Here is a 57671-nt window from a genome sequence, read left to right on the forward strand (position 1 = left end):
AAAACAGCCGAAAAATGCTCATTTAGAACACCTAGACTCCGCTTTTTCGGCTGTTTTTGCCTTGTCTTGCCGTCGCTCGCTACGTTTTCACACAGTCTGCACAAGTCCAATCTTTGCTGCGCGACAACGCTGTTTCAGGGACACAGGGGGGGCCTACAGGTTTTGTACATGTCAGCAGGTCAGAAAATACCTAAGACCCACTCTTGAGCAGTCCCATCTCACCCGCCATCATCACATCCGCGGCATGAATGCTCGCTTCGCGATGCTTGAGCATGCCGCCGCTACGCTGATTGAGCACCGCATTGATCTCCGCCAGGATAGACAGCGCAACGCTTGCAGGGGTATCGCCGCCCAGGTCCAGACCTACCGGGTAATGCAGCGCTGCAAAGGCTGGCAGTTGACGCATTTCGCTGCTCATTTCGTCCAGCAATCGCTCGGTCCTGCTGCGTGGGCCGAGCTGGCCGATGTAACGCGGATTCAGCGTCAGTACCTGACTGAGCCAGTGACGATCCTGAGTGTAGCTGTGGGTCATGACTACCACCGCAGCGTCATCAACCAGTGCCTGCATGCCTGTGAAAGGCTGCAAGGGCAGGGCGCTGACTTGATCGGCATCGGGGAAACGCTCGGGGCGGGCAAAGTGCGTACGGGCGTCGATCACCGTGGTGTGCCAGCCTTGCAGGTGCGCCATGTTCACCAGCGGTACGGCATCATGCCCAGCCCCAAAAATCACCAGCCGACGTGGTGCCGGAATGAACTCCAGCAGCACCTGAATCGATCCGGAGTGACCATCGTAGTTGCGAATGGCTGACTTCTCGGCGGTGAGTACGGTTTGCAGGTCGGCGGCGATGGTCTGGCTGAGCAGTCGGTCGTGCATTTCCTGCTCAAGCTTGCCGTCGGCCCACAGCGCAACCCGCTCACCCACTGCTGCATGGTGATCATTTTCGGAACTGATCACTGTCGCCAGCGCAGCGGGGCGCGAGGTGGCTTGCACCTGTTTCAACACATTGATTGCCAGTGATGGATTCTGCGCACTGACTCGCTCGAAGAGAATATGCACCGTACCGTTGCAGCCCAGCCCGAAGCTCAGTTCAGCGTCTTCCAGTTCATCGTCGTCCTCGCCGGTGCTGTAAGTGCGCAGCACCGGTTTACCTGCGGCGGTCAGCCACCAGGCTTTCTTGCTCACATCGCTTTCCAGGCACCCGCCGCTGACCGTACCAGTGGCGTTTCCAAGTTGTGGAATCACCATCCGCGCGCCGGGACGCCGATAGGCCGAACCCTCGACTTTGACCACCGTCGCCATGACCGCGTCCTGCCCGTCAGTGTGAGCAAGGGACAAAGCCTCGAGCAGGTGGGATAAATCATTCATTACAAAACCTCGGAAATCTGTGTGCACAGCATAGAGTGTTCGGATGCAGGGTTGCCGAAAACGTTCAGTTTGCGACGGTATAAGCGTGTTGTTTGAGGGTGGCTACACTGATCGCAACCGGGCTGATCAAAAAATCCAGGGTAGGAGCTGACGAAGGCTGCGAAGCATTTATCCTGACACTCCGCAATCGCAGCCTTCGGCAACTCCTACAGGTCACCTGTTTTCTGCATGACTGCCAAGAGAGCACTCGCCATGAAAACCCCCGACTACAACCACCCCATTACCATCACTTCCTGCAAAGGCTCGGTCAGCGTGATGTTCAAAGAAACGCTGCTCGCCCGCAGCGATCACGCGCTGTTGCTCGAAGAAGCCAAATACCCGCCGGTTATATACATACCCCGTTCGGATATACGGATTGAACATTACGTCAGGACCGAACATCAAACCCACTGCCCTTATAAAGGCGACGCTAATTATTTCAGCCTGGATATCCATGGGCTACGCATCCCGAACGCGGTCTGGACCTATGAACATCCGTACCGTGCCGTGGCGAAGCTCAGAGATCACGTAGCGTTTTACCCCGAACGGGTGACGTTCGTGACTCAGATACCACATGACTGAAGCGGTGTTTCTGCACCGGTTGGCTGATAAATGAAACGCTCGACGCCGCATTGCCTGAACAAACAGGTCGCGGCAACGCCGGAGATTCACACTGATGATCAGCCCCTCACGCGAGCCTCGCCAGACTGCTGCTGCCAACGAATTGCTCAAGCGCTACCAGAACGTGCGCAGTCGAACCCAAAGCCTGGCCGCACCGTTGAGCGCCGAAGACATGGTGGTCCAGTCCATGCCTGATGCCAGCCCGGCAAAATGGCATATCGCGCACACGACCTGGTTCTTCGAGACATTCCTGCTCAGCGAAAACGTGCCGGGCTACGAGCCTTTCGACCCGGCCTTCGGTTACCTCTTCAATTCCTATTACGAGGCCGTCGGCCCGCGCCATCCACGTCCACAGCGCGGCTTGATGACTCGTCCAGGAGTCGATCAGGTCATGGCCTATCGTGAACATGTCGACCAGCACATGGCACGTCTGCTGCAAAATACGCTACCCGACGACTTGAGCAGCCTGATCGAACTGGGCCTGGCCCATGAGGAGCAGCATCAGGAATTGCTGCTGATGGACATCCTCCATCTGTTCAGTACGTCGTCCCTCAAGCCGGCTTACGACCCAGCCTGGCCCAAGGATGTGGCTGGTCGGCGGGGCCGCTACAAACCGCTCAAGGGCGGACTGACCGAAATCGGCCATAAAGGCACCGACTTCGCATTCGATAACGAAGGTCCACGCCACACCACGTACTTACAGTCTTTCGAGATCAGTGATCGGCTGGTCACCAACGGCGAGTGGCTGAAGTTTATCGATGCGGGTGGCTACAGTCAGGCAGGGCTTTGGCTTTCCGAAGGCTGGAGCATCGTTCAGGAAAATGCCTGGCACGCGCCGATGTACTGGCAGCACGACGAAACCCACGGCTGGCGCTGCATGACCTTGCGCGGCCTTGAACCGATTGACCCGGACGCACCTGTCACTCACATCAGTTACTACGAAGCTGCAGCCTTCGCGCAGTGGGCCGATGCGCGATTGCCTACTGAAGCTGAATGGGAGGCGGCAGTGGTTGCCGGTCTGCTGGAGCAGGTGGATGACGTCGCCTGGCAGTGGACCCAAAGCTCTTACAGCGCGTATCCGGGATTTCGTCCGGCAGCCAGTGCGGTGGGCGAATACAACGGCAAGTTCATGATCAACCAGATGGTATTGCGCGGCGGGGCAAGCGTGACGTCGCCGAGCCATTCCCGAGCGACGTATCGAAACTTTTTCCATCCGGAGAAACGCTGGGTGGTTTCCGGTCTGCGTCTGGCCAGGGACAGCCGTCAGCCGGGAGTGGTTAACCCTCACGACAGTGAGTTCGCCCGTGATGTGATTGCTGGGTTGTCCTCGCCAGTGAAAAACCTTTCACCGAAGTACTTCTACGACGCAGCTGGCTCGCAACTGTTCGAAGCCATTTGCAAGACGCCGGAATACTATCCGACCCGCGCCGAAACCCGGCTGCTGACCGATGTTGCTGTACAAATGGCCGGGCTGATTCCGCACGGTGCTGCTCTGGTGGAATTTGGCAGTGGTGCCAGTGACAAAACCTGTTTGTTGCTGGACGCTGCGCCGCAGATCGCCGTGTACGTGCCCATTGATATCAGCGCCAATGCCTTGAATCGGGCCGCTCACCAGCTCAGCAATAAATACCCGCATTTGACGGTGGCGCCGCAGGTTGACGATTTCACCCGGGCTTTGAAGCTCCCAAGGGCGGCTGATGGTTTGCCTCGGGTCGGTTTTTTCCCCGGCTCTACCATTGGCAACTTTACTCCTGAGCAGGCGGTGAAGTTTCTGCGTTCCGCCCACAGTTTGTTGGGTGAAAACGCGCACTTCATCGTCGGCGTGGATCTGGTCAAAGATCCGGATACGCTGGTTGCGGCTTACGACGATGCCGAAGGGGTCACCGCACGCTTCAACAAGAATCTGCTGACCCGGATCAACCGTGAACTGGACGGCACGTTCAACGTCGACGAGTTTGAGCATCTCGCGCTGTGGAACGATGAGGACCAGCGCATGGAAATGCATCTGGTCAGCCGTGTGGAGCAAGTGGCTTCGGTGGCGGGGCATACTTTCCACTTCGGCGTGGGTGAGCGGCTGCACACGGAGAACTCCCACAAGTTCACCATTGAGTCGTTCACTGCACTGGCCACGGCTGCGGGTTGGTCGGTGAGTCAGCATTGGGTCAGCGCTGCTCCTGAAGTGGCGTTGTTCACGCTACACGCTTAAGTCTGTCTGGAGGATGGAAAGCCAGCGCGATTCGCGCTGGCGCTGACGATCAGTGCGCTGATCAGTAACAGGCAAACCAGCCAGTTGAAGGACTGCACACCGATGCTTTGCAGCAGCAAACCACCTGCCAGTCCGCCACCGGCAATCCCCAGATTCCACACAGTGACGATCATCGATTGGCTGACATCGGCGGCGGCACCGCCGGTTATTGCTGACGCGGTCTGGAACAGTGTCGCTGCGCCCCCGAACGCCAGTCCCCAGATGATCACATACAGATAAATCAGCTGACTGTTTTCACCATTAATCGCCCAGGCGAAGGCGGTGAGAAGGAACAGCGCGATGCTGATCAGCACCAGCTCACGCAGCCAGCGATCAATCAGAACGCCCACCAGCCAGATCCCTCCCAGCGCCGCGACGCCAAAAGCCAGCAATACCCGGTCGATCTGCTCGGACAGACCGGCAGGCTCCAGCAGCGGTGCGATGTAGGTATAAAGAACGTTATGGGCCAGTACGAACATCAGGGTGGTCAGCAGCACCGGGCGGATGCCTGGCAGCACGAACACCTGGCGGATCGACAGGCGCTGTTGTTGGGTCTGACCGGGGAAATCCGCCAGGCTCAGACGTGCCCAGATCACCAGGCCCAGACTCAACAGGCTCATGATCCCGAAAGCCCAGCGCCAGCCGATGACTGAACCCAGTAGCGTTCCGGCCGGAATGCCGATGGACAGCGCCAGCGGCGTTCCCACCATGGCAACCGCAATGGCGCGCCCACGTAAATGTTCAGGCACCAGACGGCTGGCGTAACCGGCCAGCAGGGACCAAAGCAAGCCAGCAAAAACTCCGGCAAAGAATCGCGAGACCAGCGTTACGCCATAGTCATCGGAGAGCGCGGTGATGCTGTTGACCACGGCAAAACCGCCGATGGCAATCAACAGCAATGGCCTGCGCCGCCAATTGCGGGTCAGGGCCGTCAGCGGAATGGCCGCCAGCAGCGAACCCACCGCATACACCGTTATCAGTTGCCCCACCAGGGTGGGTGACACCTTTAGGTCTGCGCTCATCAAGGGCAGCAATCCTGCGGGCAGCGCCTCGGTGAGAATGGTCAGAAATCCCGCCATGGCCAAGGCCAGCAACGCCGTCCACGGCAGCCGTTCTGCGTCTGATTTATCAATAAGGTTCAGCGTGTTGTCAGTCATAGCCATGAGCCCTGTTCAAAAGAGGGCCAGATTAAGGGGCTGTGGTTGGCGGAAAAACAGGCTAAGGTTCCGCTCATAGCGGACAAATTTGTCCTTAATTAACAGGCGAGGATTGGGGCGTTGAGGCGTATCTCCTGCGCAGGAGATCATCCCCAGTGTCCATGGCTCCGCGCTGTCTAGCGGCAATATGTTGATTCTGTTGTAGCGAGGCTTGCCCGCGAATCAGCCGACTCGGTGGATCAGACGCCACCGCGTTATCGTTCTTCGCGGGCAAGCCTCGCTCCAACAGATCCGGTCGCCTATGGAGACGTTAACGTGGACAGCCTCAGTGGCATCGGAATTTTCGTGCAGGTCGCACAAACGCGCAGCTTCACTGCGGCGGCGCGTACGCTGGAGGTTTCTTCCTCGGCGGTCGGCAAGAGCATTGCTCGGTTGGAGCAGCGCCTTGGGGTTCGCCTGTTTCATCGCAGCACGCGCAGCATCACCCTGACAGCCGAGGGCACACTGTTTCTTGAACGGTGTCGGCGAATACTGGGGGAGGTCGAAGCTGCGGAGCTTGAGCTGTCGCATTTCACTGCCGAGCCCAGAGGCAAACTGCATATCAGCGTGCCGTTGCAGGATGGTTTGATGATGCCGGTATTGACCGCTTTCATGCGCCGCTATCCGGACATCGAGCTGGACATCGACCTGTCGGATCGCATGGTGGACATCATCGAGGAGGGCTTCGATGCGGTGGTTCGCACCGGCACGCTACAGGACTCACGACTGGCGTCGCGGCATCTTGGTGACTTCCGTCTGATGCTGGTTGCGTCGCCGGATTACCTGCAACGCTATGGCGTGCCCTTGACGCCTGGCGATCTGGCCGGGCATGTCGGCCTGCTGCACAAGTTTCCCGCCACCGGCAAGATCGAGCCCTGGCCGTTGCGCAGCGTTGATGGTTTGCTTGTGCCGAATCCGAAAAAAGCCGCGACCTGCACCACCACCCATTCCCTGTATCACCTGTGCAAGCAGGGAATGGGCATCGCCTACCTGGCGGATTTCGTCGTCAATGAGGCGTTACAGCGCGGCGAGTTGCAGGTCGTGCTCGAAGATTTCACCCTCAGCCACGGCACGCTCTGGATGCTCTGGCCCGTGAGCCAGCATGCATCCCCGAAATTGCGTGCCTTGATCGACTTTCTCAAGGAGCACTTATTGCCAGCAGGCGGCTATCAGAAGATCTGAGTGAACACCCAGTACAACGATCCCGAGAGCAGGATCGCGGCAGGCAGGGTCAGCACCCAGGCAAGGGCCAGATTACGCAACGTTCGCAATTGCAGGCCGGAGCCGTTGGCGACCATGGAGCCGGCCACGCCTGATGACAACACATGGGTAGTCGACACCGGCAGGCCGTACATGTCGGCGGCACCGATGGTCAGCATAGCGACCACTTCCGCCGAAGCGCCCTGAGCGTACGTCATGTGGGTCTTGCCAATCTTCTCGCCGACGGTGATCACGATGCGCCGCCAACCCACCAGAGTGCCGAGACCCAAAGCGATGGCTACGGCGATCTTGACCCAGGTCGGAATAAAGCGCGTTGCGCTGTCGATCTGGTCCTTGAACAGCTTGAGCTTGTCCTGCGTATCCGCGTCGAAATTGCCGACTTTGTTTTTCTCCATCACACGGATGGTTTCCGACGTCAGGTACATGTCGTTACGCACGTTGGCCACCGCTTCGGCGGGGACCTTCGACAGTGAACCGTAGCCTTTGACCTGAATGCCGATCTTGCCCGCCATCACCGCCAGGGCCGGAATCAGCTCAGGGGTTTCCTGTTTACTGACCAGATACTGCGACAGCGTCTGCCGTGGATCAGCGGGAGCGGGCAGTGGGGCGGCGCGAGTGAGTGCCTGCTGGGTGACTTCGGCAACGGCAGCAAACTGGATGGACTGATCGGCGGGCATGGTGCGGTTCAGCGCGTAGGCCATTGGCAACGTGCCGACCAGAATCAGCATGATCAGGCCCATGCCTTTCTGTCCGTCATTGGAACCGTGGGCGAACGACACGCCAGTGCACGTCACGATCAGCATGCCGCGAATCCACCATGGCGGTGGAGTGTTGCCTTCAGGCGCTTTATAGAGCGCGCGGTTCTTGATGAACATGCGCATTGCCAGCAGTAACAGCGCGGCAAAAACGAACCCGACCAAGGGAGATAGCAGCAACGAGTAGCCGATTTTGGTCGCCTGAGACCAGTCGACGCCGCTGGTGCCATCGCGGCCATGCATCAAGGCATTGGCAACCCCCACACCGATGATCGAGCCGATCAGGGTGTGTGAAGAAGAGGCGGGCAGACCCAGCCACCACGTGCCCAGGTTCCAGATGATCGCGGCGATCAACAAGGCAAAGATCATCGCAAAACCAGCGCCGGAGCCCACCTGCAAAATCAGCTCGACTGGCAGCAAGGCAATGATGGCGAACGCCACTGCACCGCTGGAAAACAGCACGCCGAGAAAGTTGAACAACCCGGACCACGCCACTGCGAAGCCCGGCGGCAGCGAGTGGGTGTAGATCACAGTGGCAACCGCGTTGGCGGTGTCATGGAAGCCGTTGACGAACTCGAAACCCAGCGCAATCAGCAACGCCACGCCCAGCAACAGAAATGGCGTCCAGGTGGTGACTACGGTGCCCAGATCATCTACGTCTTGTTTCAAACTGTAGGCGGTGAACAATAAGCCGGTGGCAAGAATGGCGAAGAAAACCACCATCGTCAGCGTGCTGGGCTTGCGGTGCAGTTGAGGCTTTGAGTCTCGGGCCTGTTCAAAGGAATCCGGGGCTAACGTGCTGGTTGCCATGGTGCTTGATCCTGTTGAAGAATGGATCTGCCCATACTCATTACAAAATGTTACCGAGATGCTACACAGGTCAATGAACTTGGGCCTGGACAATGTTTTCGGATGATCGGCATGCACCAACAGCTGTCTTGATTTGGAATGCAGTCCCTGTGGGAGCCGGGCTTGCCCGCGATAAACGATAACGCGGAGTGTCTTCAAACCGCGTCTCATGTATCGCGGGCAAGCCCGGCTCCCACGGGAGATCGCGTTTCATTTAAAGAATGCATCGACCTGCCGAACCTCAGACCCGGTTTTTGCTCATCGCACTGAACCCTTTCCCGGTTCCACTGCCTCACTCCTCATCATTTAACTGACTTGCAGGCTTCCCTATGCGCACTCTTGAATTAGCGGGCAAACAGGTTCCGGTTATCGGCCAGGGCACCTGGCACATGGGCGAGCGTCAGGACATGCGCTCCGCCGAGATTCGCGCACTCTGTCAGGGCATCGAACTGGGCTTGAACCTGATCGACACCGCTGAAATGTATGCCGACGGCATCGCCGAACAAATCGTCGGTGAGGCCATCGCCGGGCAGCGCGACCGCGTGTTTGTGGTCAGCAAGGTTTACCCGCACAACGCCAGCCGCTCAGGCATCCCCGCCGCCTGCGAACGCAGCCTAAAGCGGATGAAAACCGATTACATCGATCTGTATCTGTTGCACTGGCCGGGTTCCTATCCGCTGGAAGAAACCGTTGAAGCCTTCGAGCGTTTGCGTGAAGAAGGCAAGATCGGCCGCTGGGGCGTGTCGAACTTCGACGTGCCAGACCTGCTGGAATTGAATAACCCGGCCTGCGCCACCAACCAGGTCCTGTACAACCCGGAAGACCGTGCCATCGAGTTCGATCTGTTGCCTTGGGCAGAAGCCAACAATTTGCCGACCATGGCGTATTGCCCGATTGGTCAGGGGCAGGCCGGTAACCTGCTGCATCACCCGGCACTGCACGAAATCGCTGCACGGCACAACGCGACTCCGGCGCAGATCAGCCTCGCGTGGGTATTGCGTCAGAGCAACATGATCGCCATTCCTAAAGCGGTCACACCGAAACACATCGAGCTCAACGCGGCAGCGGCCGAGCTGGTCCTCACTGCACAAGACCTCGCCGATATCGACAGAGCCTGGCCAGTGCCAAGCCGCAAAATGCCGTTGGCGATGGTTTGACGTTCGTGGGACCGGCTTCAGTCGGGAAGAGGTCATTACAGGCGATGCATTTGTATCTTCAGGAATATCGCCATCCCGAATAAATTCGGTCCTACCGGGCTCTACGTCTTGGCGAGATTACCGGTAGGAGCGAATTCATTCGCGAAGGGCCGGTACATCCACCGCTTCTTTATCGTCAGGAATGCCGACTTCCAGGATGAATCCGGTCCCACTGGAGGAATCGAGAGTGCAACAAAACTGCAATAACGGCTTGTCATGATGCGCACTTCGTCCTTTTGCCACGGACCCGGCGCATCACGGCCAGCGAGCATTCATGAACCAAAGCATCGTGCAGAACCACCAGGATTCAGATCTGTTCGGCCTGCTTTACGGTTTCAGTTTCAAACCCGGTGAAAGCGGCCGGGAAATTGGCTCCGCCGCTGCTTTGCAGTGCCTGCACTCCAGCGACAGCGGTGATGAATTTATCTGGTTGCACCTGAACCTGGCCCATGCGGCGTGTGAACGCTGGATGAAAACCAACCTGTGTCTGCCAGAGGAATTCTTCGAAGCGTTGCATGAAGGGTCGCGCTCGACTCGTATCGAGCATGTGGACTCTGCGCTGCTGGCGGTGGTCAACGACGTGGTCTTCGACTTCAACATGTTGTCGACTGACATTTCCACCTTGTGGGTCTGCACCCATCACAATCTCCTGATCACGGCCCGGCTGCATCCGTTGCGTTCGGTGGACAAGCTGCGTTCTTCGGTCAAACGCGGCGAGCGGTTTCGTTCGCCGCTGGAATTGTTGGTGCATCTGTTGCGCGATCAGGGCGAAGTACTGACGCAGTTTCTGCGCAAGACCAGCCTGAGCGTCGACAAGATCGAAGACCAATTGCTGTCGCAGCGCCTGAGCAATAACCGCTCGGAGTTGGGGGCGATGCGGCGGGTGTTGGTACGTCTGCAACGACTGTTGGCGCTGGAGCCGGGCTCGCTGATGCGTTTGCTGCATCGCCCGCCTGACTGGTTGCTGGAAGCGGATGTGAAGGAGTTGCGGCAGTCGACGGAGGAGTCGGCCCTGGTGATCAGCGATCTGGTGGCGTTGGGTGAGCGCATCAAGTTGCTGCAGGAGGAGATCGCCGCGAACCTCAACGAACAGAGCAGCCGCACGCTGTTTACGCTGACGGTGGTGACTGTGCTTGCGCTGCCTATCAACATCGTTGCGGGTTTCTTCGGAATGAACGTGGGCGGTATTCCGCTGGCGAGCGATCCGGAGGGCTTTTGGGTGTTGGTGGCGTTGGTGGCGACGTTTACGGTGATTGCGGGGCGGTGGGCGTTTCGCAAGAATCGGGATCAGGGGTAGTGTGGGGGCGCTTTCGCGCATGAGAGGCTTGAGTACATATCCGTTTTTGCGGTAAAGGCCTCAATTGGTTGCGCCCTTACGGCGCCTCACTTTTGAAAGCCCAAAAGTAAGCAAAAGGCTTTTGCCCCACCACTCGGTCCCTCGCCTAGGCTCGGGATGCCCGCTCGCAGATCCTGAACCGTGGGCCGCCGCAATGGGCCATCCATGGCCCGGTGCGGCTAAACCGGCATCCTTGCCGGTTTGCCCACGGTTCAGAATCTGCGTTCGGCCAGCGTGGTTTAACGGGGCGCCTCAGATCTACATCAAAAGCGCGGCGGCCTGACAGCCGACCTGATTTGTGAGTTTGCCGCTGTTTTGCAGGAGGTTGCACAGTGTCCCTGACATCGCGCTGTGGTGCAGCAAACTCGGTTCTATGTGGGAGCGGTGCTTGCCCGCGATAATGGCGACGCGGTCTGACGGATAAATCGCGGTGTTCCTATCGCGGGCAAGCACCGCTCCCACAAAGAATTGCGTTTATTCAGTGAGATACATCCTGTTTGATGAGAGCTGCCGAAGGCTGCGAAGCGGTGTGTCAGACGATGTATTCGTTGGCTGTGGTGACGTCTCGCGAACAAGTTCGCTCCTACCGGGCCGGGGCGATCCGGCTGTTTTCGCTATGCTTTTGATCTGCTCTGCTTTTGATTTTGATCTTAAGCGCCCCGTTAAACTACGCTGGCCGAACGCAGATTCTGAAGCGTGGGGCGCCCTTGAGTTGAAGAGGGGCAGGACGCCGGGTTAGCCGCATTGGGCCATGGATGGCCCGTTGCGGCGGCCCACGGTTCAGGATCTGCGGGCGGGTACACCGAGCGTCAGCGAGGTGCCGAGTGGTGGGGCAAGAGCGTTTTGGTTACTTTTGTCTGGGCCGGCTTCCGGATGTTCAAAAGTGAGGCGCTGTAAAAGCGCAACCAATATCCGCCATCACTGCGGTAACGGATATGTACACTAGCCGCAACACTCAGCGCTTAGGCGCCGAGCCGCTACTCTCCCAACCCCCACCCAACGCCAGAAACAGATCAATCTGCCCCATCGCCACTTGCGTATTGGCCGTCGCCAACTGCGCCCGCACATCCGTATAAGTCCGGGTTGCCTGCAAATCAGCCAGAAACGAAGCCCGTCCAGCCTGGAAGAAGCGATGCGTCTGATCCGCAGCCTGCTCCGCAGATTGCGCCGCATCGGTCAGCGCATCACGGCGTTGCAACAGCGCCGTATATTGCGCCAGACCGGTCTGGGTTTCCCGTATCGCATTCAGCACCACACCATCAAAGCGCGCCAATGCCGCCTGGCTCGACGCCTCGGCCTCGTGAATCCGGGCCCGAGCGCCGTTCGACGGTACAGTCCAGTTAATCAACGGGCCAAAGCCCCAACGGTTAGCGACCGGCTTGCCCAGGTTTTCCAACAGACCCACGGTGCCGACGGTCGCACCAATGCTGATGTCCGGGTACAACTCACCCGTCGCCACACCAATTTCAGCGGTCGATGCTGCCAGACGCCGTTCCGCCTGACGCACATCCGGGCGGCGCTTGAGCAGTGCTGCGCCATCACCCACCGGCATCACCTGCGCGATATGCGGCAACTCATTACAGGTGCTCACGCCCGCCGGTAATTGATCCAGCGGTTTGGCCAGCAGCATCGACAAACGATACAGGCCGGTCTGACGCAACGCCTCGTAACGCGGCAGTTCAGCGCTCAGGGATTTGAACTGGGTTTCCGAGCGCGTTACCTGAGTTTCATCACCACGCCCCGCGTCACGCAAACGCTGGGTCAGGCTGACGCTCTGCTTTTGCAGGCTCAGCGACTCCATGGCGATATCGTGTTCTTCGTTGGCGGCGCAGACCTGGGTATAAGCGCGAACCACGTCAGCCACCAAGGTGATGCGTGCGGTGTCGGCAGCCGCCTGAGCGGCATCAACGTTGGCGTTGGCCGCTTCGATGCCCCTTTGCAGCGTGCCGAACAAATCGAACTGGTACGACGTAGTAATACCCAGATCCCCGACGTTACCCACCGGGACTTTCTCGGACAGCAAAAACGCTTCGCCAGACTCTTGGAGGCGCTGGGCACCGGCTTTGGCGCTGGTGGTAAAACCGCCCGCAGCTTCAGCTTCAGAGGTCTGGTAGCGGGCGCGTTGCAGGTTGGCGGCGGCGATGCGCAGGTCGGTGTTGGAGGCCATGGCCTGCTGCACCAGTTGATCCAGATGTGGGTCCTGATAAAGGCGCCACCAGTCAGATGGCACGGGCGCAGAAATCGTGTTGACCGATTCCCCGGCCAACTCGCCCTGCAGGTCCGGGCGATTGATCGCGGCGTCCTTGGGCAGTTGGTAATCGGGGCCGACCATCTGACACGCCGACAGCAGCAAGCCAAGCCCGACTGTTGCCGTCAGGCGCGTAAGGTGTGTCATTTGCCGGGCTCCTTTGTGTGAATTGCCTGACTGTCTTCGATGATCGACACGGTGGCGGTACGCCCGGCGATCATGCGGAAGTTGTCCGGCACTTCGTCGAAGGCGATGCGCACCGGAATGCGCTGGGCCAGACGTACCCAACTGAACGCCGGATTGACGTTGGGCAGCAGGTTGGAGCCGCTGGTGCGGTCGCGGTCTTCGATACCGGCGACGATGCTCACGACGTGGCCCCGCAGACGGGCGTTGTCGCCGATCACCCGGATGTCCACGCCTTGCCCGATATGAATGCCGTCGAGCTTGGTTTCTTCGAAGTAGCCATCGATGTGAAATGAAGCGCCGTCGACAACCGACAACACAGGTCGACCCGCGGTGACGAACTCGTGGGTACGAGGTGCGCGGTCGTTGAGGTAGCCGTCTACCGGGCTGCGGATCACCGAGCGATCCAGGTTCAATTGAGCGGCATCCACCGCCACTTGGGATTCCTGCAAGGCGGAGAGGGCGCGGGCTTCCCGGGACTGGCTTTCTTCCAGTTGCTCGCGGGCCACCAGATTGCCGAGGCCACGGTTACGCTTGTTCTCGCGGCGGGCCTGTTCCCAGGTTTCCTGACGCTCGGCAACCGTCGCCTTCGCCTGGCGCAACGCGAGGCGGAAGCGGTCCTGATCGATGGTGAACAGCACCTGGCCTTTGCTGACCAACTGGTTGTCGCCGACGTCGACTTTTTCGATCAGCCCGGACACGTCCGGCGCGATCTGCACGATGTCGGCGCGGATGTGCCCGTCGCGGGTCCAGGGGGCGTACATGTAATACATGACCATGCGCCACACCACGATGGCGGCGAAGGTCACGACCAGCAGAGTCAGGACCACGCGGCCCAATGTAAGCAGAGGTTTTTTCATTTCATCAGGTATCGACTGAGAGTATCCACGGCGCCGAGCAACAAAGCGTATAGACCTACGTTGAACAATGCCCGGTGCCAGACCAGACGGTAGAAATGGGTACGCGATAACACCGCGTGGACCCCGAGAAACAGTATATAGGTGATGCCCATCAGCGCGAGAAACGTGGGTACGAAGACCCCGCTGATGTCCAGATCGCCAATCATAGGGACGCTCCGTCGAGGCCATGGGGCGGTAATTCTTCGGTTTCGGTCGCGGCATTGACGACTTCCACGCCTGGCAACAGGGCCAGGCGCAGGCCGCTCAAGGCATGCAGCAGATGCAGGCGGGCCGGTTCTTCGCCCAGCAGTTCAACGGTCAGGGCGCGGCGTGCGCGGTCCATGGTCATCAACATGCCTTTGGGCGCTGGCAGGCGCTCACCGGCTTTCAGGCAGGCCTGGAAGTGGCTGCCGACTTCTTCGACGACCTGGCGCAGCAACAGCTGTTGCCCCGCGTGCGCCCTTGGTAACCAGGCCAGCATGTCCAGTAGATTCAGCGCCACGCGCAGGTCGCGCAGCGCAATGCCGGTGTCTTGCGCGGTGATGGTCAGACGCGGCAGTTGTTGCATCAGACGGTCGAGCATTTGTGCGCCCATGGCCCGATGTTCAGCGAGTGTCGCGGGTTCGGTCAGGGCAACAATGTCGCGCCAGCTGAAGCGGGTCAGGCGCTTGGCCGCCAGTTCGACGCCAAACGGACGCATGATCAGGGTCCAGATGAATGCGAACAGCAGGCCCACCGGACCGGCCAGGTTGGAGTTGATGAAGTTCAGGAAATCCGCGTCGTAGGCGCTCTGAATGCTGACAAAGGACGAGGTGTTGACGATGGTCAGCAAGGTGCCCAGGTAGAAGCGCGGCTGCACGGTCAGGGTACCGACGCAGATGAACGGGACCGCGAAGGCCAGCACCAGCATCGGGAAGTCATGCAGGTTGGGCAGGACCACGAACAGGTACAGGCTGGCGAAGACGACTGACAGCATGGTCCAGAAAAAGAACCGGTAAATCTGCGGAGCCGGGTCGTCCATGGCGGCAAAGAAGCTGCACGACACTGCCGCCAGCGCCACGGCGGCAGCACCGTCGGTCCAGCCGAGCAGAATCCACAGCACCGAAGCGACGATGATCGCCAGCACTGAGGTCATCACCGAATAAAGCATCAGCCCGCGATCCAGAAACGGCGTGATGCTTGCCAGTCGCCAATGCCGGTAAACGGCGCGCCACGGTGTCTGGTCGTCAGTCTTGATCGCGTGCTGCAAGGTGCGGCAGTCCTGCCACAGATCAATGAATTCACCGAGGCGGTAAAGCGCGTTGGACAGCAGCAACTGACGGCGATCATCGAGCTGAGCGGCACTGGGTTGCAAGCGATCCAGTTCGCCATGCAGCGTTTCCCATTGTTTTGTCTGCAGGCCGCTGGCGGTGTTTTCCAGCCAGGCGCGCGTCTCGATCAACAGCGGCGCGAGATTGGCGACCAGTTCTGGCGTGCGCCGCTCCAATGCCCATAAAGCGTCATCCAGCGCGTCGATCACCGGCAGCAGATGGATCATGCGGCCGCGCAGCTCTTTTGCGTTGCGAACTGTTTGTTTGCGGGCGCCTTCATGAGGTAACTGGCCGATCATCAGTTCAAGGGTATTGAAGGTACCAACCATTGAACTGCGCAGGGTGCCGACTTCTTCAGCATTGGCGCTGCGTGACAGAAAGCGGTCGCAGTAGGCCGAGGCATCGCTGAACCACTTATCTGCCGAGCCCTGCATGACCGGCGCCAGGCGGCGCGGCCAGAAAATACTGCCGACCACGGCTGCGCAGACGATGCCGAGAAAGATCTCTTCGGTACGCGATACGGCGATTTCAAACACCGCCTGGGGGTTGTCCACCACCGGGAAGGAGATCAGCGGCATGGTGTAACCGGCCAGCATTAACGCGTAGCTGTTGGCGGTGCGCAGATGCAGCGACAGAAACAGCAGTGTGCCGGTCCAGAGGGCGATCACGATTGCGAGCAGAAACGGCGTCTGGACGAACATCGGCACGATGAACACTGACGCCGCTGCACCCGTGAGTGTGCCGATTGCACGATACAGCGCCTTGGAGCTGGTCGGACCCACGAACGGACTGGAGACGATATACACCGTCGCCATCGCCCAGTAGGGCCGGGGCATTTCCATGAGCAGCGCGATGTACAGCGCCAGCATGGACGCACCGAAGGTCCGGACGCCATAGAACCAGTCACGCGCCGGGGGCACGCCTGCGAAAAAGTCTTTCAAAGCGACCCCGTGCTGTCTTGATTGGCGGCATCGCTGAAGGCTTTAAACACGCGCAACGTTGCTTCGAGATCTTCCTTCGCCACCCCTTTGAGCACCTCGCGACGCAAGCGCAGCAGCTCATCTTCAATGGCCAGCGCAAGCACGCGGCCATTTTCGGTAAGGCTCAGGGATTTGGCCCGGCGATCCGACGGATCTTCGGTGCGGCAGACGATATCGGCATTGCACAGTTGGTCGAGCAGGCGGACCAGCGTCGGGCTTTCCATGCCCGCTGCGTGGGCCACCGTGACCTGATTCACCCCGTCGCCCAGCCGCAGAATCATCAGCAGCGGCGCAGCGCAAGCTTCGGAAACACCATAGCGCACCAGCGTGTTGTGGCAGATCCGCCGCCATTGTCGGGACGAAGCGACCATGCCGCTGCTGATGCTCATCTGCAGTGAATCGAGGGACATAACTGAAACCGGGAAATTAGTTAGCGAGGATATTGTTCGTGACAACATAATTAGCTTGCTAACTATAATCCTGTAACAAAGTCTTACAGTCAAGCCCGAAGTGCCCAGCGGTTCGAGGAGCGGATGCGCTAAAAATCATGGAAAAGTCAGGCGGACTGACAGGGATAAATCGGAAAAGTGCCATCCGTTTTGATTATTTTCATACCGTTGGTCGGCATTTATTTTTGTTTTTTCAACTGTAAATCAGCAGTTACGGGAGGCACGTCCAAAAAACTGACGTGGTTCTCATTTCGCAGTTTCCATATTTGATGATGCTTGCAGGGCAGGAGAGGTCATGGGTCCTGATTTTATGCGTGATATCGAAATAATGGCCTTTAATGCTGCATGATGTTTTATTGGCGCCAATTCAGTGTCGCGCCCTGTTCACAAAAAAATCGATTCAGCCGATACGCCAGACGAAGCCATCCGGGAGCTCAAGCGCCCGGTTTAGAGACCTTTGTCGGTGCGCTGGCCGCACCTTGTGAGCATGCGATGATCGACCTCGCCACCTGGAACCTTTCCATTCCTGTAGGCACTCCATCCGTGATTATTGATACCCCTAAACTGGTTCAGGGTTATCAGGATGGTTATTTTCGTTCTGGCAATACATTGTTCTTCTGGGCTCCGGTAACCGGGTCCAAAACGGAGAACGCTAAATTCCCGCGGACGGAACTGCGAGAGACGACGGCGGACGGCAAGGTCTACAACTGGACTTACTCCCAGGCAGACAATTTCCTGCGCGCTGCACTCACGGTCAATCAAGTGCCTTCAACCGGCAAAATTGTCATCGGTCAGATTCACGCTTTCCAAAGCACCGAGCCGCTGCTCAAGGTTGAGTACCAGTTCAAGGAAAAACTGCAGACGGGCAACATCGTCGCTAAATTCCGCCGTAGCCCGGACGCTGAAATCGAAGTCATCAACATTGCTTCAGGCGTGCCATTGAACGTGCGTTTCAGCTACAGCATTCACCTGACGCCTGCAGGCAATCTGACAGTGAATGCGGCTGACTTTGCATGGGGTGCCAAGCTGGATGCTACGTGGAAAGACAAGCTGCTGTATTTCAAGGCAGGTGTGTATACCCAGGACAACACTGGGTATGCCACCGAAGGCGGGGCTGCAACGTTTTACAAGCTGATCATCAATCACGACAAGAAGGCGTGAATAAGGCTTGGCAGATATCTCAGGGGAATGCAAAACCTCTGTGAGAGCTGGGCTTGCCCGCGATAAACGATAACGCGGTGTGTCTTCAAACCGCGTCTCATGTATCGCGGGCAAGCCCGGCTCCCACAGGATTGGGTTAGATCAAACCCCCCAATTCCACAGGATTGGGTTAGATCAATTCCACCCCAATTCCACGGGATCGGGTTAACTCAATTCAAGCCCAACTTGCCACGCAGGGTCGACAGGTCTTCAGCCAGGGTGTTAACCGGGCCCACTAGCGCTTTGCGGTCGTTCTCTTTCACTTTGTCGTACGTTTCGAAACCGCCATCCTTGGTCTTGTACTTGGCCAGGATCTTGTCCACGGTCGCGAAATTCTTGTCGACCTTCGCAGCGAACACTTTGTCGGACTTCTCGATTTGCGGACGGAACAGGTCGACGATTTTCTTCGCGCCGTCGATGTTGCCCTGGAAGTCATACAGGTCGGTGTGGCTGTAGCGGTCTTCTTCACCGGAGATCTTCGTTGCAGCCACTTCTTCCAGCAGTGCTGCTGCGCCACCTACAACCTTTTCAGGCGGGAAGGTCAAACCGGCGACGCGGGTTTCCAGGTCTTTCACGTCGGCCATCAACTTGTCTGCAATCGGGCCCTGATCCTTGGTGCTGTTTTGCGAGAACAGTGCGTATTCCAGACGGTGGAAGCCGGTGAAGTCTTCAGCATTCACGCCAGCTTCATGATCATCAACACGGGAGTCGATGGACGCGTCCAGATCGCTGAACAGCTCAGCCATTGGCTCGATTTCTTCATAGAACACGCGGGTCGGCGCGTACAGTTTCTTAGCGGTGGCCAGGTCACCTTTCTTCACCGCGTCGGTGAATTTCTGGGTGTGGCTGACCAGCTCGCCGATCTGTTCGGTGACGTAGATCTTGTAATCCGAAACCGGTCCTACCAGGTCCAGCGGCGCAGTGGCGGCGAAAACCGGGGTCTGCAGCAGACCGGCGGTGAGCAGCAAAGCAAAAGGCAACTTCTTCATGGGACTCTTCCTGTTGAGGTGGCTTTAAGGGTTGGCAATTACGCAGTTTTGGTATCGGAGCTGGCCGAAGCCTGAAGCAGTGAGCGACCGATGAAGTCCTGGTCGTTGATCACGCCGGGCAGGGTGAAGAAGTACCCGCCGCCCACCGGTTTGAGGTATTCCTCCAGTGGCTCGCCATTGAGGCGGGTCTGCACGGTTATGAAGCCTTTCTCGAGATCGGACTGGTAACAGATGAACAGCAGGCCCATGTCGAGTTGGCCGTTCTTGTTAACGCCGTTGGAATAGTTGAACGGCCGACGCAGGATCAGGTTGCGCTGGCTTTCAGCCGTGCGCGGGTTGGCCAGGCGGATATGGGAATCCAGTCTGGTTTTCTTGCCGTGAGGGTCGGCTGCATAGTTCGGCACATCGGTTTCAACCTTCCCGTCCATGGGCGCACCTGTGGTTTTGACCCGGCCGAAAATCGCTTCCTGTTCTTGCAGAGGCGTGCGGTCCCAGCGCTCGACGAAGTTGCGGATGATCCGCACCGCCTGATAGCTGCCATTCACGGCCCAGCCCGGTTCGTCGCTGCCCGGCTGCACCCAGACCAGTTCGTTCATGGTCTTCTGGTTGTTGGAATCAGGATTGGCCGAACCATCGCGGAAACCCAGGAAGTTGCGGGCGCTTTCCGGCGGCTGGCCGGGTTTCTTCGGCGCTTGCGGCGGCACACTGCCTTCCTGCTTCCAGCGCACCAGCAGCAGGTCCGGCAGGTTTTTCACGATGTCGCGCAGGGCGTGGATGTTGCTGTCGGCGCTGTTGGCGCAGAACTGAATGCTCAAGTCGCCATGGCAGCTGTCCGCTTCCAGCGCATCGTTGGGGAAGCCGACCATTCGGCTCAGACGCTTGGGCTTGACGCTTTCGAGGCCGAAGCGCTCGTCGAACAGCGAGTCACCCACCGACACCGTGATGGTCAGGTTGTCCGGCGTGACCACCGGGCCGAGGATGCCGGAGTCCACAGGTGGCAACTTCGGATCAATCTGGGGCACTGTTCCGCCGGTCATCAAGAACGTGATGCGCTCGTTCAGCGTGCGAAACAGACGCTCCAGATCTTCCCGGTCAGCGGCGAGCACATCAAAGGCCACCAGCATACCGGACGCCGGACGCGGGTTGACGATTCCGGTCTGGTGGGTGCCGTGGAATTCGTTATGGTCAGCGGTCTTTTCGCTGTTTGGCGCTTCGGTGACTTGTGCCGGAGCGGCGGCCAATACGATGCCGCTCAGGCTGCTACCCGCCAAAGCCGCACCCGCAGCACCGAGGCCTAGCAGCACTCGACGGCGTTGAGCGGATTGTGGGGCGTTGCTGTTGTCTGAGTCGTTCATGGCTGTTTACTTCGCTCAAAAATCAGTTGTTTGGTAACGGGGAGATCGGTCGCGAGTTCTTTGTGGGAGCTGAGCTTGCTCGCGATAAAGGTCACGCGATCTAAAGTGAACTGCGTCCAGTCTTATCGCGAGCAAGCTCTGCTCCCACATAAAATCAAAGGCCAGACAAACCCAGCGCCTGGTCTATCCCGTCCAGCGCATCCGCCAGTGCTTTGGCCTTGTCGGCAATCAACTTGCGTTGTACGGCATCCACCTGGTCATAAGGGCGCATGCCGCTGTCCGCGCTCAGCCCGTTCAATTCGGTGTCCAGCGCAGCAGCGGCGGCATCGATCTGCTCAAGCAGCGGCTTGGCGCTTTTGGCCAGCATCGGGCGCAGCAGGTCGATGACTTTGCGAGTGCCTTCAAGGTTGGCAACGAAGCCGTTCAGATCGCTGTGGCTGTAACGCTCCTCTTCGCCGTTGCTGCGGATTTCGGCGAGGCCGCGCATGTTGCGGGCGATGACGCTGGCCAGTTGTTCAGGCGCCATGTTCTGCGCCAGCAACTGCTGCTTCAGCGTGGTGACATCGGCTTGCAGACGCTGCGCGACAGGCAGCAGACCGTCGACGCTGTGCTTGTCAAAAAGGCCGTACTCGATGCGATGGAAACCGCTGAAGCCTGGGTCCTGCTCACGTTTTTCGTAATAGTCGGCGCGGGCGTTGATTGCGTTATCCAGTTCGGCCAGACGCTGGGCTGCGGGGGCAATGCGCTGATAGGCCGCCCGGGCCGGAAGATAAGCTGCCTGTGCCGCGCTTAGATCGCCCGCCGCAATGGCGTCCTGCAGGGCGTTAACCGCCTTGATCAGCGCTGAACCCTGCGTACTCAGGTAAACCCTGTATTCGGACAGCGGACCGATGAAAGCAACCATCGAAGGGCGCGCCTTGGCACTGGCCTCCGACTCTGCAGTCGGCGTTACATTCAGCGTCCCGCGCGGGTTGCTCAACAGGCCGCAAGTAATCGCGTAGTCGCCGGGTTGCAGGTTGGCGTTGATCACCTGGCTGAGGCCCGGCGCAATGTTTTCCCGTTCTTCAATCACCAGAACGCCATCGAGAATTTCCCATTCAACAGCCCGTTCGGAGCGGTTGACGATACGAAAGGCGTTCTTGCCAGCCGGCACGGTGAGCGTATTCGGCTCGCAGGCGTGGCCATGAATGGTCACCACGGTTTCCGCATTGTTATTGGCGGCGCGCTTTTTCATGGCGGTTTGCGAGGCGTAATAAAACAGCCCGCCTGCAGCGATCATGAGCACCACGGAGCCTGCGACAGCCAATTTCAAGGCGCGAGGTGGCTTGGCTTTATCTGAAAGCCCTGTAGGACGATTCGACATGAGTTGCCTTATTCGTTTGTAGCGGAAGAGGGATGCGAATGCGCCGGTCGGGTGGGCAAACTCACCACCCGAGCGTGGGGCATAAAGAACAGAACAAGCGCGAAGATCAGGTAAATCAGGTAAGCACTGAGGGTGCTGATGGTGGGCGCATCCTGATAACCGAACATGCCCGCCAGTACCGAGCCGGTTGGTCCGTCCATCGGCAACGTGGCGCTGATGTCGAAGACCACGGTTTGCAGGTGGTTCCAGACTCCGGCTTCATGCAGCGCCTGCACCGAGTTGGCCAAAATGCCAGCCGCCACCACAAGGATGAACAACCCGGTCCAGCGGAAGAACAGGCTCAGGTTCAAACGCATGCTGCCGCTGTAGATGGCGAAGCCCACGGCAACCGCGAGGATCAGGCCGAGCAGGGCACCCAGCGGCGCGCTGGCGCCTTCACTCTGCTGAAAAACGGCTAGCAGGAAGAACACGGTTTCCAGCCCTTCGCGGGCCACGGCGAAGAACACCATGGCAATCAGCGCATAGGTCTGGTTTTTCGAGCCAGCCAGAGCGGCATCGAGAGACTCGTGCAAAGCATGCTTGATAGAACGCGCGACTTTGCGCATCCAGAACACCATGGAACTGAGGATCGCCACGGCTAAAAGACCGACGATGCCTTCGAACAATTCCTGTTGTTTTTGCGGGAATTCAGCACTGACCAGTTCCAGACCACCCCCGACGAACAGCGCCAAGGCGACGGCCAGGAAGACACCAATCCACACGGCGGGCATCCACTCGCCACGGCCGGTCTGCTTCAGGTAACTGGCGATGATGCCAACGATAAGCGCGGCTTCAATCCCTTCGCGCAGCATGATCAAAAAAGGAACGAGCATGTTTCACCAGGGTTAATGCGTTAGGCTGATCTGCTTCAGGGCCACCAAAAAGAGTCATACCTGAAACAATACGTAACATAATGATACTCATTATTGAATGCGTATAGTTGTTTTTTCGCCCTGGATCGGATTCGAGTTCTTGTTCAGGTGGGGTTCAGGGATGAAGCCTTGACGGGATTTTTGCCTGAAATTCGGACTGTGGGAGCAGGCTGCTCCCGATAGGCATGGACGCGATCTAAAGTGAATCGTGTTCAGCCTTGTCGCGAGCAAGCTCTGCTCCCACAAGGGCTGTGGTCATTGTGAGAATTGCACGCCACATCCCTGTCTGGATAAATGCAGTCTGTGGGAGTCGCCCCGGTGTCCCTGACACCACGCTGTCGCGCAGCAAACACGGACTCTGTAGGAGCGCGCTTGCCCGCGATTCGGTCTGTCAGTCGATGAATATATTGCCTGTGCTGACGCGATCGCGGGCAAGCGCGCTCCTACAGATGAAAAAAGTACTCCAAATCAAATAGTTGTAGTTTGTTTGATAGGAGCCGGGCTTGCCCGCGATAGGGTTGATGCGATCTAACAGTGAACCGCGCTCGTCTTATCATTCGAGCGCGGTCCAGACCGGCAAGCCTTACTCGGCTGCCCGCAAAATCTCATACGCCAACTTCACCCGCGCCTCATTCGGGTAATTCTTGTTGGCCAGAATCACGATGCCGATCTTCTTCTCCGGAACAAATGCCACATAACCGCCAAAGCCATTGGTGGAGCCGGTCTTGTTGATCCAGACGTTTTGCTGCGGTTCGAGTGGCGGATTGATCGCGGCGGCAGGCTGAGTCTCCAAGGCCATCTTGCTCGAGTTACCTTCCTGCAAAGTTTCCAGGCTGACCGGGTAGGGATACTGCTCCCAGATCAGGTCCTGAGTCATTTCTCCCACTTTGAAATAACCAACATGCGTATCAGTAATCGCTTTGGCTAACGCGTTGTCTGACTTGCCAGCATTGATGTTCAGCTCAACGAAACGCAGCAAATCCTTGCTGCTGGATTTCATCCCGTAAGCTTCATTGCCCAGCACGCCGCCCTGCAAGCGGACCGGCGCGTCCTGTTTGTTGTAGCCCTGTGCGTAAAACTTCATCTTGTCGGCAGGCACATTCAGATAGCTATTGGTCAGTCCGAGCGTTGGAAACAGTAGCTGCTCCATGGCATTTTCGAAGGTCATGTTCATCGCCTTGGCGGTGATCATCCCCAGCATGCCGATGCTCGGGTTGGCGTAGGTGCGTTTGCTGCCTGCCGGGTATTGCGGTTGCCAGGCCTGCAAGTACGCCATCAGTTGCTCGTTGTTCTGCACCTCGTTGGGCACCTGCAAGGGAAAGCCGCCCGCCGTGTGCGTGGCAAGGTTGATCAGGGTGACCTGGTCGAAGGCGCTGCCTTTAAGTTGGGGCAGGTATTTGCCCGGATAATCCTCTAGCGACAGCTTGCCCGTTGTCTGTGCGTAACCGGCCAAGGTTGCAGTGAAGGTCTTGCTGATAGATCCGAGCTCGAACAGCGTGTCGCTGCTGACTGCCTGACTGGTGTCTTTGGAGGCAACGCCATAGTTGTAGAAATGCTGCTGACCATCGACTGTCACAGCGATGCTCATGCCGGGAATGTTGTACTGCTGCATGATCCGGGTGGCAGCCGTCTGCACATCGAAATTGCTGGCTGCGGCTTCAGTGATGCAGGCTAACGACATGCAGCAGGTCAGCAGCACACGCTGTGGAAGGTTATGCATCGTGTGATTCATCCTTGTTCTCGAATATGTAATGGGTCCTGTGCAGACTGTCCAGGAGCCGGGCTTGCCCGCGATAGACGATGACGCGGTATGACTGCAAGCTGCGTCTCATGCATCGCAGGCAGGCCTCTCTCCCACACGGAAAAAGCATTCCAGGTCTGGCCCATCCTCAACCAACACTATTCTGCAACAACTCAATAAACTGCCGTGCCGCCGGGCTCAAACCCTGACCGCTTCGGGTGATCAAACCGATGTCGCGACTCACGCCGGGGTGGTCGACGGGCACGCAAACCATATCATCCCGACCCTCGTCAGCCGACTCCGGCAGCAGCGTCATGCCCAGCCCCTGGCGAACGAGTGCGAGCACCGTGGACATGTAATTGGCCTCCAGTCCGGGTTGCAGCGTCAGGTGTTCATCGGCGAACAATTGTTCGACCCGCTCACGCACACTGCTGTCCCGACCGGTCAGAATAATCGGTTGATCGGTCATCTCCTCAAGTCTGATTGATGTCTTCCTGGACAGCGGATGACTGCTCGGCACGAAGAGACACAAACGGTCGGTCAGCACCACTTCGAACTCCAGACCGTGCGCCATTCGCGCGCGTACGCCCAGACCGAAATCCACTTCGCCTTCGCGTACCAGTGCGTCGATACGTTGGGCTACCACGTCGCGCAAACGCACTTCGACGCCGGGGAATTGTTCCCGAAACCGGCGCAGCACGGGCGGCAGAGTGCTGGAGCACATCGAGGGCAGGGCGGCGATAGTCACCACGCCGCGCTTCAATGCCGCCAGATCCCGAGAACCGCTGACGATGTTGTCCAGGTCCAGCAGCAGTTTTTCCATCGGCATCAGGTTGCTCTGGCCAGCTGCTGTCAGGCTTACGTGGCGCGGGCTGCGCTCCAGTAAAGGTACGCCGAGCCAGTCTTCGAGTTGCTGGACCTGCACGGTGAGGGCCGACGGGCTCAGGCTCAACTCCACAGCGGCTTTGGCAAAGCTGCCGCTGTGGGCGACGGCGAGAAAGGCTCGGATGTGCTGAATCGAATTCTTCATGGTCGTGTGCCTGTTTTTATTCGTATGGTTTTGTTTTTTCGAATGCAGCATGCCGAACATTTCAATTTACAAAGCTTACCTGTGTTTTCAATACTCGTTGAAAACAACAACAGCTCATCCGCCGCGCCAGCGGGAAGGATGACGAACAGGAAGTACCTATGCTCGCCACTCTCGGTGTCATTACGATTCTCTGTCTGCTCGCTGCCGTCATGAGCAAACGCCTCTCACCCCTCGTCGCACTGATTGCCTTACCGATCATTGCCGCCCTGATCGGTGGTTTCGGTCTGCAAACCAGTGGCTTCATCATTACCGGAATCAAGAACGTCGCCCCTGTGGTAGGCATGTTCGTGTTCGCCATTCTGTTCTTCGGGGTGATGACCGACGCGGGCATGCTGGACCCGATCATAGACCGCATCCTGCGTACTGTCGGTACTCGCCCGACGCGCATTGTGATGGGCACCGCGTTGTTGGCGCTGCTGGTCCATCTGGACGGCTCGGGAGCGGTGACTTTTCTGGTGACCATCCCGGCGATGCTGCCGCTGTATACGCGGCTCGGCATGGACAAACGTATTCTGGCCTGCGTGACGGCCATGGCAGCCGGGGTCAACTTTCTACCGTGGACCGGCCCGGTGTTGCGCTCTTCGGCAGCGTTGCATGTGCCCGTGGCAGACTTGTTCCAGCCGCTGATTCCGGTGCAACTGGTCGGTCTGGCCTTCGTATTTTTCTGTGCCTTTATGCTCGGTCGTCGTGAAGAAAAACGCCTCGGTCTGGGGGCTGGCGCCAATGTGGACGTTGTGCCGAAGCGGGTGCTGGCAGATCACGAAGAGGTGCTGCGTCGGCCGCGTCTTTTCTGGCTCAATCTGATCCTGACCATTGCGGTCATGGGCGTGATGATTTCCGGTCTGGTTGATCCAGTGGTGATGTTCATGCTCGGCACCGTCGTGGCACTGTGCATCAACTACCCGAATGTCGACGCTCAGCGCGCTCGCATCGATGCGCATGCAAAAACGGCCCTGACCATGGCCAGCATCCTCCTGGCGGCCGGGGTATTTACCGGCATCATGCAAGGCACGGGCATGCTCAAGGCAATGGCCGAGGTAGCGGTTGCGCAGATTCCTGCGGGGCACGGCAAGTTGATTCCGATGGTGGTGGGCTTCATCTCCATGCCGTTGAGCCTGCTGTTTGATCCGGATTCGTTCTATTTCGGCGTCATGCCGGTGATTGCCGAAGTCGGCAAGGCGTTGGGCGTCGATCCGTTGCAAGTGGCTCAGGCCTCGCTGCTGGGCGTACACACCACCGGCTTCCCGGTAAGCCCGCTGACTCCGGCGACCTTTCTGCTGGTGGGCCTGTGCAAGATCGAACTGGCCGATCACCAGCGCTTCACCATTCCGTTCCTGTTTGCCGCCTCGGTGTTGATGACCCTGACGGCGATGCTGCTGGGTGTGTTCTGACTGCCGAACAGCAAACACAGAATTTGTAGGAGCTGCCGAAGGCTGCGATAGCGGTGTGTCTGGATGAATGCTTCGCAGCCTTCGGCAGCTCCTACAGAAATGCATTTCAATTCAAACAATCAGCTTTTGTTTGAGAGGAGTATCAACATGAAAACCTTACGCATTGGCTCCGGCGCCGGTTATTCCGGTGACCGTGTAGAGCCTGCCGTTGAACTGGCTGAACACGGCGATCTGGATTATCTGGTCTTCGAATGTCTGGCCGAGCGCACCATCGCCTTGGCGCAACAGGCCCGGTTGGCAGATCCCGAGACCGGCTACGACCCGTTGCTGAGTGAGCGCATGTGCCGTGTACTGCCGTTCGTAGGGTACGGTTCTGTACGGCGCTTGAGAGTGATCACGAATATGGGCGCGGCCAACCCGTTGGCGGCGGCACGCGAGGTGCGGCGGATTGCTGCCGAGCTGGGGTTGCATGGTTTGAAAGTCGCGGCTGTAACCGGGGATGACGTGCTGGCTGCGTTGCAGGCCGACCCGCAACAGTTGCTGGACAACGGCGCAACGCTTGGTTCCCTGGGTGAACGGCTGATTTCTGCCAACGCTTACATGGGCGTCGAAGGGATTGTCGAGGCATTGCGGGCCGATGCCGATGTAGTGATCACCGGGCGGGTTGCTGACCCATCGCTGTTCCTTGCACCGCAATTGTTCGAGTTTGGCTGGGCGGCAGATAACTGGTCGTTGCTGGGGCGCGGCACCGTTACGGGTCACTTGCTTGAATGCGCGGGGCAGATCAGTGGCGGGTATTTCGCTGACCCCGGTTATAAAGACGTACCGGATCTGGCGCGTCTGGGCTTTCCCTTGGCTGAAGTGGATGCTTCCGGTTCTGCGGTGATCAGTAAGGTTTCGGGCTCGGGTGGCCGTATTGATACCGCGACCTGCACCGAGCAGCTTATCTATGAAGTGCATGATCCTGCGGCGTACCTGACGCCGGACGTCTGCGCTGATTTCTCTGCGGTAGCCTTCCACGCTGACGGGCCGAACCGGGTTCGGGTCATGGGCGCGCAGGGCAAACCACGACCCGAAACTTTGAAGGTCTCGGTGGGCTTTCTCGATGGCTGGATTGGCGAAGGACAGATTTCCTATGGCGGCCCGGGCGCTTTGGCGCGAGCCAGGCTGGCACGGGATGTGGTGCTGGAGCGTCTGAAACTGACCGGCGTCAGCTATGAGGACATCCGCGCCGAACTGATGGGGGTGGACTCGCTGCACGGCGACGAGCTGGGTTCACGCACTGCGGCTGAACCTTGGGAAGTCCGATTGCGCGTGGCGGCACGTTGCGCCGACAAGGCTCAGGCGGTGCGGGTCGGTAACGAAGTGGAAACCCTCTACACCAACGGCCCATATGGCGGGGGTGGGGCTACCAAAGGTTTACGTCAGGTTGTGGCGGTCGCGTCTTTGTTTGTTCCGCGTTCTGCGGTGACAGCTGTTGTACATCTGGAGGATGCATCATGAGCCGGCCTGTAAAACTGCGCGAACTCGCCCATTCCCGAACCGGCGACAAGGGCGACACGTCAAACATCTCGGTGATTGCCTATCGTGCTGAAGACTTTTCACGCTTGTGTGAAGTGTTAACCGCGCAGCGTGTCGCCGCGTATTTCGCTGAGCTGCTGGACCCGAATGCAGGCCCCGTGCGCCGTTATGAATTGCCCAATGTTCATGCCCTGAACTTCGTCCTGCCCGGCATCCTGCGTGGCGGCGTCACCCGTTCGCTGGCGCTGGATGCCCACGGCAAGGCGCTGGGCGCGGCGTTGCTGGATATTGAGGTTTAGCGGATTGGGTGCCATGAGTGAATTGAACTGGAATGTCACCTCTGTGGGAGCCGAGCTTGCTCCCGATAAACGATGACACGGTCTGCCTGATTAACCGATGCGCCTATATCGCGGGCAAGCCTCGCTCCCACAGGGTTTGTGCTTGCAGGTCAACATAGAACTCAGACATGAGCACCGAACACAGCATCCGCGTTCAGCCAGCCTCACCCATGCTGCACATCGGTCCGCTTGAGCAATTGCTTGCAACGGTTCGACAAATGCACCACCCGCAGATGCTTGCCCGCCTTGGTATAGCGCTCGCGCAAGGTCTGCAACGCCGACACCGCCGAGTAATCGACAAAGCTCAGATGTTGGCAGTCCAGGGTGACTTGGGCAGGGTCTTCAGCCGGGTTGAACTGGTTGAGAAAGCGCGTAGTAGAAGCAAAAAACAACGTGCCGTGCAGGGTGTAAACCTTGCTTCCGTCAGCCTCCAGGTGCGTGTCGGCGTACAGCTCTCGGGCCTGTTGCCAGGCAAAGTTCAGCGCTGCGATAACAATGCCGAACATCACCGCGGTGGCCAGATCGGTCAACACCGTCACGATGGTTACCGCAATGATCGCCAGCACATCGTTGACCGGCACTTTGTGCAGTACCCGCAACGACGCCCAGGCAAAGGTTTGTTGAGCCACTACAAACATCACGCCGACCAGCGCGGCCAGCGGGATTTCCTCAATCAAAGGCGACAGAAACAGCACGAACATCAGAATCATCAAGCCCGCTACCACGCCGGACAAACGACCCCGGCCACCGGAGCTGAGGTTGATCACGGTCTGGCCGATCATCGCGCAACCGCCCATGCCGCCGCACACGCCAGACGCCATATTGGCCACGCCCAGCGCCACGCATTCACGGTCCGGAAAGCCTCGGCTCTCGGTGATTTCATCGGTCAGGTTGAGAGTTAGCAGAGTTTCCAGCAGACCCACCAGCGCCATCAGAATCGCGTAAGGCGCGATGATCCGCAGGGTCTCCAGATCCCACGGCACTTCCGGTAGGGCCAGGCTCGGAAGACCGCCCGCAATGTGCGCCATATCACCCAAAGTGTGGGTCGGCAGATCGAGCAGATAGACCAGCAGACCAACGCTCAGAATCGCAATCAGCGCGGGCGGTATAGCTTTGGTCAGGCGTGGCAGCAGGTAAACGATCGCCATGGTCAGCGCCACCAGACCCATCATCAGGTACAGCGGTTGGCCCGTGAGCCAGGCGTCACCCACTTTGAAATGTTCGAGCTGAGCCATGGCAATCACAATCGCCAGGCCGTTGACGAACCCGAGCATCACCGAATACGGCACCATGCGCACCAGCTTGCCCAGGCGCAGCACGCCGAACAGGATCATGATCAAGCCGCCCAGCAACACCGTCGCCAGCAGGTACTGCACACCCTGCTGCACCACCAGCGCGACAATCACCACCGCCATCGAGCCTGCCGCACCGGAAATCATTCCCGGCCGCCCACCGAACAAGGCAGTCAGGGTGCAGATGATGAACGCGCCATACAGGCCCATCAGCGGGTTGAGGTGGGCAACCAAAGCAAAGGCGATGCACTCGGGCACCAGAGCAAAGGATGTGGTGAGTCCGGCCAGGACATCGGCGCGTATACGGGCTGGTTTCATGGGGTACCTGAAAGGGGGCAATGCCGGGAAAGCAAAAAGAGGGGATGTTACTGAATGTGGCTGGTGGGTGCTACACGCAGGACCGGCTTTGCATAGATTCCGTGGGAGCAGAGCTTGCTCGCGATAAGGCTGGGTGCGATCTAAAGTGAACCGCGTCCAGCCTTATCGCAAGCAAGCTCTGCTCCCACAAGATTTCATGTCAGCCAACAGATCGCAATCAGTTCACTTGCTCATATATGCTTGCACCCCCTCACTCAACCGAGCGATGCGCTACCCATGAATGCCGTTTCACCGTTGCAGGCCTACGAGCGGGCCGTTGAGCAGTTGGGTTTTCAGCCGGACGCCGCGCAGTTGCATGCCGTTCAACAGCTGCAGGCCTGTTTTCAGGCGCTGAATGACAACCCGAAATCGGCGCAGGGCGTGTACCTGTGGGGCCCGGTGGGGCGGGGCAAAACCTGGTTGATGGATCGCTTTTTCGAGAGCCTGAGCGTTCCGGCACGGCGTCAGCATTTTCATCACTTCATGCGCTGGGTGCACAAGCGCATGTTCGAACTGATCGGTACCTCCAACCCCCTCAAAGTCGTGGCGCAAGAGCTGGGGCGTGATGTGCGGGTGATGTGTTTTGACGAGCTGTTCGTCACGGATATTGGCGACGCGGTCATCCTTGGCGGTCTGCTGCAAGCGATGTTCGAAGCAGGCGTCGTGCTGGTCTGCACCTCCAACCAGCCGCCCGAGCAGTTGTACAGCCATGGTCATAACCGTGAGCGATTTCTGCCTGCCATCGCAGCCATTCAGCGTTACATGGAGGTTGTCACGGTGGATGGCGGCGAAGATCACCGCTTGCATCCAGGGTTGCTGCATCAGCGTTATTTCGTTACCGAGCCGGGGCAGAACAGTGCGCTGGCTGCTGTATTCGAGACGCTCAAGGGTGATGAGGCAGTCTCCAGTGGCGCGGTGTCCGTGGGACATCGCAACATCACCAGCATCAAGCACAGCGATTCCGTGTTGTGGTGCCGCTACGTTGATTTGTGCGAACAACCGTTGGCCGCCATGGATTTCATTGAGCTGTGCGACCAGTTCTCGACGATATTGCTCAGCGAAGTTCCGGCCCTGAGTGCGCCACAGCGCGAAGCCAAAATCGCCCGTGGCACTGAGGACGCAGTCGAGCAGGTAGTGGCTGGAGATCGTGAACTGCCGCAGCTGTCGCCCCACGACGACGGTGTTCGGCGCTTCATTGCGCTGGTGGACGAATGCTACGACCGTCGCGTGCCTTTATATGTCGATGCCGCGGTGCCCATGCATGAGCTGTACACCCAGGGCTATCTGTCGTTTGCCTTCCGCCGCACCTTGAGCCGCTTGCAGGAAATGCAACTGGAACGCTTCATTCAGTAATCAGGTTCGGCGTCGCTGTACCAGCACGTGTTTGCAGCCTTCGAAAATCAGCACCAGCACCGCCAGCCAGATCGGCAGGTAGGTCATCCACTCGTCGCGGCCGATGCTCTCGCCCAACAGCAATGCGACGCCCACCAGTAATACCGGCTCGACGTAGCTGAGCAGGCCAAACAGGCTGAACGGCAGCAGACGGCTGGCAACGATGTAGCTGACCAGTGCCGAGGCGCTGATCAGACCCAGCACTGGAATCAGCAGATACAGCATCGGGAATTGCTCAACCACGGACGCATCGCCGTTGACGATGAACCAGACGCTGATCGGCAACATGAATGCCATGTCGAACCACAAGCCGCCAAGATTATCGGTAGCCAGTTTGCGCCGGAGTACGAAGTACAGCGGGTAACCTACCGCGACCAGCAGGGTCTCCCAGGCGAAACTGCCGCGATTGAGCAACTCGTTGGCGACACCGACCATGGCGCAGAAGGCCGCGATCTTTTGCAACCGCGACAACCGCTCGCCATAGACGATACGCCCGGTGACAACCATCGTCAGCGGCAGCAGGAAATACCCCATGGAAACCTGAAGGCTTCGGCCATGCAGGGGGGCCCACATGAACACCAGTAATTGCGCGCCCAGCAATAACGAACACAGGGCGATGCCGATCAGCAGTGTCGGTTGCTGGCGGATACGCCCGGCGATTTTTTTGACCAGATGCCAATCGCCACTGAACAGCAGAAAGACTGTTACGCAGGGCACCGTCAGCAGCATCCGCCAGCCGAAGATCTCTTCCCCGCCCAGTGGTTTGAGCAGCGATGTATAGAAATACATGACCCCAAACAGCACCGAAGCCAGAACCGACAGCACCACACCTTTATACACAGCAGCCTCTTTACGTTGTGGGCAGTTGCAGGGCGGCCCGGTTCAAAATGGTGCGTAGTTTAGCTGCTTTGCGAATTTATGAGTTGACCCAAATCCTGTAGGAGCTCACCGAGGTTACGAGCCAGCGATGGCGGTGTGTCAAACAAACCGTATCGCTGGCCTCCTAACCTCGGTGAGCTCCTACAGGTCCAGTGTTTGCTGCACGACAGGGCGATCTCCTGCAAAAAAACTGACAGCATCTGCTAGGCTGCGCCGGTTACCGGACCTTTTGGTCCGCCGTTTTCAAGGAGCCTGCATGACTTCCATCAGCACCCCGGCGCCGGTTGTGCCGGGACGAAAGGAACAATTCTCCACCCGTGTAGCCTTTTTCATTGCCGGTTTTGCCATTGCAGCCTGGGCGCCATTGGTGCCGTATGCCAAGGCCCGGGTTGGGCTCGATGAAGGCACCCTGGGGCTGTTGCTGCTTTGTCTGGGTGTCGGCTCGATTGTCGCGATGCCCCTTGCCGGTGCACTGGCTGCGCGGATTGGCTGTCGTCGGGTGCTGTTGATTTCCTCGGCGATCATTTGCCTGTGTCTGCCATTGCTGGCCACGGTTTCGCATTTGCCGTCGCTGATTGCTGTGCTGTTCATTTTTGGCGCGTCGATGGGCGCATTGGATTGTGCCGTGAATATTCAGGCGATCATCGTCGAACGTGCCAGCGGCAAAACCATGATGTCCGGCTTTCACGGCCTGTTCAGCCTGGGCGGCATCGCCGGGGCTGCGGGTGTTGCAGGGTTATTGAGCGTGGGCGCGTCGCCTTTGGTCTCGATGTTTGTCGTCGTAGCAGTTTTACTGATCGCGTTGCTCAAGGCCGCACCGCATTTCCTTGATTACGGCAGCGAAACCGATGGCCCGCCGTTTGCCATCCCGAGAGGCGTGGTGTTGTTCCTCGGCCTGCTGTGCTTCACGGTCTTTCTATCTGAAGGGGCGATGCTGGACTGGAGCGCGGTGTTCCTCAGCGAGCTGCGCGGAGTTGAAACTTCTTATGCGGGGCTGGGTTACGCTGTGTTTGCCTTGACCATGACCGCAGGCCGATTGTTCGGTGATGCGGTAGTGCGACGTGTCGGCCCACGGCAAATAGTGATTCTTGGCGGCTTGTGTGCGGCGGCCGGGTTGGCATTGGCTACCCTCGTACCGTCATGGCAAGCGGCACTGCTCGGCTACGCATTGGTGGGGGCGGGCTGCTCGAATATCGTTCCGGTCTGTTACAGCGCGTTGGGTCGACAAAAGAGCATGCCCGAGAACGTCGCCGTTCCGGCGTTGACCACGTTGGGTTATGCCGGGATTCTGATCGGCCCGGCAGCGATTGGCTTCATCGCCCACGCCAGCAGCCTGGAAGTGGCGTTCATGGTTGTCGCCGTGATGCTGGTCGGCGTGGCGATTGGCGGCTCACGGCTCAAGGTCTGACTTAAAGTTTGCGGGCCATGCCGGAAACCCGGATCGAACTGCCTTTCAGATCAGTAATCTCAGCGCGAATCCGCGAGCGACTGCCCATGTCCTCGCCCTGCACAATGTCGATGTGCCCACCGTGAGGCCATTCAAGATCGCGCAGGTAACCGGCGAATGCGGCCGTTGCAGCGCCAGTGGCGGGGTCTTCGTACACGCCGCCCCAGGCGAACGGATTGCGTGTGTGGAACAGCTGCAGATTTTCCGCATACGCCAGCAATATCGTGACCCATCCGGCACGGGTCATCAGCTCATGCCCGGCCTGTTGGTCATATTCCATGGCGCGAAGTTTTTCCCGACTGTTCAACACCAGCACCAGATGCTGCGCGCCGCCGTTGATCAATGCCGGTGGAATACGCGCGTCCAGATCGTGTTGGGCATAGCCGAACAACTCCAGCGCTTCATGAAGCAAGGCCTCATCTATGGGCCCGCTGTGAGTGGGCGGTGATTGCAGGGCCGCTGAAATCAAATCGCCCTGAGCATGACCTTCGACGCTGATCTGCGCCTGGTTCAGCGTCAGGTTAAAAACACCGTCGCCATAGTGACCTGCCAACGCAGCACCGAGGGCAATCGTCGCGTGACCGCAGAACGGCACCTCGGCTTCAGGCGAGAAATACCGCACCCGAAATCCTTCGGCGATGGGCGCAGCAAACACGGTTTCGGAAAAACCTACTTCGGCCGCGATGCGCTGCATCGTCGCCTCATCCGGCAAAAAGTCTCCGAGCCACACGCCTGCGGGGTTGCCGCCTTGGTCGCCATCGCTGAATGCAGCCAGTTTAATAACGTTGTCGGTCATGTTGGTAAGAGCCTGTAGTGAGAGCCTGTAATGAGAGCGACGGCGAGTTTCATCAAAGCCGGATGAGTACTCCAACCAATAGTCCTTATGTGAAGCATCTGCAAATTTGATCGATGGATGAACAGCGCACAATCCTTGTAGGAGCTGCCGAAGGCTGCAAGTGCGTTTTATATGACACACCGCTTCGCAGCCTTCGGCAGCTCCTACAGGAATTGTGTTGAATCAGGCTTTGAGCTTGTCCAGCCTGACTTCCATTACCTCAAGCACATCGCAACTGTCTTGCAGCAACAGGCAAGCAGCACTGGCAAGGCTGGCAGTGTCGGGCTCTTTGGCGTCGCTGAGGCTGCTCATCAACTCTTTCACCGCGCGCAGGCGTTGCACGGCGAAGTGGTGCAGGTCGGGCAGTGGGGCGTCGGGGTTGATGAACAGAACGGTGTTGGGGGATTGGGAAAGCGGGGTGTATTGAGTCATTCGGTTATTCCATCTATGTGATTTAAAGCCTGCCCCCGGTTTCGTCGCCAAACGAAATCAGGTGGCAGCTGTACGCAGGTTGGCGAACCGGTCACATATACCCGGCAGACCCGGAGGTCTCCCACGCACAGCCGCCATAACTATTGCCCACACAGGTGAAGACAACCAAGCATTGGAGCTGTTGCGTATATGTAGTCCGGATCGCCAAATCCGGTCGCTGATGTGCAGCGACGGGGCGAATCATAGGGGGGAGGGCTGTTGGGTGCAACCGATGGCGGGGTGATGTCTTTGATTGGAAATGCTGTCCCTGTGGGAGCCGGGCTTGGTCTGGGCAGCATTCCGACGATGCTGACACCGCGCTATGTCAGATGCCGTGGTGCGCCCTTATCGCGGGCAAGCCCGGCTCCCACAGATTTGCCTTGATCTCAAGTTCATGATTGACCTGTGGACCGGCTTTAGCCGGTCCCACGTTAACTAGCGGGCAGCCATAGAATCTCACCCGGAAGAAGCAGCATTCAGCTTGAGCTTTACGCAGGCACCATCGCGAACCCGACACCAAAGCGGTTCCAGGCATTGATGGTGGCAATCGCGAGGGTGAGGTTGACCACTTCGCTTTCGGTGAAGTGCTCCTGCAAGGCAAGGTATTGCTCCTGCGACGCTTGCTGATTGGGCAGCAGGGTCATGGCTTCGACCCAGGCCAGTGCGGCTTTTTCCCGAGGGGTGAAAAAGGCGGTTTCGCGCCAGACGCTGACGGTTTGCAGGCGCGATTCTTTTTCCCCGGCGCGGCGGGCGTCGTTGGCGTGCTTGTTGATGCAGAAGGCGCAGCCATTGATTTGCGAGGCGCGCAACCGGACCAGTTCCAACAGTGAGTTTTCCAGCCCGGATTTGCAGACGGTGGCCTCAAGGGCGGCCATGGCGCGGTAGGCTTCAGGGGCGACGGTGGCCCATTGGATGCGTTCGTTCATGCTGGCCTTCTCTTAGGTTGAATGCCCATCGGGCGATGGCGCCAACCTTAACGCCGGGGACTGGCGGTGTGGATAGCCAATCTCCGGCGTTTCGAAGAGACCAATTACCTCAGTAAGCTTCACCGACAGCCAGAATGGTCGCCACTAATGCCTGTGCGCGGGGCACCAGGGTGTCCAGTTCCAGGTATTCGCGATCGGTATGCACCTTGCCGCCCACCGGGCCGAGGCCGCACAGCGTGGGAATGCCGAGGCTGGCGGTGAAGCCTGAATCGGCACAACCACCGGTGAATTCGCCTTCGACGCTGAAGCCCAGTGTTTGCGCTTGCTGCTGATACAGCGCCAGCAAGCGGGTGCTGTGCTGCGCTTCCATGGGCAGGAAAGTCGTAGCCTCTTTTAGCACAGCGCTGGTGCCGGGCAATTCTTCTTCGGCGACGATCTTCTGAATCGCTTCGAATATTTGATCCCAGTGTTTGAGCTCGATAAAGCGTACATCCAGCTTCGCCGTGGCACTGGGCGCGACGGTATTGCTCGATGTGCCGCCAGACATCAGCCCGACGTTGGTGGTGATGCCCGCTGGATAGTCGGTCAACGCGTGTAGCTTGACGATTTTGCGCGCAAGGGCCTCGATGGCGCTGGCGCCGTCGGCATGGTTGACCCCCGAATGCGCCGCGCGGCCGCTGACTTCAATGATTAACGTAGCGCCGCCTTTACGAGCGCTGACTACGTTACCGCTGGCTCGGCCGGGTTCAGTGTTGAGCACAGCGCGAGCTGCACGCGCAGCGGTTTCGATATGGCCGCGAGCACTACCGGAGCCGATCTCTTCGTCGCCGGTATACAACACTTGAACCGGGTAGGGCAGTTGCCCGGCGCGCTTCAGCGCCTTTAGCGCAAAGCAGTTGAGGACCAGACCGCCTTTCATGTCAGCCACACCGGGCCCGTAAGCAAGGGTGGCGTCCCGGCTGTAACCCCGGGTTGTGGTGGTGCCTTTGGGAAAGACCGTGTCGCGATGGCCCAGCAGTAAGACCGGCTTGCCCGCTGCGCCGGAGACTTCAGCGAGCATCACATCGCCAAAGCCCTCCACCGGCATGCGTTCGAGCAGGATGCCGTCTGCTTCCAGTTCGGCCGCCAGTAGTGCGCCCACGGCATCGACACCCGCCTTGTCATAGCTGTTGGAATCTGTGTCGACGATGCGTTGCAGCAATGACTCCATCGCCTCGCCCTGGCCCGCGAGCCAGTCCAGCGCCTGTTGTCGAGCGTCGCTCATTTGGCTTGCTCCCGCTGTTGATGCTCCTGCGTCAATCGCGAAGCGTCGTTGCCGAGATCCCAGAAAAGCCCGGCCATGATTTGCAGGCTCTCTTTCACCACGGGGGCGAGCAAATGTTCATTGGGCGCATGTTGCGAGCAGGCGGGGTACGAATGCGGCACCCAGAGCGTTGGCAAGCCGAGCACGTCAGCGAACACATCGTTAGGCAGCGAGCCGCCAAGGTTAGGCAGCAGGGCCGGTTTTTTTCCGGTGGTTTCAGCCAGAGAGTTCAGCGCCCAGCCAACCCACGGGCTTTGCGGGTCAAGACGGGTGGCGTTCATCATGTCGATGCGGCCTTGTTTGACTTCCACCTGAGTGAAACCGTGGGCATCCAGGTGCGTGCGCACCGCCGGGATGAAGGTGTTGTAGTCGCTGTCCACCACAAAGCGGATGTGGCAGTGGGCGTTAGCTCTACCGGGGATCGCATGCACCGGCGCATCGGGGTTGCCGGTCTTGAAGGCGATGACGTCGAGGGTGTTCCAGCCAAAGACTTTTTCGCTCAGGGTCAACTCGGGGTTGCCCCAGTTCGGGTCGATTTCCGGGTCGCCGGGACCGCCACCGACTTCAATATCCGCCAGCGCCAGGCGCACGGCTTCGGGCACTTCCTTGGGCATCAACGCAGGGATTTTCACCCGGCCCTGTTGATCGACCATGCTGGCAATGGCGTTGGCCAGGATGATGCCGGGGTTGGACAGCAGGCCACCCCAGTTGCCGGAATGGTGTGCGCCTTCACGCAGGTTGACGCTCAGTTCGAAGTTGAACACGCCCCTGGAACCGAGAAAGATCGTCGGGCGCGAAGCCGCCAGACGCGGGCCGTCGGAGGCGATGAAAACGTCCGCCTTGAGTTCTTCAGGATGCGCTTCGCAGAACGCACGCAAACCCGGCGAGCCATCTTCTTCGCCCATTTCCAGCAGCAGTTTGACGTTGAAACCCAGCTTGCCGTCGCGTGCCTTGAGTGTCTGCTCCAGAGCCGTCAGGTTTATCAGGTGCTGACCCTTGTTGTCGGCGGTACCGCGACCGTACCAGCGTTCGCCATCGACCTTGACCTTCCACGGCGACAGGCCTTCACGCCATTGCGCGTCGTAGCCGTTGACCACATCGCCGTGGCCATAGCTGAGCACCGTCGGCAATGCCGGGTCTTCAAAGCGAGTGGCGATCAACAGCGGGCCGCGCTTGGGCAGCGGGTTGTCGTAGATCTGCACACTGAAGCCCAGTGCTTCGACGTGGGGCGTGATGAATTCCTTGAGGTAGCGATAGAGCTCTGGCAGCTGATCCGGGATCTGGCTTTCAGTGTGCAGAGCGACGCTGCGTTCGAGCAGGGACAGGAATGCGCCGTTGTCGAACTGCTCGGTGGTGTAGCTGATGGCCTGTGAACGACTCATGAGTGGACGAGCTCCAAAGTTTGGGCAGGACTGTCGTGGAGGTGGCAGCGCACTTTGCCGCCGATGATCGAATCATTGGCCGGGTAGGCCGTCTTGCAGGGTGCGAAACAGCTGGGGCAGCGCGGGTGAAACGCGCAACCGGACGGCGGCGACATCGGGTTGGGGAAAGTACCGTGCAGGCCGATGTCGGGTATGCCCAAACGCGCATCGGGCGTGAGCACCGAATCCAGCAGAGCACGGGTGTAAGGGTGGCCGGGTTCAGCGAACAAGGACTCACGGGTGCGTTCTTCGACGATACGCCCCAGATACATCACCGCCACGCGATCAGCCAAGTGTTCGATCACCGCCAGGTTGTGGCTGATCAGCAGGTAGGTCAGGCCGAATTCGCGCTTGAGATCCTGCAGCAGGTTGAGGATCTGCGCCTGCACTGAAACGTCCAGCGCGGAAGTGGGTTCGTCGCAGATCAGCACGTCCGGACGCATGATCAAGGCCCGGGCAATCGCCACCCGCTGACGTTGGCCACCGGACAGCTGGCTCGGGTAGCTGTCGATGACGCGCTTGGGCAGGCCCACTACGTCGAGCATCTCTTCAGTTTTTTTGCGGCGCTCGGCAGTGGTGCCGATGCCGTGAACGATCAGCGGCAGGGTGACGATTTCTCGCAGTGTTTTGCGCGGGTTCAGCGACGAATACGGGTCCTGGAAAATCGGCTGGATATGCCGGGACATTTCCTTGCGATCGGTGGCGGCCAGATGTTTGCCATTGACCAGTACATCACCACTGGTGGGCGGCAGCAGGCCGAGTAGCATCTTCGCCAGGGTGCTTTTACCGCACCCGGATTCGCCCACCAGCCCGAGGGTTTCACCGCGCATAAGCCGCAGCGATACGCCGTCGACAGCCTTGAGGGTGGCCGGTGCTTTGAAGAAGCCTTTGTTCATGCGGAACTCGCGACGGATGTCGCACAGCTCAAGAGCGATGTCCTTTTTCATGACCGTACACTCTCCATCTGCCGAATCGGCTCCGGACCCGGCGCTGCAAACAGACAGCGAGCCATGTGGCCGTCGCGCATTATTTCGGGAATGTTCTGCGCGCAGGCATCAATGGCCTGACCGCAACGGTTACGGAACGCACAGCCTTGTTGTTCACCGACCAGACTGGGCACCAGGCCAGGGATCGAACCCAGCGCTTCACCGGGTTTGGTCTTGCCGGGGATCGGGATACTCGCCAGCAAGCCCTTGGTGTAAGGATGCTGCGGGTTTTCGAAGAGTTGCAGGGCAGGAGCGGTTTCGACGATTTCCCCGGCGTACATCACCGCGACACGGTCGGCGATCCGCGCCACCAGACCCAGGTCGTGGGTGATGAAAATCACCGCCAGACCGAATTCTTTTTGGATGTCGCGGATCAAGCGCAGGATTTGCGCCTGAATCGTCACGTCCAGCGCCGTCGTCGGTTCGTCGGCGATGATCAGGTCCGGTTCGCACATCAAGGCCATGGCGATGATCACCCGCTGGCGCAAACCACCGGAAAGCTGGTGCGGGTACTGACCGAGGCGTTCAGTGGCGTTACTGATGCCGACTTTTTCCAGCATTTGCGCAGCGCGGGCCAGGGCGTCTTTACGTGACACTTTGCGGTGCTGGGTCAGCACCTCGCTGAGCTGATCGCCAATGCTGTAGGCCGGGTTCAGCGAGGTCATGGGCTCCTGAAAGATCATCGCCAGCCGGTTGCCGCGCAGGTCGCACATGCGCCGCTCGCTCTGGGTGAGCATGTCGATGCCGTCCAGGGTCAGGCGGGTTGCGGTGCGTTTGGCCTTGCGTGGCAGCAGGTCCATCAGCGCCAGCGACGTCAGGGATTTGCCACAACCGGACTCGCCGACGATGCACAGCATCTCGCCGCGCTCGACTTCAAAGTCCAGGCCGCGCACGGCGTGCAGCATGTCATCCGGCGTCGGGCTGTTGCCCATGGGGATGTCGACGCGCAGGTTTTCAACGTGGAGTAGTGCCATGTTCGTGGCTCCTCTATCAGTTGCGGCCGTCGGGCAGGATCAGGTCGCGCAAGCCGTCGCCGACCAGGTTGATGCCCAGCACCAGAATCATCAGGGCGACGCCGGGAATGGCGATGACCCACGGGGAAAAGAACATGTAGGGTTTGCCTTCGGCGATCATCAGCCCCCACGACGGGGTGGGCGGTTGCACGCCGACACCGAGGAACGACAGCGCTGACTCCAGCAGGATCGCGTGGGCCATTTCCAGGGTGGCGACCACGATCAGCGCGCCGACCAGATTGGGCAGGATTTCACTGGCCAGAATGCGCAGGGTCGAGCAGCCCAGTGCCTGGGCCGACGCAACGTATTCAGCATCGCGAATCTGCTGCACCGACGCCCTGACGACGACTGCAAATCGATCCCACAACAGGCAGCCGAGCAGTACGATCACGACTTTCAGCGAACCGCCCATCAGTGAAGCCGAAGCCAGTGCAACCATTACCACCGGCATCGCCAGACGGGTGGTAATCAGATAGCTGATGAAGGCGTCGACCTTGCCGCCGTAGTAACCGGCCAGCAGGCCCATGACCGTGCCGATAAAGCCGGAGATCAGTGCGGCGGCGACGCCGATGAACAGCGAGATACGCGCGCCGTAGAGGAGGCGCGACAAGTAATCACGGCCCAGTTTGTCGGTACCCAGCGGGTATTCCCATGTGCCATTGGCCATCCAGACTGGCGGTTTCATGCGCAGCATCACGTCCTGGACGTAAGGGTCGTAAGGCGCCAGCCATGGCGCGAACAGCGCGCCGATGAAGATGATCATCAGCAACACCATGCCAATCGCAAAACCGCGATGGCGAAAGCTTTTGCCCAGTACCCGGCTGAGACTGCTGGGGGGCGGCAGGTAGTCGTTGATGGCGAGAGGGGCGGCAGGTGTGCTCATGGGAGCCTCCGGGCAGCGCGGGAATTCGGCAGGAATGGAGATCCCCTGTGGGAGCGGTGCTTGCCCGCGATAAGAGCACCGTAGATATCAGGCCTATCGCGTCCAGCCTTATCGCGGGCAAGCACCGCTCCCACAGGTTTTGTGTTCGACATGAGCATTGGGTCGTCAGGATTTGAATGGCGTGTCGTCAAGAACATGGCAAAGCCTCCTTAGCGCACACGAATTCGCGGGTCGAGCAGTGCGTTGAGCACGTCGGCCAGCAGGGTGAGGATGATGTAGATCACTGCGATCAGCAGGACCACGGCTTGCACCACGGGGAAGTCGTCGCGGGCGATGGCGTCCCAGGCGAGTTGCCCGACGCCTTGCAGGGAGAACACGGTTTCAATCACCACCGAGCCGCCGAGCATGAAGCCGAACTCCACAGCGGCCAGCGCCACCACCGGAATCAGCGCATTGCGCAACGCGTGCTTGAATAGCACCCGTGCCGGGCGCAAGCCTTTGGCGCGGGCGGTGCGGATGTAGTCGGAATTGAGCACATCCAGCATGCCCGCCCGGGTCAGGCGCATGATGGCCGGCGTTGCGTAGTAACCCAGCGCAATGGCCGGCATCACGAAGTGCAGGAACGTCGAGTTGCCTGACACCGGTAGCCATTTCAGGGTGACGGCGAACACCACGATCAGCATCAGCGCAAACCAGAAACTCGGCATGGCCTGACCGAGTACGGCGATGCTCAACGCCAGACGGTCAATCCAGGTGTCACGTTTGACCGCAGCCAGAACACCCAGCGGAATGGCCACCACCAACGCAATGCCCAGCGCCATGGCACCCAGACTCAAGGTGATCGGCAAACGGCTGGCGATCAGGTTGTAGACCGATTCCTGAAAGAAAAAAGAATCGCCCAGATCAAGCCGCAGCAAGTCGCCCAGCCAGTTGAAGTACTGGGTTGGCAAAGGCTTGTCCAAACCGTACTGCACGCGGATCTGCTCGATTTGTTCGCTGCTGGCTTCCGGCCCACCAATGGCAGTGGCCAGGTCACCGGACAGGTGCAGAAGAGAAAAACTGATGATCGACACGGTAATCGCAACGCACACGGCGATGCCCAGACGACGCAGAAGGAACCCAAGCATGGCAAGTTTCCTCGTATCCATTGGCTGAAAAAGTGGAGGTATGCCGTGGCGCGATCACGTAGCGCCACGGCAACGATGGTTGCGGGTTATTTCCAGCTGGACAGCACGAAGCGCGGCAACTCGTCCGGGTACGGCGTGAACTCAAGTTCCGAGGTGTAGGCGTAGTTCATCGAGTAGTTGAACAGCGGCGCCCAGTAGGCCTGTTCGCTGATGCGCTGCAACGCCTTGCGGTAGTTGTCCTTGCGCACTTGCGGGTCGAGGGCGTTGTCGGCGGTTTGCAGCCAGCCCTGGACTTGCGGGTCCTTGATGTTGTCGTCCGGGTTGCCCTTGAACCAGGTACCGGCCGAGGCCGAGGTGTCGAGGATCGAGAACGAACCCCAGGCCTGGAACGACATCGGTACTTTGCCGCCACGTTGCTGATCGCGCAGGGCAGCGTACTTCAGGTAGCGCAGCTTGGCGTTGATGCCCACAGCGCGCAGGTTACCGATGATGGCTTCAACGTAATCACGGTCGCGGTAGGCGAAGATCTCTGTCTCGAAACCGTTCGGGTAACCGGCTTCAGCAAGCAGCGCCTTGGCTTTGGCCGGGTCATAGTTGTAGACCGTCGCCGCCGTGGTATCGCAACCGAATTGCCCTGGGTAGCACGCCACCTGCAACGGTTTGGCTTCACCGCCCACCAGTTGCGAAGCCAGCCCGTCACGGTTGATGGCGTGGTTGATTGCCTGACGCACCTTGAGGTTCTTCATCGGCGAGTTTTCGCTGGAAGTGCCGCGAGCATCGAGAATCAGGAAACCGATACGCATGGTCTCGCCGCTGGTCACGGTCAGGTTCGGCATGCCTTTGAGGTTCTCCGACTGATCCGGTGCCACGCGCCACACCCAGTCGACACCGCCGGTCATCAGCTCCGCCAGACGAGTTTCGGCGTCCGGGATCACCCGGAATTTGATGTGGCCGATGTGCGGCAGGCCCTGGGGGCTGTCTTTGAAGTAGTCCTTGTTGATGTCCATGGTTACGCCTTCACCGGCCACCACGGATACGGCTTTATAAGGACCGGTGCCAATCGGTTTACGGCTGAATTCAGCCATGCCGACTTTCTCGAAATAGTTTTTCGGAAACATCGGGACGGCGTTGGACAGGTATTCGAGGGCGGGCGGGAAAGGTTTTTTCAGGTGAAGACGGACGCTGTAATCACCGGTTTTTTCGGCGCTCTTGATCCAGTCGACGTTTTGCACAGTAACGACTTTGGCTTCGGGCGACACGACGTAGTTGAGGGTGAACACCACGTCGTCGGCGGTGAACGCGTCACCGTTGTGAAATTTGACGCCTTTGCGCAGTTCGAAATCGATGGTGGTGTCATCGACCTGTTTCCAGCTGGTGGCCAGCATGGGTTTGTATTCGCCGCTTTTGGGATCGCGGTACACCAGGTTGTCCCAGATCAGCCGGCCGAGAATCACGCCTTCGCGCAGGTCGTTGTGATAAGGGCTGATGTTTTCAGGTTCGCTGTCGGAAGCGTAAACCAGTGTGTCGTTGGCTTTACCGGCGTGGGCCGGGAAGCTGCTGATGGAGCCCAGCAGCGCAATACTGAAAGCGAAACCTTTGATGCCCATGCCGTCGTCTCCGTTGGCGAGAGTGGTTGAATCAAAGGGCAGCTGTTCGCAAATGCGGAAAGGAAATCAGGCAATGTTCTTTTTGGTGTGGACACGAATGTAGGCGATGGTTTACCAATGCCACAAGCACAATCTTTCGATACTTGCTTTGCCGAAAAGGCAATACATGGAGGTACTGATGCAGTTGTATGGCGTGCAATCCACAGCCCTGCGCTATTTCCTTGAAGTGGCGCGTTGCGGTTCCATCAGCGAAGCGTCCATGCGCCTGAACGTCGCAGCCTCTGCGGTGAGTCGGCAGATCACCAAGCTTGAACTTGCTCTGGACGCTACGCTGTTCGAGCGCCGCGCCCGAGGCATGGTGCTCAGTGAGGCAGGCACGCGACTCGCGGCGTATGCGCGCAAATCGCAACTGGAAGCCGAGCAGGTGGTGTTGGAGATTACCGAACTGCACGGCCTGCAACGCGGGCACGTACACATCGCCTGTTCGGAAGGCTTTGCGCTGGATTACATGCCCCACAGCATCGCTGCATTTCGGCGCGAGTATCAGGGCATTCACTTCACGCTGGAGGTGTGCGCACCGGCTGAAGCCACAGAGAAAGTGCGTTCCGGCGAGGCTGATCTGGCGCTGACGTTCAGCCTGACGCCGCAAAAGGAAATCTGCGTCGAGCACGTGATGAGCGGGGCGATTTTTGCGGTAGTTGCCAACTCCCATCCCCTGGCCGAACGCGACGCTGTCAGTCTTGCCGAACTGCAGCCTTACCCGATTGCACTACCCAGACCTGACACGACCTTGCGACAACTGTTCGATATCTGCTGCGGGGTGCAGGGCCTGATGTTCGAGCCGGTGCTGACCAGCAATTACATCGGCGCGCTGTACAGCTTTGTGCGTGAGGAGGGCGGTATCAGCCTTTCCAGTGAGATGACCCTGCACAAGCAGGTGGTGGGCAAAGAGTTGCGATGCCTGCCGATTCTCGACGAAGGCATGCAGGCACGGCGAATCGAGATGCAAAGCATGGCCGGTCGTAACCTGCCTGCCGCCGTGTCTGCCTTCAGGGATTTTCTGATCGCCGAGTTGGCGAAAACCGCTGGCGATCAGGCTGGCGGCGCTGGATTACACGTTCCCGAAGAGCGTCGTATGCCCAGTTGAAGATCAGGGTGTACGGCAAGAACAGCAACAGCAGACCGATATCCAGCAAAAAGGCTTCCAGCAGGCTGATCGACAGCCACCACGCTGCTAACGGCACGATCACCAGAATCAGGCCGCTCTCGAAACCCAACGCATGCAACATGCGCGTACCGAATGACAGTTTGAAGCCCCATTTGCGGCGCAGGCCATCGAACATGGCATTGAACAGCATGTTCCAGAGCATGGCCACGGTGGAGATCATGACGGTCATCGCGCCCATTTTCGCCAGCGAATGACCCATGGCCCAGGCGAGCAGGGGCGCAAACAGCAGGACGCCGATGATTTCGAAAAGAAGCGCGTGGAAGGCGCGTTCCTTGATGGATTTGGTTGGCATAGGTTGGCCTTTTGGTTTACCAGCAACTGACGCATACATTGCTGCCTTGGAGTGCGTTCTTATGTGGGAGCAGAGCTTGCTCGCGATAAGGTCACCGCAGATATCAGGTCTATCGCGTCCAGCCTTATCGCGAGCAAGGTGGAGCGCCACCACGGTCGCACCCACAAGGGATAGGTGTTTGCTTCCGATAACGTGCATTGTCATCGGCCCCTGCGTTAAAGTGAAAATCGTTTCCATCGGTAAAACCGATACGAGGTTCGCATGAGTTATTCCCCGGAAGCCTTGGAAGCGTTTGCCCAGACTGTCGCGCTGGGTTCTTTCAGCGCAGCGGCGCGGCGTTTGGGCAAAAGCCAGTCGACGATCAGCGAGGCTATAGCCCGTCTGGAAATCGACCTGGGCCTCGAGCTGTTCGATCGCTCTTCAAAACATCCGGCCCTGACCGAAGCAGGCAGGGCCATGCTCGGACGTATCGAAGATGTGCTGGCTGCTTCCGACAAACTACGCCGCGCTGCCGGACGTCTGGCAGACGGCATGGAGCCTCGTCTTACGCTGGTGCTGTCCGACGCCAATCAGTTCGCCGATTTCGAAATCCGCATGGCTGAGCTCGACCAGCGCTTCCCCGAGCTGGAACTGGAGTGTGTATTTGCCGAGCACGGTGACGCCATTAGCCTGATTCAATCAGGGCGCGCGTCCCTTGGACTGCTGTCGGCACAGGCCAGCTACCCGCCTGAAGTCGGTTACGCGACGATTGCCGAGCGTGCCGACTTCGGCTTGTTCGTGGCGCACAAGCATCCCTTGGCTCAGCAGGCGCAGGTCGACTATCAGCATCTGGCCCAGTACCGGGCGTTGCGCTTGAACACGTTGGTGGACCAAAGCGTCCCCACCGACGATTTGCCCATCAGCGGCCATCGTCCATGGTCGGCACCCAACTATTTGTTGCTGATGGACATGGCTGCATTCGGCTTCGGTTGGGCGGCGCTGCCCCGCTGGCTGGTGTCGGGCTATGCCAGCGGCAAGCTCAAGGAGCTCGACGTGCCGGGTTGGCCACGCAGTTCTGCGGTGGACATCATCTGGTCACGACAACGCAGCCTCGGGCCAGCGGGCGCCTGGTTACTGGAGACGTTCACCCGGCATCGCGGCGAGTGATCAGCTAGGATGACGCTCCATTCGCAGATCGAACGCTGAATATGGCTGCCGTAGAAATTGTTTCTGTAGAACCTCAAGACATCCCCGCCGTCGTGGATTTTGTCCTGCAAGCCCGTGCGGAAATCTTCCCGAAGCTCGACCTGGCAGGCATGCCCGCGGATCTGGCGCAGTTTGCTCAGGTTTACAGCGAGGAGGGCGGTGGCCGGTTTCTGATCGCCCGGAGCCGCGGGGAAATTGTTGCGGCAATTGGTTACTTGCCGTACGACGGTCGATTCCCGCAGTTGGATTACGGGCAGCGCAAGGTGGTGGAAATCGTCCGGTTGTTTGTGATCCCGGAGTTCCGTCGTTCAGGGCTGGCGACCACGATCTTCCTTGCCCTCAAGGCGCGTGCCGTTGAACAGGGTGTGGATGTGCTTTACCTGCACACCCATCCGTTTTTACCGGGGGCGATTGGCTTCTGGGAGCGACAGGGTTTCCGGGTCGTGGACGTGGAAAGCGATCCGGTGTGGCAGACGACGCATATGGAGTGCGGGTTGGTTTAGGTTCGAGGCTTGCGCGTTTCCGCTGTAGGAGCCGCCCCGGTGTTCCTGGCACCGCGCTGTCGCGTAGCAAACACGGACCTTGTCGGCGTGAGCTTGCTCGCGATTCGGTCTGTCATTCGATGAAGATATGGCCTGTCCTGACGCCATCGCGAGCAAGCTCACTCCTACAGAAAAGCATTCCAAACCAGATGGTTGTAGTTTGTTTGATAAGAGCCGGGCTTGCCCGCGATGCAGACGCCGCGGTGTTGCAGGTGAATCGAGTTGTCCTTATCGCGGGCAAGCCCAACTCCCACAGAGTTATGGGCTGGCTGCGCGACAGCGTCCTCTGCAGTAAGCCGTCGCGGGCTAGCGTTGCTGCGCAGGCGATCACTTTCTCCTGTGGGAGCCGGGCTTGCCCGCGAAGAACGGTAACGCGATATACCTGCCTACGTGCCGGGCTTATCGCGGGCAAGCCCTGCCCACATCCAGACAGAGGCGTGGCGTAAGTGACTCCCGGAATGGCCACAACCCTGTGGGAGCCGGGCTTGCCCGCGATGAACGATAACGCGGTATACCTGCCTACGTGCCGGGCTTATCGCGGGCAAGCCCTGCTCCCACATCCAGACAGAGGCGTGGCGTAAGTGATTCCCGGAATGGCCACAACCCTGTGGGAGCCGGGCTTTCCCGCGAAGAACGGTAACGCGATATACCTGCCTACGTGTCCGGCTTATCGCGAGCAAGCTTGGCTCCTACAGGACCGTGACCCTCTTGAGATGCTTTTACACCTTCAGTTTATGACCGAAACCGCAATATCCGCGTGCCGTCGTACGGATCTGTCAGGTAGTGCGCCTCTACACCAAACGTCTCACGCAGCAATTCGCAGGTCAGCACCTCGGACGGCTCACCAATGGCGATCAGTGCGCCGTTGTCCATCACGGCCAGCCGGTCGCAGGCCAGTGCCTGATTCAGGTCGTGGAGGGCGATAAGGGTGGTAACCGACAGCGACCTGACCAGACCCAGAATGCTCAACTGATGCTGGATATCCAGGTGGTTGGTGGGTTCATCCAGTAACAGGATCTGCGGTCTTTGAGCCAGGGCGCGGGCGATGTGGACGCGTTGTCGTTCGCCCCCTGACAGGCTGTGCCAGGCGCGCCTGGGTTTGTCGGCCATGTCGACATCGAGCAAGGCCTGCCGAACAATGCCATCGTCTGCGGTTGACCAGGGTTCCAGTGCGGAAAGCCATGGCGTGCGGCCCAGTTCCACCGCGTCCAGCACTGTGATCGCGTCCGAGGTTTCCGCTTGCTGCTCCACCACCGCAATCATCTGTGCGACATCGCGGCGCTTCATTTCGGCAAGGGCGACGCCATTGAGGTGGATCTTGCCACTGGCCGGAGTGCGGATGCCGGACAGCAACTTCAGCAGGCTGGATTTGCCTGAGCCGTTGGGGCCGATCAATCCCAAAGTTTCACCGCGCCGTAACTGCAACGCGACGTCTCGAACAATGGGCACGCCCTTGATCGACCAGTTCAGACCGGAGCACGACAACACGTCGCGGTCGATGTCGGGCGCTGGCTGTTTCAGAGTGCTCATCGGCCCCCCTTGGCTTTGATCAGGATCACAGCGAACACCGGTGCGCCGATCAGCGCAGTAATCACCCCGACGGGCAGTACCTGACCCTTGATCGCCGTGCGGGACAGCACATCGGCGGTGATCAGAAACACCGCGCCGGCCAGAGCGCTGACGGGAATCAGACGACCGTGACGCACGCCAACCAGCAAGCGCGCCGCATGGGGCACGACCAGACCGACAAAACCAATGGAGCCCACCAGCGAGACCATCACTGCTGTGACCAGCGCTACGGTCGCGATCAATATCACTTGAACCCGCCGTACCGGAATGCCCAGGGCAGCGGCAGAATCGCTGCCGAACATGAACGCATCCAGCGAACGCCGATGCCACAGGCAGACCGCCAGACCGATCAACACCACGGGCACGGCCAGCGTCACCGATTGCCAACGCACGCCGCTGAGGTTGCCCAACAGCCAGAACATGATGCCGCGTGCCTGTTCGGAGTTGGCCGACTTGGTGATCAGGAAAGAGGTCAGGGCGTTGAACAGTTGCGAACCGGCGATGCCCGCGAGAATGATCTGCCCGCTGCCACTGACCGCGCCAGTACTGCGAGCGAGCAGGGCGACCAGTACAAACGCCGCCATGGCCCCGGCAAAGGCTCCGGCTGACAAGGAAATGGCACCGGCTCCAACGCCGATGATCGCCACCAGCACCGCGCCGGTCGAGGCCCCGGCAGAAATGCCCAGCAAGTAAGGATCGGCCAGTGGGTTGCGCAGCAGTGATTGCAAAACCACGCCTGAGATCGCCAGACCCGCGCCACAGGCCGCTGCGACCAGAGCGCGGGTCAGTCGGTAATTCCAGACGATGCCTTCATCGATAGGGTCCAGCACGAAACCGGCGCCCCATAGTTTGTTGGCCAGCACCTGAAACACCAGTGACAGGCTGATTGGCGTTTCACCAATCGCAATGCCCGCGACGATCGCCACCAGCAACACAGCCAGCACCCAGGCCCCGTGCAGGCAAATCTTGCGCAACAAGCGACCGGCGAACTGAGCTGTCATGGGTGCAGATCGAATTTGTCGATGGCGTCCGCCAGTTCATCGATGCCGTCGAACGTGCGTATCGTCGCTTCCATGGCTTGTGCATCGAGAATCACGATCCGGTTGTGCTTCACCGCGTCCATGTTTTTGGTGACCGGGTCGGTCTTGAGGAATTCCAGTTTTTTCTGGAAGTCATCGGCCGGGAAGCGGCGGCGGTCCATGCGCGCCAGCACCAGAATGGTCGGGTTGGCCTTGGCGATGGTTTCCCAGCCAACCGTCGGCCATTCCTCATCGGACTGCACGATGTTGCGAATGCCCAGGGTGTCCATCATGAACGCCGGAATACCCTTGCGTCCGGCGACATAAGGGTCGACGTTCAGGTCGGCGCTGGAAAACCAGAACACTGCCGAGGCGTCTTTCAGATGTTTGCCTTTGACGCTGGCCTGAGCCTTGGCAAGACGTGCCTGCAGGTCGGCGTTCAACTCGGCACCGCGGGCCTGGACGTCAAAGATTTGTGCCAGTTGCGTGACGGTCTTGTACAGGCTGTCAATCGAGAACGGGCGCAGGCGCGTACCGTCCGCACCTACCAGATTGTCCTTGCCTTCGCAGTCCGACGGCATGAGGTAGGTGGGGATTTTCATTTCGTTGAATTGCTGCCGGGTGCCAACCACGCCTTGGGGACCCACCATCCATTCGAATTGTACGGCGACCAGTTCCGGACGCTTGTTGATCACCGCCTCGAAGCTGGGATCGTTATCGGCCAGACGCGGGATCTTGTCGTTCAGGTCCTTGAACCGGGGCAGCACGTTGTTGAACCACAGTGACGTGCCGACCACTTTGTCGCCCAGCCCGAGGGAGTAAAGGATTTCAGTGGCCGACTGGCCAATGGTCACCGCTTTGCCGGGTGCTTTGGCGAAGGTCAGCGGCACGCCGCAGTTATCGAGGGTCAACGGGTAGGTTGTCTGTGTGGCGGAGATTTGTGGGGCAGGGTTGGCCGCCAGCGTCAGCGCAGAAAAACCCAGACCGGCAAGCAGCACAGCAAAACGAGGCAAAGACATGAAAAACGATCTCCATTCGAACGGTTATCCGCACGATGGTGTTCTGGCTGGATACACATCACGACTTGCTGCTGGCATAGGTCCGGCAGGGTCAATCAGTCACGGCTATTTCGCCGTGCTGACGGATGTACTCCCCGGACACCCCGCCGGTGGGTCAGTTGCCAGAAAGCGCGACCGCTTGACGGGTTGTCCCGCAACGGCGATGCAGCTTCCTGATGTCGGCAGGTCTCCTGACTGACGCATCATCGCCGTGCTCGGGCCTTCCCGGAGTGACCCAGTGGCATCGATGGAGCAGGGCTCAGCGCCTACAGTTGCGGGGGCAGTTCCGGTTGACGACCTTGAGGTCATCACGGATTCCCTATTAATCCCGTTTGGAAACCGACGGGCGGCATGGTAATGGATATGCTTAAAAGAGTGGGGATTTTTCCTGTATCAGCCGTTGGCAGACAGTTTTTTATCGTACGTTTCGCTTGCTCGGCGCATGATGCAAGCCTTTAATGGCCGGGTGTTAACACCGTCCGGCGGTGAACCTTATCGACCGATAGCCGGTCGATAGTCCGTCCAACCAGGTTTACACTGGTCCGCTTCACCTTTTGGAGACATTTTCCTGTGATATCGACTCAACGAGTGGCCTGGCTTAAAGCCTGGGGTGCCCACGGTTTTACCGCCACCGGCGTGGTCATCGCATTCCTGGCGACCATTGCCCTGTTCGATGATCAGGCCAAAGCCTGCCTGTTGTGGCTAGGCCTGGCACTGGCGGTAGACGGCGTCGATGGCTCGCTCGCACGCAAATTCAACGTGCAATCCGTGTTGCCGGGCTTTGACGGTTCGGTACTGGACCTGGTCATTGATTACCTGACGTATGTGTTTATTCCTGCGTTGTTCATTTATAGCTACATTCCGTTGCCGCCTTATACGCTGTTACTGAGCACGGCGATCATTCTGGTGTCGTCGCTGTTCTGTTTCTGCAATCTGGAAATGAAGAGCAAGGACAATTACTTCCAGGGCTTCCCTGCGGCCTGGAACGTGGTGGCGCTGTGTCTGTACATCATTCAGCCGACACCTTGGGTGACCTTCCTCACGATTATCGGTCTGGCATTGCTGACCGTGACCAGAATGAAGTTTCTGCACCCATTCAGAGTGCGTCGTTTCATGCCGCTGAACATCCTGGTCACTACGATCTGGTTGATCACCAGTGCGTTGCTGATCATCAACCACCCGCATAACGGGCCAGTGGTCATGGGCATATGGTTCACCATGTCGGCGTACTTTATCGGCATCTGCCTGTGGCGCACGTCGCTGGAATATTGGGGTAAGTGGCGGGCTTGACGGGCTAGCCACACATTCTTCATCGCGAGCAAGCTCTGCTCCTACAGGATCGCGCTAAACCTGTAGGAGCCGAGCTTGCTCGCGATAGCGGTTTAGCAGGCACTGGATTTCCAACGATTCCCCCCCACCAATACCGACTATCAAGAGCAGTGATTTTTGCGTAAACGGCTCCGGGCGTAACCTTGGTTCATTCCCGAAATGAACCCGATCCGGAGGCTCTCATGAACCGCATTTACGCATTTGCCCTGTTATTGACCGTTGCTGTTGTCTCCGGCTGCTCGACTCACCATGCCGTTGAATTACGTCCCTACACCGCTCAGGAAACTCATCAGCTAGCGCTGGAAGATCTGAATCGTCGCGGTTTGCCCTTCGATGAGTATCAGATCGCCAAGGCCAAACTGCTGGCTGAGCCACAGATGCAGGCTGTTCGAGCATTTGATAATCGCGGTGAGATCAGTGCTGATAACGCTGAAGTCAGCAAAGATCGTCAAGGTTAAGTGCTTAAGTACAGTCTCGTAAAATTCGTAGTCGATTAGAACTGTACCTGTTGTATTTTCTCCTGACTGTTCGTGTGTTTCTGGTTGCCGATTCGATAGGGTGAAGGCCTGCCCTTTAGATGTCTGGATCGCACCATGCCGCTCTCTCTCGATCTACTACTTGCCTTTGCCCTGTTTGCGTTCGTCACGTCGGTGACGCCGGGCCCCAATAACATGATGCTGCTGGCCTCCGGGGTGAACTTCGGGTTCAACCGGACGGTGCCGCACATGCTGGGCATCTGCTGCGGGTTTTTCAGCCTGGTGCTTGCAGTCGGGCTGGGGTTGGGGGCCGCCTTCCAGGCGTACCCGCTGCTTTACACCATCCTGCGCTATGTCGGCGCTGCCTATCTGTTGTATCTGGCGTGGAAGATTGCCACATCAGGCCCGGCGTCTGACGCAGTGGGTGAAGAGGGCAAGCCACAGACATTCATGCAAGCCGCGCTGTTTCAGTGGGTCAACCCCAAAGCCTGGGTGATGGCCGTTGGTGCTATCAGCACCTACACACCACTGCAGGGTTACTTCACCAATGTAATGATCATCTCGGCGGTGTTTGCGCTGATCAACCTGCCCACTGTCAGTATCTGGGCAGGGTTCGGCAGCCTGCTGCGCAACGCGTTGCGCGATCCCTTCTGGTTGCGGGTGTTTAACGTAGGGATGGCGGTGCTGTTGGTGGTGTCGCTGTATCCGATGTTGAAGGGGTGATTGGGTTTCTGCCTTGACCTCATCGCGGGCAAGCCCAGCTCCCACATGAGAAGTTAGTCCCATGTGGGAGCTGGGCTTGCCCGCGATGAGGTCAGCACAATTTTGATTTGTTAACTCACAACGCCAACCGCAAATGCCCCCCAGCCTGTTTCTGCCGCGCTTGTACGCGATGCTGCAGGCCCAGGTAAAAATGCTCCAGCCCTTCCTGCAAACGCTCCTGAAGAATCTCGTCCAGTTCGCCGCCTTGTTCGTTATCCGCATAGTTGATCTGGCCATCGATGGCGAAAATGCCGTGCAGGACTTCCTGACATTTGAGCGCCGATAGCACTGGCTTCAGCGCGTAATCCACGGCCAGCATGTGAGCGATGCTGCCACCGGTTGCCAGCGGTAAAACCACCTTGCCGTGCAGCGAGCGCTCAGGCAGCAAGTCCAGCAGGGTTTTCAGCGCCCCGGAAAACGATGCTTTATAAACCGGTGTGCCAATCAGCAAGCCGTCGGCCTGTTTGACGGCTTCGATGAAGTCCAGCACTTGCGGGCTGTCGAAGTGGGCGAAGATCAGATCTTCAGCGTTGAAATCGCGAATACGCAGGGTCGTCACATCAACGCCCTTGGCGCGAAGCCAGCGACCGGCGTGTTCCAGGACTACGCCTGAACGGGATTTGAGAGCGGGGCTGCCTGACAGTGAAACTACCAACATGCTGAATTCCTTTTAAAAGCGTAAGGACTTCAAAGCAGCATGCATGCCAGCGCCGCTTAATGTCTTAAGGTGCTGAAATTAAAGGTAAATATTCAGATCGCAAGTGAGCGGCTCAACGACGTAGGTGCTCAATGCCGCCTCTAACTGTTGATTCACTGTTGCTTAACCAACACTTGCAGGCAAATCGCAGGCAAAAAAATCCCCGCAATCGGCAGATGCGGGGACGTTTGTTCTGCGTGTCAGTTTCTGAAAGCGGCGCCTGTCTGAATGACGTTGGCCGAGCCTAGCAACTGGCTGACGAAACGGCTCCAGCGAGTGATGTCCGCCGGGCCGACGAATATGACGTCCTGGGCCTGGAGTTCAAACTCTTTGGCCAATAGGTAAGCCGTCGGTTTTTTCGCCAGCAGGTGATAAACCGTTGAGCGCGCGTTGGCCTGATTTTCAGCACCGCGGATCACGTACACCGCATCACCGTCGGCGCTTTCCGGATTCAGGCCGCCGGAATTACCCAGAGCTTCGAGCAATGTCACGCTGGTGGTGCCAAAGGAAATGACCTGCGGACGCTGGACTTCGCCCAGCACGTAGATCTTGTTCTTGGAGTTGCTGTTCAAGTGCAGATAGTCGCCGTCTTTGAGGAAGATCTTGCTCAATTGCGAGTCTTTGCGGTTCAACGCGTCGACGTCAATCACGTAATCCTTGCCGTCGCGGCGCAAGGTCAGCCCCGCAAGGTTGGCGTCGGCCAGGTCAAGGCCGGCGGTGCTGATGGCCTGGACCAGACTCAACGGGATATTCGTGATGGATTGCGGGCCGGGGCTTTTGAATGAACCCGAGAGGAGGATGCGCTGGCTGTTGTAACGCAGCACTTTGACGTCGACCTTGACCTCAGTGTACTGCGGCGATAGCCCCATGCTCAGTTGTTTCTGGATCTGCCCGACGGTTTTGCCTCCCGCCTGGATTCTGCCCACGTAAGGGAAATAGAGCGTGCCGTCGCTCAATACTTCCCGGCTGTTGGCGTCGAGTTGGTCCTGCGAGCCAGGTGCGGTCAGCTCAGGGTGTTCAAACACGATGACCAGCAAGGTGTCGCCGGGGCCGACGATGTATTCAGGCGTTTTGTAATTGAGCAGTTCGGCGGGCAACGGCCTGGAGCTGGCTGCGGCTTGTTGCTTCTGCTGCTTGAGGGTTTGCGGGGTGATCTGTACCAACTGAACATCCGGACCGTCCGGATCTTTCGCTTCAACATCTCCTGGGGTCATGTGCTGCCCGGGTGCAAAAGCACAGCCTTGCAAAATCAGACTGGAGAGCAGCACAACAGCTAGGGTTAGCTTCATATAGTGTTCCTTCCTAAAGGTGCGTTGGCACCACAGTGATTTCATTGCTTCCCTTACCAACACCGAGTGTTACGGGGCTTTTTTGATGGATGCACGCACCTCCTCCAGCGCCTCTCGGGCCGGTTGTTGATGTCTTGAAAGGTTTTTTGAAAGGGGCTAACTAGAAGGCGTTCTTGTGCAGAAACCCTTTGAACAGGGTCAGCAGAATAATTTTCAGGTCCAGCCACAGGGACCAGTGTTCGATGTACTCCAGGTCGTACTCGACGCGCTTCTGCATCTTGTCCAGGGTGTCGGTTTCGCCCCGCCAGCCGTTGATCTGAGCCCAGCCAGTGATGCCCGGTTTGACCTTGTGCCGCAACATGTAGCCGCTCACCTGTTTACGGTATTGCTCGTTGTGCGCGACCGCGTGAGGACGCGGGCCGACGATGGACATATCGCCACGTAATACATTGAAGAACTGCGGCAGTTCGTCCAGCGAGGTTCGTCGCAGGAACCCGCCCAGCGGCGTGACGCGTGCATCGTTGCGGGTCGCCTGACTCACTACCTCGCCGTTTTCCTGAACGCTCATGCTGCGGAATTTCCAGACCATGATCGGTCGCCCGTCCAGCCCGTAACGGCGCTGGCGAAACAGCACTGGCCCGGGGGAAGTCAGTTTGATCGCGACGGCAATCAATAGCAGGGGCAGGGCGATCATGCTCAGGATCACGCTGGACAATGCAATGTCCTCGACGCGCTTCACCAGACTCCAGGCACCGTCCATGGGCGAGTCGAAAATACTGATACTTGCCAGGCCGTTGATGCTTTCGCTGCGGGCATGCAGCAGTTCGAACATGAACACATCCGGTATCAGGTACACCGAAGCGGTGGTGTCACTGAGCCCCTTGACCAGCTCCTGGACGTGGGGTTGGGCGGTGAGTGCCAAGGTGATGTAAACCTTGTCGATGCGGCCTTCGCGAGCGTCATCGATCAACTGTTCCAGATCACCCAGTATTCTGATGTCCGCTGCGATCTCGGCACCGGTTTCGGGGTTTTTATTCAAGGGGGTTGCCAGATCATAGAAGCCCAACACTCGCAGCCCCATCCACGGTGCGCTGGAGATCGATTTGGCAAGCCGCACGCCGACCTGACCGGTCCCGACAATCGCCACTCGCCGGGTATTGAACCCGCGTCGCCGCAAGCCATGCAGGACGCTGCGAATCAGCAAGCGATAGCCGCAGAGTACGGCCAGCACCGAGGCGAACCAGGCCATCTGGGCGTTGTTCGGCATGTCGGCATGGTTGAGCAGCAGGTAATCCATGGACAGCAGAGCCACGAAGGTCAGCGCCCAGTAATTGAACACCTTGATCAGCTCGCGCAGGATTCGCTCGCCACGCCACGAGCCGTACATCTGGTGATATTCACCGAGCCAGTGGAAGACCAGCACTGCCAGCAGGATCTGGATCCAGGCTTCGGCGCTGGATGTATCTGGATTCAACTGACTCTGCCAGTAGCCGC

The 57671-nt window shown here is 58.8% G+C and carries 50 protein-coding genes and 1 riboswitch (1 of these 51 running past the window's edge); of the genes, 17 read left to right on the forward strand and 33 right to left on the reverse strand.

Going from position 1 to position 57671, the window contains the following annotated elements; translation table 11 throughout:
• Positions 1 to 190 precede the first annotated feature (190 nt).
• Positions 191 to 1366, reverse strand: coding sequence for an XdhC family protein (locus tag KDX30_RS15000; protein WP_231676747.1), 1176 nt, complete (start codon positions 1364 to 1366; stop codon positions 191 to 193).
• 252 nt (positions 1367 to 1618) lie between these two features.
• Here KDX30_RS15000 and KDX30_RS15005 point away from each other — a divergent pair, with 252 nt between their 5' ends.
• Positions 1619 to 1987, forward strand: coding sequence for a DUF427 domain-containing protein (locus KDX30_RS15005; protein ID WP_231676748.1), 369 nt, complete (start codon positions 1619 to 1621; stop codon positions 1985 to 1987).
• Between the two features lie 94 nt (positions 1988 to 2081).
• The gene (gene egtB / locus KDX30_RS15010; protein ID WP_231676749.1) at positions 2082 to 4232 is read left to right on the forward strand and encodes an ergothioneine biosynthesis protein EgtB; all 2151 of its coding nucleotides are present in this window, start codon (positions 2082 to 2084) and stop codon (positions 4230 to 4232) included.
• Here egtB and KDX30_RS15015 read toward each other — a convergent pair.
• Positions 4229 to 5428, reverse strand: coding sequence for an MFS transporter (locus KDX30_RS15015; RefSeq protein WP_231676784.1), 1200 nt, complete (start codon positions 5426 to 5428; stop codon positions 4229 to 4231). The genes egtB and KDX30_RS15015 overlap by 4 nt on opposite strands.
• Positions 5429 to 5743: 315 nt before the next feature.
• Between KDX30_RS15015 and KDX30_RS15020 the strand changes: the two genes are divergently transcribed.
• Positions 5744 to 6649 (forward strand): LysR family transcriptional regulator, encoded by a 906-nt coding sequence (locus tag KDX30_RS15020; protein ID WP_231676750.1) that lies wholly within the window; start codon positions 5744 to 5746, stop codon positions 6647 to 6649.
• On the opposite strand, the gene KDX30_RS15025 is transcribed toward KDX30_RS15020, so the two are convergent.
• Positions 6637 to 8253, reverse strand: coding sequence for an inorganic phosphate transporter (locus KDX30_RS15025; RefSeq protein WP_027901408.1), 1617 nt, complete (start codon positions 8251 to 8253; stop codon positions 6637 to 6639). The genes KDX30_RS15020 and KDX30_RS15025 overlap by 13 nt on opposite strands.
• A gap of 368 nt (positions 8254 to 8621) precedes the next feature.
• Here KDX30_RS15025 and KDX30_RS15030 point away from each other — a divergent pair, with 368 nt between their 5' ends.
• Both KDX30_RS15030 and KDX30_RS15035 read left to right on the forward strand, forming a co-directional pair.
• Positions 8622 to 9449, forward strand: coding sequence for an aldo/keto reductase (locus KDX30_RS15030; RefSeq protein ID WP_122805415.1), 828 nt, complete (start codon positions 8622 to 8624; stop codon positions 9447 to 9449).
• Between the two features lie 313 nt (positions 9450 to 9762).
• Positions 9763 to 10785: a transporter gene (locus KDX30_RS15035; RefSeq protein WP_231676751.1), complete on the forward strand. Its 1023-nt coding sequence runs from the start codon at positions 9763 to 9765 to the stop codon at positions 10783 to 10785.
• A 994-nt stretch (positions 10786 to 11779) separates the two neighbouring features.
• On the opposite strand, the gene KDX30_RS15040 is transcribed toward KDX30_RS15035, so the two are convergent.
• From KDX30_RS15040 to KDX30_RS15060, 5 genes are read right to left on the reverse strand one after another with little or no spacing between them, the layout of a single operon-like run.
• Positions 11780 to 13219, reverse strand: coding sequence for an efflux transporter outer membrane subunit (locus KDX30_RS15040; RefSeq protein WP_231676752.1), 1440 nt, complete (start codon positions 13217 to 13219; stop codon positions 11780 to 11782).
• Complete coding sequence (locus tag KDX30_RS15045; protein WP_231676753.1) at positions 13216 to 14115, reverse strand: efflux RND transporter periplasmic adaptor subunit; 900 nt, start codon at positions 14113 to 14115, stop codon at positions 13216 to 13218. Before KDX30_RS15045 ends, KDX30_RS15040 begins: the two co-directional genes overlap by 4 nt.
• The gene (locus tag KDX30_RS15050; RefSeq protein WP_231676754.1) at positions 14112 to 14321 is read right to left on the reverse strand and encodes a DUF1656 domain-containing protein; all 210 of its coding nucleotides are present in this window, start codon (positions 14319 to 14321) and stop codon (positions 14112 to 14114) included. The genes KDX30_RS15045 and KDX30_RS15050 overlap by 4 nt, the downstream gene beginning before the upstream one ends.
• Complete coding sequence (locus KDX30_RS15055; RefSeq protein ID WP_231676755.1) at positions 14318 to 16405, reverse strand: FUSC family protein; 2088 nt, start codon at positions 16403 to 16405, stop codon at positions 14318 to 14320. Before KDX30_RS15055 ends, KDX30_RS15050 begins: the two co-directional genes overlap by 4 nt.
• Positions 16402 to 16854 (reverse strand): MarR family winged helix-turn-helix transcriptional regulator, encoded by a 453-nt coding sequence (locus KDX30_RS15060; RefSeq protein ID WP_099267251.1) that lies wholly within the window; start codon positions 16852 to 16854, stop codon positions 16402 to 16404. The genes KDX30_RS15055 and KDX30_RS15060 overlap by 4 nt, the downstream gene beginning before the upstream one ends.
• A 531-nt stretch (positions 16855 to 17385) precedes the next feature.
• Between KDX30_RS15060 and KDX30_RS15065 the strand changes: the two genes are divergently transcribed.
• A complete protein-coding gene (locus KDX30_RS15065; RefSeq protein ID WP_095099420.1) occupies positions 17386 to 18054 on the forward strand; it encodes a polysaccharide lyase family 7 protein in 669 nt (222 codons plus the stop codon).
• A 209-nt stretch (positions 18055 to 18263) separates the two neighbouring features.
• On the opposite strand, the gene efeO (KDX30_RS15070) is transcribed toward KDX30_RS15065, so the two are convergent.
• From efeO (KDX30_RS15070) to KDX30_RS15095, 6 genes are all read right to left on the reverse strand, one after another.
• A complete protein-coding gene (gene efeO, locus KDX30_RS15070; protein ID WP_027902481.1) occupies positions 18264 to 19082 on the reverse strand; it encodes an iron uptake system protein EfeO in 819 nt (272 codons plus the stop codon).
• Between the two features lie 38 nt (positions 19083 to 19120).
• Positions 19121 to 20437: an iron uptake transporter deferrochelatase/peroxidase subunit gene (gene efeB, locus KDX30_RS15075; protein WP_231676756.1), complete on the reverse strand. Its 1317-nt coding sequence runs from the start codon at positions 20435 to 20437 to the stop codon at positions 19121 to 19123.
• 154 nt (positions 20438 to 20591) lie between these two features.
• Positions 20592 to 21800 (reverse strand): iron uptake system protein EfeO, encoded by a 1209-nt coding sequence (efeO, locus tag KDX30_RS15080; protein ID WP_231668098.1) that lies wholly within the window; start codon positions 21798 to 21800, stop codon positions 20592 to 20594.
• An 8-nt stretch (positions 21801 to 21808) separates the two neighbouring features.
• The gene (gene efeU / locus KDX30_RS15085; protein WP_027902478.1) at positions 21809 to 22672 is read right to left on the reverse strand and encodes an iron uptake transporter permease EfeU; all 864 of its coding nucleotides are present in this window, start codon (positions 22670 to 22672) and stop codon (positions 21809 to 21811) included.
• Between the two features lie 622 nt (positions 22673 to 23294).
• Entirely contained in the window at positions 23295 to 24443 is a 1149-nt protein-coding gene (gene ampC / locus KDX30_RS15090; RefSeq protein WP_406643892.1) for a class C beta-lactamase, read from the reverse strand.
• A gap of 157 nt (positions 24444 to 24600) precedes the next feature.
• Positions 24601 to 25482: a LysR family transcriptional regulator gene (locus KDX30_RS15095; protein ID WP_231676757.1), complete on the reverse strand. Its 882-nt coding sequence runs from the start codon at positions 25480 to 25482 to the stop codon at positions 24601 to 24603.
• 158 nt (positions 25483 to 25640) lie between these two features.
• Between KDX30_RS15095 and KDX30_RS15100 the strand changes: the two genes are divergently transcribed.
• From KDX30_RS15100 to KDX30_RS15110, 3 genes are all read left to right on the forward strand, one after another.
• Entirely contained in the window at positions 25641 to 26933 is a 1293-nt protein-coding gene (locus tag KDX30_RS15100) for a CitMHS family transporter (protein WP_027902475.1), read from the forward strand.
• A gap of 147 nt (positions 26934 to 27080) precedes the next feature.
• On the forward strand, positions 27081 to 28436 hold the full coding sequence (locus tag KDX30_RS15105; protein WP_231676758.1) for an acyclic terpene utilization AtuA family protein: 1356 nt from the start codon (positions 27081 to 27083) through the stop codon (positions 28434 to 28436).
• Positions 28433 to 28753: an AtuA-related protein gene (locus KDX30_RS15110; RefSeq protein WP_027902473.1), complete on the forward strand. Its 321-nt coding sequence runs from the start codon at positions 28433 to 28435 to the stop codon at positions 28751 to 28753. Before KDX30_RS15105 ends, KDX30_RS15110 begins: the two co-directional genes overlap by 4 nt.
• A 203-nt stretch (positions 28754 to 28956) precedes the next feature.
• Here KDX30_RS15110 and KDX30_RS15115 read toward each other — a convergent pair whose 3' ends face one another.
• A complete protein-coding gene (locus KDX30_RS15115; protein WP_027902472.1) occupies positions 28957 to 30402 on the reverse strand; it encodes a SulP family inorganic anion transporter in 1446 nt (481 codons plus the stop codon).
• A 276-nt stretch (positions 30403 to 30678) separates the two neighbouring features.
• On the opposite strand from KDX30_RS15115, the gene zapE reads away from it, so the two are divergent.
• Positions 30679 to 31794 (forward strand): cell division protein ZapE, encoded by a 1116-nt coding sequence (gene zapE / locus KDX30_RS15120; protein WP_231676759.1) that lies wholly within the window; start codon positions 30679 to 30681, stop codon positions 31792 to 31794.
• Here the strand turns inward: zapE and rarD are convergent, their stop codons facing one another.
• A complete protein-coding gene (gene rarD, locus KDX30_RS15125) occupies positions 31795 to 32673 on the reverse strand; it encodes an EamA family transporter RarD (RefSeq protein ID WP_231676760.1) in 879 nt (292 codons plus the stop codon).
• A 295-nt stretch (positions 32674 to 32968) separates the two neighbouring features.
• On the opposite strand from rarD, the gene KDX30_RS15130 reads away from it, so the two are divergent.
• Complete coding sequence (locus tag KDX30_RS15130) at positions 32969 to 34120, forward strand: MFS transporter (RefSeq protein ID WP_122395961.1); 1152 nt, start codon at positions 32969 to 32971, stop codon at positions 34118 to 34120.
• A gap of 1 nt (position 34121) precedes the next feature.
• Here the strand turns inward: KDX30_RS15130 and KDX30_RS15135 are convergent, their stop codons facing one another.
• The 10 genes from KDX30_RS15135 to KDX30_RS15180 all read right to left on the reverse strand — a co-directional run bounded on the left by KDX30_RS15135 (position 34122) and on the right by KDX30_RS15180 (position 44731).
• Entirely contained in the window at positions 34122 to 34955 is an 834-nt protein-coding gene (locus KDX30_RS15135; protein WP_231676761.1) for a PhzF family phenazine biosynthesis protein, read from the reverse strand.
• Between the two features lie 222 nt (positions 34956 to 35177).
• Positions 35178 to 35426: a hypothetical protein gene (locus KDX30_RS15140; protein ID WP_027898370.1), complete on the reverse strand. Its 249-nt coding sequence runs from the start codon at positions 35424 to 35426 to the stop codon at positions 35178 to 35180.
• Between the two features lie 527 nt (positions 35427 to 35953).
• Positions 35954 to 36391, reverse strand: coding sequence for a carboxymuconolactone decarboxylase family protein (locus KDX30_RS15145; RefSeq protein WP_231676762.1), 438 nt, complete (start codon positions 36389 to 36391; stop codon positions 35954 to 35956).
• Positions 36392 to 36500: 109 nt separating this feature from the next.
• Positions 36501 to 37655 carry a M20 family metallopeptidase gene (locus KDX30_RS15150; RefSeq protein ID WP_122706115.1) on the reverse strand — a complete coding sequence of 385 codons (1155 nt, stop codon included), beginning with the start codon at positions 37653 to 37655 and terminating at the stop codon, positions 36501 to 36503.
• Positions 37652 to 39076 (reverse strand): M20 family metallopeptidase, encoded by a 1425-nt coding sequence (locus tag KDX30_RS15155; RefSeq protein WP_231676763.1) that lies wholly within the window; start codon positions 39074 to 39076, stop codon positions 37652 to 37654. Before KDX30_RS15155 ends, KDX30_RS15150 begins: the two co-directional genes overlap by 4 nt.
• Positions 39073 to 40062, reverse strand: a complete 990-nt coding sequence (locus KDX30_RS15160) for an ABC transporter ATP-binding protein (protein ID WP_099267227.1) — start codon at positions 40060 to 40062, stop codon at positions 39073 to 39075. The genes KDX30_RS15155 and KDX30_RS15160 overlap by 4 nt, the downstream gene beginning before the upstream one ends.
• Positions 40059 to 41075 (reverse strand): ABC transporter ATP-binding protein, encoded by a 1017-nt coding sequence (locus tag KDX30_RS15165; protein ID WP_122395955.1) that lies wholly within the window; start codon positions 41073 to 41075, stop codon positions 40059 to 40061. Before KDX30_RS15165 ends, KDX30_RS15160 begins: the two co-directional genes overlap by 4 nt.
• Before the next feature lie 16 nt (positions 41076 to 41091).
• Positions 41092 to 41997, reverse strand: coding sequence for an ABC transporter permease (locus KDX30_RS15170; RefSeq protein WP_099267225.1), 906 nt, complete (start codon positions 41995 to 41997; stop codon positions 41092 to 41094).
• A 209-nt stretch (positions 41998 to 42206) separates the two neighbouring features.
• A complete protein-coding gene (locus tag KDX30_RS15175; protein WP_027902510.1) occupies positions 42207 to 43124 on the reverse strand; it encodes an ABC transporter permease in 918 nt (305 codons plus the stop codon).
• 86 nt (positions 43125 to 43210) lie between these two features.
• The gene (locus KDX30_RS15180) at positions 43211 to 44731 is read right to left on the reverse strand and encodes an ABC transporter substrate-binding protein (RefSeq protein ID WP_231676764.1); all 1521 of its coding nucleotides are present in this window, start codon (positions 44729 to 44731) and stop codon (positions 43211 to 43213) included.
• Between the two features lie 178 nt (positions 44732 to 44909).
• Between KDX30_RS15180 and KDX30_RS15185 the strand changes: the two genes are divergently transcribed.
• Positions 44910 to 45878, forward strand: a complete 969-nt coding sequence (locus KDX30_RS15185; RefSeq protein ID WP_099267223.1) for a LysR substrate-binding domain-containing protein — start codon at positions 44910 to 44912, stop codon at positions 45876 to 45878.
• Here KDX30_RS15185 and KDX30_RS15190 read toward each other — a convergent pair.
• A complete protein-coding gene (locus KDX30_RS15190) occupies positions 45781 to 46290 on the reverse strand; it encodes a multidrug/biocide efflux PACE transporter (protein ID WP_231676785.1) in 510 nt (169 codons plus the stop codon). The genes KDX30_RS15185 and KDX30_RS15190 overlap by 98 nt on opposite strands.
• Positions 46291 to 46512: 222 nt before the next feature.
• Between KDX30_RS15190 and KDX30_RS15195 the strand changes: the two genes are divergently transcribed.
• The gene (locus tag KDX30_RS15195) at positions 46513 to 47397 is read left to right on the forward strand and encodes a LysR family transcriptional regulator (protein ID WP_122706127.1); all 885 of its coding nucleotides are present in this window, start codon (positions 46513 to 46515) and stop codon (positions 47395 to 47397) included.
• A 41-nt stretch (positions 47398 to 47438) separates the two neighbouring features.
• Entirely contained in the window at positions 47439 to 47939 is a 501-nt protein-coding gene (locus KDX30_RS15200) for a GNAT family N-acetyltransferase (protein ID WP_231676765.1), read from the forward strand.
• Between the two features lie 771 nt (positions 47940 to 48710).
• Here KDX30_RS15200 and KDX30_RS15205 read toward each other — a convergent pair.
• From KDX30_RS15205 to KDX30_RS15215, 3 genes are read right to left on the reverse strand one after another with little or no spacing between them, the layout of a single operon-like run.
• The gene (locus tag KDX30_RS15205; RefSeq protein ID WP_231676766.1) at positions 48711 to 49508 is read right to left on the reverse strand and encodes an ABC transporter ATP-binding protein; all 798 of its coding nucleotides are present in this window, start codon (positions 49506 to 49508) and stop codon (positions 48711 to 48713) included.
• Entirely contained in the window at positions 49505 to 50548 is a 1044-nt protein-coding gene (locus KDX30_RS15210; RefSeq protein ID WP_049826706.1) for a FecCD family ABC transporter permease, read from the reverse strand. The genes KDX30_RS15205 and KDX30_RS15210 overlap by 4 nt, the downstream gene beginning before the upstream one ends.
• Entirely contained in the window at positions 50545 to 51585 is a 1041-nt protein-coding gene (locus tag KDX30_RS15215; RefSeq protein WP_231676767.1) for an ABC transporter substrate-binding protein, read from the reverse strand. Before KDX30_RS15215 ends, KDX30_RS15210 begins: the two co-directional genes overlap by 4 nt.
• A gap of 203 nt (positions 51586 to 51788) precedes the next feature.
• Positions 51789 to 51983, reverse strand: a riboswitch (cobalamin riboswitch).
• A 211-nt stretch (positions 51984 to 52194) separates the two neighbouring features.
• On the opposite strand from KDX30_RS15215, the gene pcsA reads away from it, so the two are divergent.
• The 3 genes from pcsA to KDX30_RS15230 all read left to right on the forward strand — a co-directional run bounded on the left by pcsA (position 52195) and on the right by KDX30_RS15230 (position 54152).
• Complete coding sequence (gene pcsA / locus KDX30_RS15220) at positions 52195 to 52914, forward strand: phosphatidylcholine synthase (RefSeq protein WP_027898053.1); 720 nt, start codon at positions 52195 to 52197, stop codon at positions 52912 to 52914.
• 221 nt (positions 52915 to 53135) lie between these two features.
• A complete protein-coding gene (locus KDX30_RS15225) occupies positions 53136 to 53411 on the forward strand; it encodes a hypothetical protein (protein ID WP_099267216.1) in 276 nt (91 codons plus the stop codon).
• Between the two features lie 135 nt (positions 53412 to 53546).
• Entirely contained in the window at positions 53547 to 54152 is a 606-nt protein-coding gene (locus KDX30_RS15230) for a LysE family translocator (protein WP_231676768.1), read from the forward strand.
• A gap of 115 nt (positions 54153 to 54267) precedes the next feature.
• On the opposite strand, the gene ssuE is transcribed toward KDX30_RS15230, so the two are convergent.
• The 3 genes from ssuE to KDX30_RS15245 all read right to left on the reverse strand — a co-directional run.
• Entirely contained in the window at positions 54268 to 54849 is a 582-nt protein-coding gene (gene ssuE / locus KDX30_RS15235) for an NADPH-dependent FMN reductase (RefSeq protein WP_231676769.1), read from the reverse strand.
• Positions 54850 to 55088: 239 nt separating this feature from the next.
• Entirely contained in the window at positions 55089 to 56177 is a 1089-nt protein-coding gene (locus tag KDX30_RS15240) for a polysaccharide biosynthesis/export family protein (RefSeq protein ID WP_231676770.1), read from the reverse strand.
• Between the two features lie 160 nt (positions 56178 to 56337).
• Positions 56338 to 57671, reverse strand: the 3' portion of a protein-coding gene (locus tag KDX30_RS15245; protein ID WP_231676771.1) for an undecaprenyl-phosphate glucose phosphotransferase. It continues 91 nt past the right edge of the window; only the last 1334 of its 1425 coding nucleotides appear in the window; its start codon lies off the right edge, out of view — the gene reads right to left on this strand; it ends in the stop codon at positions 56338 to 56340.

The sequence above is a fragment of the Pseudomonas quasicaspiana genome (assembly GCF_021147825.1).
Classification (GTDB): Bacteria; Pseudomonadota; Gammaproteobacteria; order Pseudomonadales; family Pseudomonadaceae; genus Aquipseudomonas; species Aquipseudomonas quasicaspiana.

Excerpts from the sequence above, each read along its gene's own strand:
- KDX30_RS15210 (WP_049826706.1), bottom strand. The coding sequence starts at position 50,548 with ATGACAGCTCAGTTCGCCGGTCGCTTGTTGCGCAAGATTTGCCTGCAC.
- KDX30_RS15195 (WP_122706127.1), top strand. The coding sequence starts at position 46,513 with ATGAGTTATTCCCCGGAAGCCTTGGAAGCGTTTGCCCAGACTGTCGCG.
- KDX30_RS15005 (WP_231676748.1), top strand. The coding sequence starts at position 1,619 with ATGAAAACCCCCGACTACAACCACCCCATTACCATCACTTCCTGCAAA.
- KDX30_RS15170 (WP_099267225.1), bottom strand. The coding sequence starts at position 41,997 with ATGAGCACACCTGCCGCCCCTCTCGCCATCAACGACTACCTGCCGCCC.
- KDX30_RS15230 (WP_231676768.1), top strand. The coding sequence starts at position 53,547 with ATGCCGCTCTCTCTCGATCTACTACTTGCCTTTGCCCTGTTTGCGTTC.
- KDX30_RS15045 (WP_231676753.1), bottom strand. The coding sequence starts at position 14,115 with ATGAAAAAACCTCTGCTTACATTGGGCCGCGTGGTCCTGACTCTGCTG.
- zapE (WP_231676759.1), top strand. The coding sequence starts at position 30,679 with ATGAATGCCGTTTCACCGTTGCAGGCCTACGAGCGGGCCGTTGAGCAG.
- efeU (WP_027902478.1), bottom strand. The coding sequence starts at position 22,672 with ATGCTCGTTCCTTTTTTGATCATGCTGCGCGAAGGGATTGAAGCCGCG.
- KDX30_RS15180 (WP_231676764.1), bottom strand. The coding sequence starts at position 44,731 with ATGGGCATCAAAGGTTTCGCTTTCAGTATTGCGCTGCTGGGCTCCATC.
- KDX30_RS15115 (WP_027902472.1), bottom strand. The coding sequence starts at position 30,402 with ATGAAACCAGCCCGTATACGCGCCGATGTCCTGGCCGGACTCACCACA.
- KDX30_RS15185 (WP_099267223.1), top strand. The coding sequence starts at position 44,910 with ATGCAGTTGTATGGCGTGCAATCCACAGCCCTGCGCTATTTCCTTGAA.
- KDX30_RS15095 (WP_231676757.1), bottom strand. The coding sequence starts at position 25,482 with ATGAAGAATTCGATTCAGCACATCCGAGCCTTTCTCGCCGTCGCCCAC.
- KDX30_RS15040 (WP_231676752.1), bottom strand. The coding sequence starts at position 13,219 with ATGACACACCTTACGCGCCTGACGGCAACAGTCGGGCTTGGCTTGCTG.
- KDX30_RS15140 (WP_027898370.1), bottom strand. The coding sequence starts at position 35,426 with ATGACTCAATACACCCCGCTTTCCCAATCCCCCAACACCGTTCTGTTC.
- KDX30_RS15000 (WP_231676747.1), bottom strand. The coding sequence starts at position 1,366 with ATGAATGATTTATCCCACCTGCTCGAGGCTTTGTCCCTTGCTCACACT.
- KDX30_RS15030 (WP_122805415.1), top strand. The coding sequence starts at position 8,622 with ATGCGCACTCTTGAATTAGCGGGCAAACAGGTTCCGGTTATCGGCCAG.
- ampC (WP_406643892.1), bottom strand. The coding sequence starts at position 24,443 with ATGAATCACACGATGCATAACCTTCCACAGCGTGTGCTGCTGACCTGC.
- KDX30_RS15050 (WP_231676754.1), bottom strand. The coding sequence starts at position 14,321 with ATGATTGGCGATCTGGACATCAGCGGGGTCTTCGTACCCACGTTTCTC.
- KDX30_RS15165 (WP_122395955.1), bottom strand. The coding sequence starts at position 41,075 with ATGGCACTACTCCACGTTGAAAACCTGCGCGTCGACATCCCCATGGGC.
- KDX30_RS15205 (WP_231676766.1), bottom strand. The coding sequence starts at position 49,508 with ATGAGCACTCTGAAACAGCCAGCGCCCGACATCGACCGCGACGTGTTG.
- KDX30_RS15200 (WP_231676765.1), top strand. The coding sequence starts at position 47,439 with ATGGCTGCCGTAGAAATTGTTTCTGTAGAACCTCAAGACATCCCCGCC.
- KDX30_RS15015 (WP_231676784.1), bottom strand. The coding sequence starts at position 5,428 with ATGACTGACAACACGCTGAACCTTATTGATAAATCAGACGCAGAACGG.
- KDX30_RS15160 (WP_099267227.1), bottom strand. The coding sequence starts at position 40,062 with ATGAAAAAGGACATCGCTCTTGAGCTGTGCGACATCCGTCGCGAGTTC.
- KDX30_RS15215 (WP_231676767.1), bottom strand. The coding sequence starts at position 51,585 with ATGTCTTTGCCTCGTTTTGCTGTGCTGCTTGCCGGTCTGGGTTTTTCT.
- KDX30_RS15060 (WP_099267251.1), bottom strand. The coding sequence starts at position 16,854 with ATGTCCCTCGATTCACTGCAGATGAGCATCAGCAGCGGCATGGTCGCT.
- efeB (WP_231676756.1), bottom strand. The coding sequence starts at position 20,437 with ATGAACGACTCAGACAACAGCAACGCCCCACAATCCGCTCAACGCCGT.
- KDX30_RS15145 (WP_231676762.1), bottom strand. The coding sequence starts at position 36,391 with ATGAACGAACGCATCCAATGGGCCACCGTCGCCCCTGAAGCCTACCGC.
- KDX30_RS15155 (WP_231676763.1), bottom strand. The coding sequence starts at position 39,076 with ATGAGTCGTTCACAGGCCATCAGCTACACCACCGAGCAGTTCGACAAC.
- KDX30_RS15025 (WP_027901408.1), bottom strand. The coding sequence starts at position 8,253 with ATGGCAACCAGCACGTTAGCCCCGGATTCCTTTGAACAGGCCCGAGAC.
- efeO (WP_231668098.1), bottom strand. The coding sequence starts at position 21,800 with ATGTCGAATCGTCCTACAGGGCTTTCAGATAAAGCCAAGCCACCTCGC.
- KDX30_RS15035 (WP_231676751.1), top strand. The coding sequence starts at position 9,763 with ATGAACCAAAGCATCGTGCAGAACCACCAGGATTCAGATCTGTTCGGC.
- KDX30_RS15100 (WP_027902475.1), top strand. The coding sequence starts at position 25,641 with ATGCTCGCCACTCTCGGTGTCATTACGATTCTCTGTCTGCTCGCTGCC.
- ssuE (WP_231676769.1), bottom strand. The coding sequence starts at position 54,849 with ATGTTGGTAGTTTCACTGTCAGGCAGCCCCGCTCTCAAATCCCGTTCA.
- KDX30_RS15110 (WP_027902473.1), top strand. The coding sequence starts at position 28,433 with ATGAGCCGGCCTGTAAAACTGCGCGAACTCGCCCATTCCCGAACCGGC.
- efeO (WP_027902481.1), bottom strand. The coding sequence starts at position 19,082 with ATGAAGAAGTTGCCTTTTGCTTTGCTGCTCACCGCCGGTCTGCTGCAG.
- KDX30_RS15225 (WP_099267216.1), top strand. The coding sequence starts at position 53,136 with ATGAACCGCATTTACGCATTTGCCCTGTTATTGACCGTTGCTGTTGTC.
- KDX30_RS15130 (WP_122395961.1), top strand. The coding sequence starts at position 32,969 with ATGACTTCCATCAGCACCCCGGCGCCGGTTGTGCCGGGACGAAAGGAA.
- KDX30_RS15240 (WP_231676770.1), bottom strand. The coding sequence starts at position 56,177 with ATGAAGCTAACCCTAGCTGTTGTGCTGCTCTCCAGTCTGATTTTGCAA.
- KDX30_RS15065 (WP_095099420.1), top strand. The coding sequence starts at position 17,386 with ATGATCGACCTCGCCACCTGGAACCTTTCCATTCCTGTAGGCACTCCA.
- KDX30_RS15135 (WP_231676761.1), bottom strand. The coding sequence starts at position 34,955 with ATGACCGACAACGTTATTAAACTGGCTGCATTCAGCGATGGCGACCAA.
- KDX30_RS15175 (WP_027902510.1), bottom strand. The coding sequence starts at position 43,124 with ATGCTTGGGTTCCTTCTGCGTCGTCTGGGCATCGCCGTGTGCGTTGCG.
- egtB (WP_231676749.1), top strand. The coding sequence starts at position 2,082 with ATGATCAGCCCCTCACGCGAGCCTCGCCAGACTGCTGCTGCCAACGAA.
- KDX30_RS15150 (WP_122706115.1), bottom strand. The coding sequence starts at position 37,655 with ATGAGCGACGCTCGACAACAGGCGCTGGACTGGCTCGCGGGCCAGGGC.
- KDX30_RS15190 (WP_231676785.1), bottom strand. The coding sequence starts at position 46,290 with ATGTATGCGTCAGTTGCTGGTAAACCAAAAGGCCAACCTATGCCAACC.
- KDX30_RS15105 (WP_231676758.1), top strand. The coding sequence starts at position 27,081 with ATGAAAACCTTACGCATTGGCTCCGGCGCCGGTTATTCCGGTGACCGT.